Source organism: Bacteroides caccae (genome assembly GCF_002222615.2).
In the GTDB taxonomy this organism is placed as follows: Bacteria; Bacteroidota; Bacteroidia; order Bacteroidales; family Bacteroidaceae; genus Bacteroides; species Bacteroides caccae.
The window spans coordinates 3,338,795-3,396,465 of record NZ_CP022412.2 but is presented as its reverse complement, the minus strand read 5'-3'; the positions used below and the strand labels follow the sequence as shown (position 1 = coordinate 3,396,465).

The following is a 57,671-nucleotide window of genomic DNA, read 5'->3' as shown; positions in this document are numbered from 1 at the left end:
ACACTGATTGGGGCTTATAAATATGGTTGGAAAGTCGGTTTACTGACTGCCGTCTTATCACCGGCTATAAATTCTCTACTGTTTAGTATGCCGGCTCCCGCCACATTACCTGTAATTTTATTGAAATCCGTATTATTGGCTATTGCTGCCGGATGGACAGCGCAACACTTCAGACGTATTTCTGTCATAATGCTGATAGGGGTAGTATTTGCCTATCAGGTAGCAGGTACATTAGGAGAATGGATATACATTGGTAATTTTTATAATGCTATCCAGGATTTCCGCATTGGAATTCCCGGGATGTGTCTGCAAGTATTCGGAGGTTATCTTTTCATTAAGTATCTGATATGTAAATAACTCATTCGAAGAATAATTAAAGGAGGTAACTTTTTCCTAAAACGAGAAAGTTACCTCCTTTTTAGTCATCGGATAAATTGTCTTCCGTTATAATAGGAGAGGAGTTACTTCCTTCTTTTGCATATTTAGTCGGACTCATCTTATAATGTTTCTTGAATACCTCCCGGAAGTATTTGCTTTCAGAGAAGCCGGTCATATCTGAGATTTCGGCAATAGTATGTCCACCTTCTTTTAATAGTTGTGTAGCACGTTTCAAACGGGTAATTCGAATCAGATCTGTCGGAGACTGTCCTGTCAACGCCTTCAGTTTACAATAGAAACTAGTACGGCTCATGTGATGCAACTCACAAAGTACATCGACAGAGAAACCTGTATTATCCATATTTTCCTCAATACTTTTCTTTACAGCGGATATAAACTGCCAATCAAGACTGGTGGTTCCGTTTGCTGACGGTATCATAGGTTCCGAATCAATATCCAGATTAGCATATCTGCTACGTAACAACGCCCTGTTAGCCAATAAGTTTGCAATACTTGCTTTCAATATTCTCACGTTGAAAGGTTTGACAATATATGCGTCTGCACCGATTGACATCCCGTCAAGAATGTTGTTTTCATCTCCCAAAGCTGTAAGCAGCAGTACCGGAATATGTGATGTCTCAATATCATTTTTTATAGCGACACATAGCTCATCGCCTCTCATCTCCGGCATCATGATATCTGAAAGAATAAGGTCGGGCCAGAATTCTTTTGCAATAATTAGTGCTTCCCGCCCATTTCCGCAAGCTTGTACGTGATACATCGAAGATAATGAACTGACCAGATAGGAACGCAACTCATCATTGTCTTCTACAATTAGAATACGTTGTGAGTTTGTTGTTTCTACGGTATTCACCGGTGTGGCAGAAATATTGGGAACCGTCAGTTCAGGAGTCTGTTCCAACGGTTTGGCTGGTGGAATCAAACCGGCATTCTGAAAATGCTTATTACTTTTCGGGAAAACAATCCTGACAGTAGTTCCTTGATGTTCTATACTTTCCACATTAATCTTACCACCATGAAGACGAACTAATTTTCCTACCAGCATTAGCCCGATGCCACTACCCGTAACTTTGGAATTAATAGCATTACTGGCTCGGAAATGGAGCTTGAACAACTTACTCTGCTCACTGGATGGAATTCCAATGCCCGTATCCTCAATTATTACTTTCCAAGAATCATTACTTTCGGATACTGAAACACTTACTTTACCATTCTCCGGAGTGTATTTTAGTGAATTTGATAAAATGTTTTTTAGAATTGAATCCATTTTCTCCTTATCAAACCACACATTCAAATAACTGAAAGAACTCTCATAGGTGAAGTCAATATGTTTGATAGCAGCATAGGAAGAAAAAGTTTCATATACTTCGTGCATATAGGTGTTCAACTCATATTCGGAAACACACAATTCTGAAGAATACACATCCGCACGCTCAAAATTAATAAGATTGTTGGTTAACCGTAAAAGAGTCCCCACATTTCTTAATGCAGTATTTGCACGAGTTATTCCGTTGGCGGATAAAGGTTCTTCATCCAGCAGTTCCTCTAAAGGAGCTTTAATCAGAGTTAGCGGAGTACGTATGTCATGAGCTGTATTAATGAAGAAACTCGTCTTTTCATCTGAAATTTTCTTTTGCTTTCTTAAATTCATAACCCGTAGAATAAAGATGAATCCCAAAATTACTAATAACACGTAACAAGTGATTGCCCACCAACTAGACCAAAAAGGGTGCGTAACGACAATTCTCATTGTACGCTCTTCAAAAACAATATCATGTTCTTCCCTTGAAATGGCACGTACATAAAGAGTATATTTTCCCGGTGGCAAATTGGTATAGCGAATCAGATTGGCTGTTCCCGGTTCGGTCCATTTTTCGAAGAAACCATCCAACTTCCATGCATAGAGAGCATTTCCCGGAGAATCATAGTTGATAGTGGAAACTCTAAATGAGAATGTATTCTGATTATATTTCAGCTCCAACACATCCGTATCATTGATACTTTTCTCCAATGGAGAATCTTCTTCTCCCGGATATACAGGCTGGTATGAAATATTCAAATCGCTGAATATCATCTTTGTATATACATAATCGGGGAACTTTACATTTTGGGGAAGTTCGATAGCTCCGTCCGTACTACCAAATACAAAGTTCTTATTTTTACGTAATACTCCGGATGAAGCATTGAAATAGGCAGGCAATAATCCTTCTCCTTTGGTCCAGTTATGGAATATTTTTTCCTTCGTATGAAAACTGGTGACCCCATTTTCCGTACTCATCATGATTCGTCCGTCAACTTCAGGCAAAATAGTAAAAATGCTGTTGGAAACAAGTGCGGAATTTTTAGCTATATAATGCTCAAATTTCTTATTTTGTGCATCATATATAAATACTCCCGCTCCATTCGTACCAACATATAGCAGTCCGTTATCTGCTTGATAAAGCGTATTGATGTAGGTCGATCCGGCTTCCAACTTAATATATTCGTATTTCCCGGAGTCTCTATTCAGCAAATACAATCCCATTGCCGTTCCGATCCACATATTATGACTATCTTTTTCGGCAATAGCTGTAATAGAACTTACTCCCGGATATAGGCGAACACTGTTAGTTGCCAAATCAAAGCATTTTAAATTATAGTATCCTCCCGACCATATATGTCCTTTTGAGTCTTTTATCATATCACGGATATATTTATCCGGGCGCATATTTATGTGTGAAAGTAAATAAGGAGAGAAATATTCCACGGATAAATCTGCTTTATTTATCTTGTATATACCGGAAGTATAGCCTCCTGCCCAGATAATGCCGGGTGAAACCTCACATAAAGTTATGAATATATGATTTTTGTCTTTTAGCTGATGATTGAAAGAACTCAAAAAAGAATGCCATTCTCCCGTTCCCGAATTGTAAAGACTAATGCCGTTACTCGTACCAAACCATAAATCTCCATCACTGTCTTCAATGACAGCGTGCACCTGGTCATTGACAATGGACTGCTTGTTGCCCATAGAGTGTTTCATCCAATGATAGTTTTCATAACGATAATCTATAACTGTAATTCCTGTGGGATAATTGGCAAGCCATATTCGTTTTGATTCATCAACAAATACGTCATTGATGTTGTCACCATTCATTTCATTATAGCTTTGGTAATTTGCTGATATGTAACGTTCTAATATGCATTTGTTCATGTCTAGCTTATATACGCCCATGCCTTCGGTTGCCACTAATAGTTCTGTTTCATTTAATGGTCTGATACGGGTTATATTCACATCACTAAGATCTGCTTCAGGCCGGATAATCTCTTGGGAAAGCATATCATATACAAAAATACCCCTCTCAAATGAGCCGATATATAATTTTTTTTGCTGTTGCTGGAAATACAACACACTTACTTGCGTATGAAAATAATCAAGCGTCTCGGTAGGGATAATTTGTAAAGCACCGTTTTCCAGTTTAGCATACCTCACGCCTGTTTCTGTTGCTATAAAGAAATGATTGTCATCTATCTGCTCTATGGCTGTAATATTGCTGTGTAGTATATTAGGGAACTGAAATGTATGAGCATTTTTGATATTGTATAATACAATAGAATCATTGCAGCATAACCAAATATTATTGTTGTGGTCTACATAACCATAACTAATCGTTTTCGATATATCCGGTAGTTTATATCCTATCGTAAAACGATCATATTGCTTTTCATATTGAAAGAGACGTCCTTTTCTGCCAATCACCCATAAACCTGCCTCCGGAGTAGCATATAACCAACCGAGGTGTATTTGGGAAGCAACGGAATTATCATCTTTGTTCAGTTTATAATGCTTTATATCTTTACCATTATAACGATCCATTCCTTCATTGGTGAGAAACCACATATAGCCTTGATCATCTTTCTGAATGTTGAATATCCTTCGATTACTTAATCCATTTTCTATTCCTATATATTTGTAAGTTTGTGCCGTGACCAGAATAGGAAACAAAAGGAAAATATATACAATGTATTTCATATAATCATTTATTTTTAAATTGTTTTTAACTGCTATTTAAAAATAATAGTTTACGAAACTATACAAAAGCGATGAGAAAAACAAAGAAATGTAGCACATTCTTATAGAAAACTTTCGTTTGGAAATTTTTTGTTTCCTAAGTTGATTATTTACTTAACGAAGTTGACTTTTCTGAAGCTTTTTTTGGTATACCCATATACTTAATATAAAATAAACGAGTACTTGAATCCATAAAGTAATATATTCTGGTCGTATATCAGCCATACTTGCTCCCATTGAATTTAATTGTACAAAAGCAAGTGTTGCAGGAGCTGCCGGAAGAATATAATGTGCCGCTTTCCAATACCAAGGCATTAACTCCATTGGGTAAGAAACTCCGGAAAGGAAAATCAATCCGACTGAAAAGAAAGCTATCATTAACAAAGGTGCTTCCGAATCGGTAAAATAACGGGAAGCAGCTAGTCCGAGGAAAGAAGTAGCTATCAGGTAAGGAATCATTAATAGCACAATATACAGACCATTTCCAATATTGGGAATACTGAAAAAATAAGGGAGCAATCCTAATAAAAAGAAAGAAAAGATAGCATACAATCCGCAATATACAAATGCCTTTCCTGCTACAATGCGTATGGCGGCTGCCCAAGTATGGCCGAAAGGAGCGTAAGTACGGATTCCGTCTGAACTATATTCTTCTCCGGTCACCATACCGATAACCATTAGCAAAGTTTGAAATATAATAATCATCATAACGGCAGGAATCAGGTAGGAGCCATATCCTTCCGTATAATTATAAAGTGCGGTCCCTTCTACATTGATCGGTTTTGCCATAGTTACAGCCAATAATCCCTGTGGGGGCAGAAACACAGCTTCATCGGGTCGGTATTTATCGTTAATCGCCAACATCACACGTGACGAAGCTCCTTGTAAGGCTTCAAAGTACAAAAATGCATCAGTTGTTGCATAAAGGGAAAAAATAGATTCATCTCCACGAAATACCCGTGCCTCAAAATCGTGCGGCAGATACAGTATTCCTTGTACTTTGCCTCGTTTCATCCATTCTTTGGCTTCATTATAGTCCATTGCCTGACTGTAAACATCAGCTTGCGGAGTAGCATCCAACCAACGGATGAAATTACGGCTCAACTCACTGTGCGAATTGTCGACTATGGCGATAGGGACATCTGTCACAATGTTAGGGGCATACATATAATTATAGAGTAACCCGTATACAAAAATACCTCCTATCAATACTAACAATACTGCATAGCTGGTACTGATAGCCAGAAATTCACGCTGAATGATGAATGATAACTGTTGTAATTTACTTAATGTTTTCATACTTATGACTTTCTATGGCTCTTTTTAAATGAGGAAGCAACGAAAAAGCGAGCAGGGGGAAAATACAAAGAAACATGGCCGATGGCCAAAGCTGGGTAAAACCGCCACTCCCGTAAAGCATATTCTGCATCATTTCCGTGAAATGCCGGACTGGGAAAAGATAGGAAGCATCCCGAACCAACGGATACATATTGGGAACAGGAAAAGTTACCCCGGATAAAGTAGCTCCCAAAGAGCCTACCATAGATACTATGCTAATAATCAGTGAAATGGCAGGAAATAATGAAAATAGGAACAATCCCAATGATTGTGTCGCAATAATGAAAAGCATTGTCATTATATTCATTAGCCACCAACTCCCTTGAAAAGGAATATGTAGAATTCTGAACATCACATAATTGGCCAGCCAACCTATCAGGATATATATAATAGTATAAGGCAACAGTTTTCCTAATATCGCCGTTACCATATTCCCTTTTGCAGCAACTAGCCAATCAGTTACTGTACGAAACTTGATTTCAATGCCGATTGCGTATACTGTAGTCAATAAAATTAATATTTGAAATAAGACAAAGAAAAATGGCTGGCTCAAATAAACGGAGTAATCCAGACTTGGATTATATATTGGATGATTGCTTGCCTGTACTGGCAATAAGAAAGTTGTAATCTGATCTTGTTCCACTCCCAGAGCAACAGCTTGCATCACAACAGGAGAGAGTGACACTGGAGCCAATGCTGTTTCGAATGCAGCCATTAACTCGCCACCTACAGACAATAAAGCATAATGATAGTAGTAGGAAAGAGTTGCATCTTGTCCTGTAATGGCGTCTTGTTCAAATTTGGGAGGAATAGAAAGATAACCATAAATTTCTTTTCTTTGTACGGCTTCCCGAGCGGCTGCTTCATTCACGAAATACTTTGTTACTTTAAAAGTCGGTACGGCAGATATATTTCGAATAATACTACGGGAAGTAGCGGTATTATCCTGATCGACAATGCCGATAGGAATATTTTCCATTTGTCCGTTGCCGAAAATAGTTGCCATAAAGAAGAGTGTGAATAATGGCAGGATGATGCAGACACCAAAATAAAGGCGTCGCGAAGTCATTCGTCGCCACTCCCGGAGTAGTACGGTACGAAAGGGTGAATATGTTTGTGATGGACTCATTCTTTTATTAATTTAACGTCAGTAATACAGACATTCCCGGACGCAAATCTTTTATCTTTTGAGTAGGGCGGGCGTGGATCTCAAACGTGCGCAGGTCATAACTACCAACCTGTTTGGTTGATTTCCAGGTTGCGAAACTACCTAACGGACTAATATAATAGATTTTAAATTCTATATTCTTTTTATCGATAGCAGGTACATCTGCAACAAACGTTTCACCCATTTTAAATTGTGGCATTAAGTCTTCGCGTACATTAAGTACAACATGAACGTCATTCATGACTACCAGATTCATAATAGGAGTTCCCGGTGCGACCAATTCACCGCGTTTAGGGAAGATTGTGGCTATTTGTCCGTCTTCCGGTGCAGTCAACCGGGCATCTACCAGTAAGGCTGAGACTTCATCAACAGTACTTCGGGCAGCATCTACCATACTGGCGGCAGATGCTTTGTCTTCCGTCTGTGCACCATCCACTGCCATTTGATATTGTTCGTAAGCAGCGCGTTCGGCTGCTAATGCTGCCTTATACATAGCTTCTACTTCGTCTTTCCGTTGAGAAGTAACTACACTGTCCTTGTATAAAGTAAGTATACGATTATAAGTTATTTTCGCAAGTGACAGGTCGCTCTTAGTCTTATTCCAGAGTTGCAATGCAGTGGCTACAATCTGTCGTCGGGTGCCGGCATCAATTTTTTTGTTTTGCAGTACTGCTACTTGCTCCAATGCATTGACTTGTTGAAACTTGGCGTGTACTTCCGGACTATTAATTACTACAAGAGTGTCTCCCTGACGCACCCAATCTCCCTCTTGAACGAGAAACGTATCAATGCGTCCGGGAAGTTTTCCGCTGATACGGATTTCTGTGGCCTCTGCTTCTCCTTGCAGAACCAGTGGTTGTTTGTGCATCAATATCATTCCAAGGGCGGTAAAGATACCGACGACTAGCAAAATAATAACAAAAGCCCATGAAAGGGTTCTACTAGTTGGTTTCATTGTTTGTTACGGTTTAGGTTGATAGTTTATAAATTGTTCAGGTGTACCACAAAGTGAAAGTAAATTCATTAGTGCTACATCATACTCATAATAGGCTGCCAGGCGAGCTACTTTTACACTGGCAAGCATTGTTTCGGCATCAATAACTTCGGTGGAAGTTGCCATTCCCTCTGCAAATGATTTCTTCCGGATACGTACAAGTTCCTCACTTAAAGCAATCGTAGCATTCAATGCTTTTGCATTATCCTGTGCTTTTTGCAATTGCGTATAGAGTTTATCTACTCCAACTGCTAGATCGTCACGGGCTTTCATCTGTCCGAGGGCTAATGTTTGTTGAGTTAATTTCGACTGCCGGATCTTCTTTTCACGATCTAATCCGTCGAATAGATTCCATGTAAAGCCAATGCCTATCATTGTACGTGGCAGTAAATTACTCTGAATGCCATGCGAATATAAGGTCTGTTTTCCGAAAAGGGCTATATTCGGCAGATAGCCGCTTTGAGCAATCTTCACTTCCTGTTTGGCAATATGTTCTTGTAGCTGTAACTGGTTAAGCATATAGTTCCCACTGTTAACAGATAGGTCGAAAAGCATTTTCGGCGGCAAAGAGTCATTCATAAAAAGTGGAGAAGTGGGAACAATGTTTTCATCCATATCTTTTTTATTCAGTAATACCTTGAGCGTATTTTGAACCACAGTTTCATCTTTTCGTGCAGCATCCAGTGTACGTTTGGCTTCGTCCATATTTACTTGGGCAAAAAGCCGTCCTGCTTTGTCAATCATTCCGGCAGCTTCCAGTTTCAGTGCATTCTCATAATGTTTTTGCAGTCCCTTATAAGTTTCTTCCCGAACGGTTACGATTTGCTGTGCCAGCCGTAATCCGTAATAACTTTCCGTTAACAGATTTTGTTGGGTAGCAGCAGTCTGTGCCCGGTTTTCACGTGCCAAGTCCACCATTGTCCGGCCGATATTAGTTGCATGAAATCGTTTTCCTCCGGAAAAGAGTACCCATTCTGCAGATAAATCAATAGAGGTTAAATTACGTGGAGTCAGGGGGAAAACAAGAGTATTTGCCCCTATCTGATCCAGAATCGCCGAAATAACTTGATCGTCCGGAATTATGGAATGTACAAAATTCTTTGCCGGATCTGTAAATTGAGACAACGGCTGCTTCACCTCGATCTTCTCCGACATATGTACAAATGCACCCGAAGATTGAAGGCTGGGATACCAAAAAGCATTCAATTTATCTCGCTCTGCCTTAGCTATTTCTATACTTTTATCGGCTATCTTTAAGCTTTGATTTTCTTGTCGGAGTAGACGTAATGATTCCTCAAAACTCAATGAAACCTGTGCATCTGCCCAAATAGCAGAGAAACACAAAGCAAGTAGTACAAAAAGTGATTTATTTTTTTTCATGCTGGTTAGGTTAAATCTAAATTTGAGACTTTCTAACAGATGAAGGAACAGGTTTGTTCACTCCAACAAATGGAGAAACAACTTTTTAAACTCAATGAAAGAGTTATCGATTATTCTGATTTAGTTCAAAGTTATGTAATATTTCCCCTATTAAAAAATCAAGGATTTTATTTGAGATATAAAAATTATATTTACCTTTGCAGTGTAATTTAAAGGAAGATCCTTTAAACTGGTAAAAATGCGGTAGTAGCTCAGTTGGTAGAGCATTAGCTTCCCAAGCTAAGGGTCACGAGTTCGAGTCTCGCTTACCGCTCACGATAAAAGTCAGATAGTTATTTTTTAGCTATCTGGCTTTCTTTTTGTGACTGAAAGATAACAATGGGCAAAGTCTCTTTCTACTATGAAAATAATGCATGAAGAATAGGGCAGTTCATGCATTTTTCGTATTTTTGCACCCTGTTTTGACACTTATGAGTACTTTAAATAAAAAAATATAATGGCAAAAGAACTGAAAGACCTTACCAAACGTAGCGAGAATTACTCGCAATGGTATAACGATTTGGTGGTAAAAGCTGATTTGGCAGAACAATCTGCCGTACGCGGATGTATGGTGATTAAGCCTTACGGATACGCTATTTGGGAGAAAATGCAACGTCAACTGGACGATATGTTTAAAGAAACAGGTCACGTAAACGCATATTTCCCATTATTAATTCCGAAATCATTCCTGAGCCGTGAAGCTGAACACGTGGAAGGTTTCGCAAAAGAATGTGCCGTAGTGACACATTATCGTCTGAAAAATGCAGAAGACGGTTCGGGGGTAGTAGTAGACCCAGCCGCAAAATTGGAAGAAGAATTGATTATTCGTCCGACATCAGAAACAATTATCTGGAATACTTATAAAAACTGGATTCAATCTTATCGTGACCTGCCTATTCTTTGCAATCAGTGGGCGAACGTTTTCCGTTGGGAAATGCGTACTCGTCTGTTCTTGCGTACTGCTGAATTCTTGTGGCAAGAAGGACATACTGCCCATGCTACTCGCGAAGAAGCTGAAGAAGAAGCAGTAAGAATGCTGAATGTATATGGTGAATTTGCAGAGAAATATATGGCTGTTCCGGTTGTGAAAGGTGTAAAGTCTGCCAACGAGCGTTTTGCCGGTGCGCTTGACACTTACACTATCGAAGCTATGATGCAGGACGGAAAAGCACTGCAAAGTGGTACTTCTCATTTTCTGGGACAGAATTTTGCCAAGGCTTTCGACGTTCAGTTCGTGAACAAAGAGAATAAATTGGAATATGTATGGGCTACTTCATGGGGTGTTTCTACCCGCTTAATGGGTGCCCTGATTATGACTCATTCAGATGACAATGGACTGGTATTACCTCCGCATCTGGCTCCGATTCAAGTAGTTATTATTCCTATTTACAAGAACGATGAGCAACTGAAACAAATTGATGCCAAAGTAGCGGGTATTGTTACCAAGTTGAAAGCATTAGGTATTTCTGTTAAGTATGATAATGCAGATAATAAACGTCCAGGCTTCAAATTTGCAGATTATGAATTGAAAGGTGTACCTGTTCGTCTGGTTATGGGTGGACGTGATCTTGAAAACAATACAATGGAGGTAATGCGTCGCGATACACTTGAAAAAGAAACTATCACTTGCGAGGGCATTGAAGCTTATGTTCAGAACCTGCTCGAAGAAATTCAGGCTAATATCTACAAGAAAGCATTGGATTATCGTAATTCTAAAATTACAGTAGTAGACACATACGAAGAATTCAAGGAAAAGATAGAGGAAGGTGGTTTTATCTTGGCTCATTGGGACGGAACGACTGAAACAGAAGAAAAAATCAAAGAAGAAACGAAGGCAACTATCCGTTGTATTCCATTCGAGTCGTTCGTTCCGGGAGATAAAGAACCGGGCAAATGTATGGTAACAGGCAAACCGTCTGCTTGCCGTGTTATATTTGCACGCTCTTATTAAACTGTGCGGTTAAACAGTTGAAAGAAAGGTCTATTTATTTAATAAAGATATTACTTTCTCATACAAGAGTCCGAAGTTTCAGATTAAATTTCGGACTCTTTTTTTATCCATTTCAGTTTTTTTTCAGAAATATCCTCTTTCTTTGTATCATGTAAGAAAGAAAGGAGAAGATTTTATGAAGATATTAATTGTAGAAGATGAGCCCTCTTTAAGGGAACTAATTCAACGTTCACTGGAGAAAGAACGTTATGTTGTAGAAGCAGCAGGTGACTTCAACTCTGCTTTACGCAAAATTGAAGACTATGACTATGATTGTATCTTATTGGATATTATGTTACCGGACGGAAGTGGTCTTGACCTTCTAGAACGGTTGAAAGCCTTGCATAAACGGGAAAATGTGATTATAATTTCTGCCAAAGATTCTTTGGAAGATAAGGTCTTGGGATTAGAATTAGGTGCAGATGATTATTTGCCGAAGCCGTTTCATCTAGCTGAATTAAATGCCCGGATAAAAAGTGTAATTCGCCGCAATCAGCATGACGGAGAAATTGATATCCGTCAGGGAAATGTACGGATAGAGCCGGATAAATATCGTGTTTTTGTCAATAATCAGGAACTGGAATTAAATAGAAAGGAGTATGATATCTTATTATACTTCATAAATCGCCCTGGACACTTGGTTAATAAAAATACATTGGCAGAGTCTGTATGGGGAGATCATATCGATCAAGTAGATAACTTCGATTTTATTTATGCCCAAATCAAAAATCTTCGTAAAAAGCTGAAGGATGCAGGAGCAGATCTTGAAATTAAAGCAGTTTACGGATTCGGTTACAAAATGATAGTAGAAGAACAGAAACAATAGGAGTCATCCATGAAATTAATATATTACATCATTCTTCGCATCACTTTAGCCCTGACACTTATCCTGACAATTTGGGCCGTATTTTTTTATGTTACAATGATTGATGAAGTAAATGATGAAGTCGATGATTCACTTGAAGACTACTCGGAGACAATTATCATTCGGGCATTGGCAGGAGAGGAGCTTCCTTCTGAAAACAACGGTTCAAATAATCAGTATTATCTTACTGAAGTAACTAAAGAATATGCTGGAAACCGCAATGATATCCAATATAAAGATTCTATGGTCTATATCGTAGAAAAAGGGGAAACAGAGCCGGCGCGTATCCTGACCACTATCTTTAAAAATGACGAAGGACGTTATTATGAACTGACTGTATCTACTCCCAGTATCGAGAAGGATGATTTGAAAGATGCTATTCAAGTATGGATTATCTTTTTATATGTAGCCCTGTTACTCTGCATCATAATCATATCTGTATGGGTATTCTATCGAAATATGCGTCCATTATATGTACTTCTTCATTGGTTGGACAGTTATCAGACGGGAAAGAAAAACGAAGCATTGAACAATGATACCCAAATCACAGAATTCCGGAAACTAAATGATGCAGCTGTCCGATATGCCGAACGGACGGAACAAATGTTCGAACAACAGAAACAATTTATCGGAAATGCTTCGCATGAGATACAAACACCACTTGCCATTTGCCGTAATCGGTTGGAAATGTTAATGGATGATGATTCATTGTCGGAAAATCAACTTGGAGAACTAATGAAAACGCATCAGACATTGGAATATATAACCAAACTGAATAAATCTTTATTATTGCTTACTAAGATTGACAATGGACAGTTTACTGATACCAAAGATTTGGAACTGAACACACTTCTCAAGCAATATTTGGAAGACTATAAAGAGGTCTATGATTACCGCAACATAGAAGTAAATATCACTGAGCAGGATCGTTTTCATATTGTAATGAACGAGTCTTTGGCAGTTGCTCTATTAACTAATCTCTTGAAGAATGCATTCGTGCATAATATGGACGGAGGACGTATACAGATTATTATTACAAAAAACAGCATTACTTTCCGAAATTCCGGGTCAGGACATCCATTAGATGAAGAACATATTTTTGAACGTTTCTATCAAGGAAGTAAAAAAGAGGGTTCTACCGGACTAGGGTTGGCAATAGCCGATTCAATTTGTCGTCTACAACATTTGAATATACGTTATTACTTCGAACAAGAGGAGCATTGTTTCGAGATTTTGAAATGATCGTTTTCGTCACAGAGAACACAAAGGACACGGAGTGAGAGTGAACAAGATATTTATCGGTTATTATAAACTGATCGTTCAAACTATTTCTCCGTGTCCTTTGTGGATTTTGTGGTGCGAATCTCTATCGGGATCGAATTTCTCTTCTCATAAACATAATATAAGAGATAGCAAAACAGATAACTGTTGCTGCAATTAATCCCGTGAGTTGTGGCCATACTACCAGAAGACTTTGTCCTAATGGAAGTGGGCTTGGAATAACTCCCTGAACTTGTTCCATTGTAAGTGGTCCTAGACTTCTTACAGAAGGCATTAACAGCGTCGTAGTAGCTTCATTAAATAACTCGCTAGGTGCCAGACGCATTAATCCGAGAATGAATTTTTGATAACTGATGATCTGATAAGGCGACGCCATTTGTGAAGGGCTCAATCCTTTTGCCACCAGATTTACAATCATTGTGTAGAATACGCTGAAAAACAACCACACTGCCACAGATGCCAACGCTGATGTAGCTGCCTGGCGAAAACGCAATGAAAATAGGATTGCCAAATTCAACCAAAAAGCAACATAGAAAATACTTGTTATAATGAAGAATACAATTCTCCAAAATTCCTCAGCCGTAGGAGGAATACCGATTGCAATCAGTCCGAATCCCATTACCAGAAAACCGAGTACGAATAGCATAACACCTATTACTATCAAAGCAGCCATAAACTTCGCATTAATTATGCAATCACGATGAATAGGCTGAGATAACATACGGCTTAATGTCCCCTTATTTTGCTCTGAATTGACGGCATCAAATCCTAGAGCAATACCTAATAGAGGTCCCAAAAAGTTGATAAACAACGTAAAAGAGGGGAGAGTTCCGTCCGAGGCTGTAAATAATTTCAAAAACAGAAACGAACCATCCGGATCATTCGGTTTTATTGTTGCGCCAATATTAGTAAGGGCAGTGTATAGAGAACCCATACAGGTCAGTGCAATAATACCGATCAAAATAATAAAACGCCAACTTTTGACATGATCGGATATTTCTTTATTGACGATAACCCAAAAAGGATGATTGACTTCATTCATGTTGTTCTCCTCCTTCCTCAAAATAATGATTATAGATATCAGACAGTTCCTGTTTCTTATCTTTCAGTTCTGTCATATCAATCAGTGCGAGTATTTTCCCATTACTAAATAATCCGACCCGGTCGCATACTTTTTGTACCTGATCCAGGTGATGAGAGGAAAAGAGCACGGTCAATCCCTTCTCCTTACTTAGCCAACGGATCAGTTCGATAAATTCCTGAACACCAGCAGGATCAATACCCGAAGTCGGTTCATCCAGAATAATAATTTCCGGATTCTTGATAAGTACATCCGCAAGTCCCAACCGTTGTCGCATCCCGCGTGAATATTTTCCTGCTTTCTTTTTCAGTTGATCTTCCAATCCTGTACGTTTCATTAACTCCATGGCCTTTTCTCTCGCTTCCTTATCAGGAATACCATTCAAGCGTGCTGTGTATATCAGATTTTCCAGTCCTGTCATATCATCATAAAATCCTACATCTTCGGGCAAATAGCCGATTTTTCTTTTTACTTCGATAGGGTGTGTAGTCGAATTGATGCCGCAAATCTCAACGGAACCCGATGTCGGTTCTGTCAACCCTAACATCATTAAAATGGTAGTTGATTTTCCGGCACCGTTCGGACCCAGTAATCCGAATATTTCTCCTTTTTGAATATGCAGGCGAATATGATCCACAGCAGTAAAATTACCGTATTGTTTGGTCAGATCGGTAAGTACGATCACTTGTTCGCCCATAATTTACCTCCTTCCATATTTACGGAACAGATAGTAAACTACACCGATAGCAGCCGCAATAATCAAAACGCCTACCCACCCCCATATCATCGGAGTTTTTACTGCGATTCTGAATTGCGCATCAGCGTTTACTTCAGGAGTTTTTGCCATAATGGTAGTCACATAGTCACCTGGGAGTGCTTTTTTAGAAGCTTTTAATATAGCGGTTACCGTCGATGTTTCGCCGGCTTTTAATGCATCAATTTTTGTTGGTTCGAAAGTTACTTCCCAATCAGCTGGTTTGCTGGCAGATAACTGGATATCTTTCAACAATGATGAACCTGTATTTTTTACTTCCACTTCAATTCGCTTCACGTCTCCGGCAGTGATATCGGTGCTTAGTAATCCTCTCGGAGTAGTTAGTTCCATTTGAAAAGAACCGGTCACAACTACTTCCAATTCAAGTTCAGCCGAAGTAGTTCCCGTAGCAGCACGTACCGGGATTTTATAGCTTCCGGCTTCTACATTGGCAGGAGGAGTAATATCTATGCTTACATTCTGGCTACTGTTGGGTTCCACTTGTGCAGAGGTAGCTTGCTTGTAGTTAGGTTTAAAAATAACATTCCATCCTCTTGGTGCATTAGCCATTAAAGCATACAACTGTTGGTCGGCAGTCTGGTTCTTTAAAGTGGTACTGAAGGTAAAGGTTGACTTGGAGTTACCTTCCATATTGGGCTGGTCGGTAGTAAATTCAGTCTGGTAAGTACCTTGTTGAGCAACTACAATATCCAAAGGAAGTTTAGCATTTCCGGCATACACTACAAAATGATAGTTTCCTTTATTTACCTTCAATGGAACATCGACTTTCAGATTAAAAGTCTTTTTTTCTTTGGGAAGTACGGACAATTGACTAAGGCTCCAACCGCCGGATTTCATTTCGTGTTTCCAACTGCTGCCCAATCCGCTAACAGAAAGGTTTGCATTTGTCAATTCATCCGTATTGTTAATGAGGTCAATACTGTAATCAATTGACGCTCCCGGTGATACAGAAATTTTGGTGTAGGGAGTGTACAGAATCACGCTTTTAGGAATTGAGTCGTTTGCGTGTGTGTAGTTCAAGGGAATTAATCCCAATAGAATAGCTACTAATAAAAAACAATTTGTTCTCATAGTCATAAAAAAGTTCTTATGGTTATTTAATATGAATACTGTCAAATTTGTGTTTGCAAAAATAAACGATGTGTTTATTAGTAGTTTTAAAAGAATCATAAAGAATCTAATTCTGTGATGAAATATATAGTGACGTTATTTCCATTCGATAGTGACGATATTCCATAGATATGGTGACACTATGTTGAGGGCATAGCGTCACTATATTTTTATGAGATTTATTTTTTCGGAAATTCTCAAAATTCCCAAATCTTTTCAGATTTTCCCCTCATCTTTGCAGTATAAATTAAATGATAACAGTAAAACCAATTAAAAAAACAACGATTATGAAAAAGTTAGTATTCTTATTAGTATGTTTGTTTACTTTGCAAACAGTAGCACGTGCAGACGATGACAAACCAATCCAGGTTACTCAAATGCCACAACCGGCTCAACAGTTCATCAAACAGCATTTTGCCGATAGTAAAGTTGCTTTGGCAAAAATGGAAAGTGATTTCTTCTATAAAAGTTATGAAGTGATTTTCACGAATGGCAATAAAGTGGAGTTTGGCAAGAATGGAAACTGGGAGGAGGTGAATTGCAAATATACTTCTGTTCCCACAGCTATTATCCCCACAACTATTCAGAAATATGTGACAACTAATTATCCTGATACTAGAGTGCTGAAAATTGAACGCGATAAAAAGGAATATGAAGTGCAACTTTCCAATCGTGTGGAATTAAAGTTCGATCTGAAATTCAATTTGATCGATATTGATAACTAAACCTTAAAAAATTAGAACTAATGATGAAACGAAAGATTTTTACCTTTTTATTGGTATTAGGTGTTGCATGGAGCTTACATAGTTGCGATAATAATGATGATGAATCAATAGCTGTTCCTGTTGAATTGCAAAGTACATTTTCGGCTAAATATCCGAATGCCACAAACGTAGAATGGGAAAACAAGTACGGATATTACGTAGCAGATTTCTATGACGGACATGAAGCATCTGCATGGTTTACTCAAGAAGGTAAGTGGGTTTTAACTTCATGGGAGGTACATTTCAACACATTGCCTGATCCTGTAAAAAATACGATTCATGCTACATATCCTGGACGAGTTGATGACGACGACACTGAATATGTTGAAGAAGCAACGGGTGCTACATACTACTTGATTGACATAGAAAATAGTGAGATAGATGTGAAAATAAGAGCTGACGGACAAATACTTGACTAATAATTGTACAATAATCTTATTATGGAACGGTAACGAACTATTCATTTATAGTTTTAGGTAGAGTCAATCATGCGATTATTTTTTATGGGTTTCATGCCTTGAAAATAAGAGTTTCCCTATAAAGAAACTCTTATTTTCAAGGCATCTGCGTTTTATCACTGCTCATGTTGCCTTTTTAATACAGACTTTGCTGTATTGGCATTTCCGATACTGTCTGTCTGCTGTTTGGACTTTTCTTCCTGTTTTCGTTTATTACGTAGCTTCCACTTATTCCAAAAGAACAGGTCACTCCATTTATTGAAATCTTTCTTGTACATAATACCTACACCTTGTGTAGTCAGATTTGTCTTTGTATAATATCGGTCGTTCGTTTCATTGTAAGCTTTCAAACGAATGTCTCCCGAACGGTTTATCAGCCATTCTGCTTCAAAGTCGCCCACAAAATTCGTGTTTGCCATTGGATTATCCCGATAACCAAAGTTTCCGTTAATAAGTAACCGGTTATTCAGTAACTGACCGGACAAGATGCCTTCCACTTCCATATCTGTCCAGCCTTTATCGCCTGTGCTTAGATTTGTTCCAATATTCCAGTTATTCGTTTCAAAGACTTGCGACAAGGCGTTATTCAATTGACCGGAGAGGGTGGAAGAAAGTACCGAAGACATCACGTTTGAATTTTGATTATTACGTGCATCCTCCGTGTAGAACTTACCAATACCCAATAGATAAAGGATTTGCATATTCATCTGTTCTTCCGTACTAATATAATTACGTACCAATGTTTGTACTTCATCCCGTTCGTTCGGAAGCTCAATACCTAATTTAATAGTAGGTCGTACCAATATCCCGCTCAAATTCATGATACAGTTCACCTTAACATTGGGTTGTTGTATGATTGACGAAGATTCTTCCGGTATCAGGTCATTCAGAGATGCTGAATTTACCGTGTAGGAAGCCTGAATGTCTAAGTTTGCATCCAGAGGGGCACCGTTAAAGGTAATCGTACTTCCGTTCTTGATAACAAAGTCTTTACGGATCACTTCCTGCAAACTGAATTTATATACTCCCTGATTAATTTGGTAGCTACCGAACATCTTCACATCCCCTTTATTGTAAAATTCTGTTCGTATATTTCCTGTACCCTTGCCACTGATATAATCTCCGGCAACAGGATCCATGATAATCTTCATTGTTGCATCTGGCGTCGCATCTACAAGAATATTCAATCGTATATCCGTCTTTTGCTCTTCCTCAGCTTCCTGACGTTTTTGTTGCAATTGTTCATAATAAGAAATTATTTGAATAGAATCCTGAATAGTGCGGCGGGGAGTTTTGTCTACAAACTTGATAAACTGGTTACTCGTAGCTGATGCAACACTACCATTAATATAAGTAAAGATGCTATTTCGATTGGTCGTCATGGCGACATTAACATCTAGTCCCTGTATGGCATTTCCGGTAAGCAATGCATTTCCGGTACCATACACCGTGCCATAGAAAGGCATGTCCGTCGATTCTTTTGTATTCATTACAAGCATGTTGTTTGCTTGTATCTCAAAACGATAATTTAAGTTCTTAAAATGCTGGAAATGCAGATAACCGTTCATTCTTCCCGAATGGCCTTCCATATCAGAAATATGTATATTGTTGAACGTCAATCCGGTAGGAGCTAAAAGAATGGTATCCTTTATAGCAAAATGAGTATTCAAAATATCAAAATTCATGGAAGCATCCGTCATGACTGCGCCATCGAGATTCAATCCTTTAAATTTCCCGTAGAAGTGTACTTTACCCGTTGCCCGTCCTTTTATATCATTTGCAATAGACTTCATATAATGTTCCAGAAACTTCAGATTCAGTTCATTTGCTTCGATATTTAAGTCAAGCCCACTTTCCGGTTTTAGCGGATGAATGATGCCGGTGACACGTGACGGGGTCGTAGAAATATCTTTGATAGATGCATCCAGTCGGATTCCTCTATTTTCATTATCCCATTCGCCATATATGTTCAAATCGCCCAAACGTCCTTGATTAAGAGAGAAATTTTTTATAAATAAACGCGTATTCATCACAGGTTTTTTGAAAACACCACTTGCATAGGCAGTTCCTGTAGCATCTCCTTCAAAATTTACATCATCGGAAATACTTGCAATATCAAACACATATCCCATGTTGATATCCTTTAAATCAACCTTTACACTATCTTGCGGATTGTCCGAAAGACGTCCGTTTATACGTACATAACGATCCTGGTGGCTAAAATAGAAGTTGTTCACGTCTACCTTGCCGGAATCCACTACTACCTGTGAAGGATGTATCTGCCAAAGGGTATCATTCAGAATAATATCCGTCGGTTTCACCTCTACCATTGCTTTTAATAAAGGCTTCTCTCCTTCGGTACGCAAGAACTTTGCCACAGCGGCCAATTGCCCGCTATATGTCACCGCAGCACTATTTCCCCAATTCAATGTCGTACTGATATTGTCGTCTTTAGCTTGCGCATCCAAAGAAAGGTTGACTGCTCCTTTCTTCTTCAGATTGGTCAGGCGCACCCGCGCACGAATATGATCTGATGGATTCTCGCACAAAATCATGCCCGACTCAATAAAGTTGTTCTTATATTGAAGACGGGGGAAGTATCCTTCCACACGCAAACGCTGCAAGGGATCATTAAAGTATCCTTTCAAAGTGGAATGAGTATATACCGTCAGCGGAATATCAAAAATCGTGGATAGAATATCTGTATTATATATATGTATATCGAATTGGAAATTATTGTGTGTTTCAATTGGCTTTTTGGGAGGTAATATTAATGACGGGACATATTTCCGCATAATATTCAGAATGCTGGCAGGCAATGTGTGATACTGGAACTTTCCTTCCACACTTGCTGTCAGAAACTCTGAAGTCAATCTCAACTGATTCTCGTTATTCTGTTTGCTGGCCCGGATATTCATGTTGTTCATGAAGTATTGTTTCTCTGGTGACATAAATTCGAGGCTATCCACATTGATTTCTCCAATCATTTCGTCAACTGAGCCTCCCGTGAAGTTGGCTCTTAGTTTCAAAGAGAATTCCGTATCCGGATACTTGGAGGTGAGATTCAGGTCATGCGGCCGCAATTTATTGATAATAGCTTGAAAATTAAATGTAGGAATTCTGGAGGAAACATTCACATCTCCATTCAGATAAATAGAGCCATTCGGATCATCCAGTGCTACTTTGCCATTAAATCCTCCTTGCTTATATTCTCCGTCCAGTGTAATATTCTCATATCTATATCTACTATAATCTACGGAAGCTATCAGCCCTTTCAATTCAACAACAGGGAGTCGGTCGGTTACATGGCGCCCATGTACATCTAAGTTGAATGTGATTTCTCCCAGTTGCTCGTTAGCCAATAATTTACCTAACTTATAGTCGGTTGTTTTAACGGCACCGGAATAAGCAAACAATCCCTTACTTTTATCAGAACTCAATTTCAAGTCCATATTGACACCGCCCAAATCAGTATGCAATTGGCCATAAGTTACTATATCTGTGAAATAGCCGGAAACCTCTCCCCGGAAACTGACATTTCCCAAGCGTTCCAGTACTGGAGGCACTCCATTATAATCATGACTCAAATTGCGGACTAAAAATCCTACGCCACGAGTAGTAGCAGTAAGTTCGGATAGGGTTCCAAACACATAAGCGTCTTGCGGATGCGACAAGTCCTGAAGTGCCACATCTCCTTTAAGGCGGAACTGACGATTGTCGGCTGTTATTTCCAGATGCGAACAGGTCAATTGATTGACAGTACCTTTTACTTCCATATCCAACGATATCGGCTCTTTGAAGTGCGATAGCGCCGGAAGAAAAGGAGAAATATCTTTTAAAGTGATTTGTGACGGCAACGTACGGAAAGAAAAACGAACCTGTTCCGTAAAACGGTCAAAGGCTTTCAAACTATCATATATCAAATGAATTGTATCCAGTTTCAGAGATGTTTCGGGCAATTCGATAGCAAAATTGTCAATGCTTGTCTGCCTGCTATTGGCAACTAGCTTCAGACTCATCTTCTTCAAAGAGAAACCGGATACTTTTTCATCAAGGCTCAACCGCTTAATTCCCAGATTTATTGAATCTTTACTCAAGGCTTTCAATGAAATATTAGCTATAATATTCTGAAGCTGGACGTGTTTGGCATTAAACTTCCCGGGTGTTTCTTCTTCTGAAAGTACATGATAAGCCATTCGCCCACGACGAATCAGGATAGAATTAATACGCAAATCCAATGAGTTGTCTTTCTTCACCGTATCATTGGAAGCAAATGCATCTAATACGAATTTAAAATTAGGTGGAGAGTCTGGTGTCTTTTTTTGAAGATTGATATTGAAACCGAATAACTGGACACTGCTAATGGATATCTTACCTTTAAAAAAAGGCATGATATCAAATTTGGCAGACAAACGAGTCACTTTGAGCATTTCCTGCTCGTCTTGGTCGTCAAGCAATACATCGTCAATGATGATACGGTTCAACAATCCTATATTTATCCGGCCAATTGTCACCCGTGTATTCAATAAGTCGGAGAGCTCCTCGGCTACAAATACACTCATGACTTGCTGAACACTTGGTATATTCAGCAAAACAATAGTTCCGATATATACTCCCAGTACAATACCAACTACCCAGCGTACAGTCTTTTTCAGCGTTCTGATAAGCGATTATTTTTATTTTGCGAACAAAAATATAAAATAGTTCGTTATGAATCGTAGTTTTATGATTACTTTTGCACCGTTTTAATAGTTTAATTACTTATGAGTGTAATAATATTAGGAATTGAGTCCTCTTGTGATGATACGTCGGCAGCTGTTATCAAAGATGGTTATCTGCTGTCGAACGTGGTATCGAGCCAAGCCGTACATGAAGCATACGGTGGAGTAGTACCCGAGCTGGCTTCACGGGCGCATCAACAAAATATCGTACCGGTAGTACATGAAGCGCTGAAACGTGCTGGAGTCACTAAAGAAGAATTGAGTGCGGTAGCTTTTACACGTGGTCCGGGATTAATGGGTTCATTGCTCGTCGGTGTCTCTTTCGCTAAAGGATTCGCTCGTTCCTTAAATATTCCATTGATTGATGTTAATCATCTGAATGGACATGTTTTAGCTCATTTTATTAAAGCAGAAGGTGAGGAAAATAGACAACCCAATTTTCCTTTCTTATGTCTATTAGTATCTGGAGGAAATTCACAAATTATATTAGTGAAAGCCTATAACGATATGGAGATTTTGGGGCAGACGATTGATGATGCTGCAGGTGAAGCTATTGACAAGTGCTCCAAAGTAATGGGGCTCGGTTATCCGGGTGGACCGATTATTGATAAACTGGCACGCCAGGGAAACCCGAAAGCATTCACATTCAGCAAACCGCATATTCCGGGGCTGGATTATAGCTTTAGCGGATTAAAAACTTCATTCCTCTATTCATTACGTGACTGGCTGAAAGAGGACCCTGATTTTATAGAACATCATAAAGTGGATTTGGCTGCATCATTGGAAGCAACAGTTGTAGATATTCTAATGGATAAATTGCGTAAAGCTGCAAAAGAATACAAAATCAAGGAAGTAGCCGTAGCAGGAGGAGTTTCTGCGAATAACGGATTACGTAATGCTTTTCGGGAACATGCCGAAAAATATGACTGGGATATCTTTATTCCAAAATTCAGCTATACTACCGACAATGCAGCAATGATCGCTATTACCGGATATTTTAAATATTTGGATAGGGATTTTTGCTCTATTGATCTTCCGGCCTATTCTCGCGTTACATTAGAATAATTTCCTTATTGAAAATAGGCTCCTTGTCCGTAAGACTAAAAATATATCTTAATATATAGGATAAAATAAGGAAAGTATGTTTGCTGAAATAATAACCATTGGTGACGAACTGCTGATAGGGCAGGTTGTCGACACTAATTCTGCCTGGATAGGACAGAAATTAAATAAGATAGGCATTGAGGTTCTTCGTATTGTTTCAATCCGTGACCGGGAAGATGAGATTCTTGAAGCGATCGATAATGCGATGAAAAGGGTGAATATTGTTTTAGTGACCGGGGGACTAGGTCCTACTAAAGATGATATAACAAAACAAACGCTATGTAAGTATTTCCATACTAGACTGGTATTTAGTGAAGAGGTTTTTGAAAACATAAAACGGGTGTTGGCCGGGAAAATCCCCATGAATGCCTTAAATAAAGGGCAGGCAATGGTTCCCGAGGGCTGTACCGTTATAAATAATCCGGTAGGGAGTGCTTCTGTTAGTTGGTTTGAAAGAAACGACAGAGTTCTCGTTTCAATGCCGGGAGTTCCGCAGGAGATGAAAGTTGTGATGACGGAATCCATATTGCCCAAGTTGCATGAGAAATTTCAAACGGATGTGATTATGCATCAAACATTTCTTGTACAACACTATCCAGAGTCTGTATTGGCTGAAAAACTGGAACTATGGGAAACTGCACTGCCGGAAAGCATCAAACTGGCCTATTTACCAAAACTTGGAATAATCCGCCTGCGATTGACCGGACGCGGACAAGATAAAAAAGAAGTGCGGGCGCTTCTAGATAGCGAAAAAGCTAAATTAGAGAAGATTTTGGGTGAAGATATCTTCTGTGAGGAAGATACTCCTTTGGAAGTTATTATCGGCGAATTGCTGAAAAAGAAGAAAATAACCGTTTCCACTGCAGAAAGTTGTACTGGAGGAAGTATTGCCGCACGATTAACATCTATTGCCGGAAGTTCGGAATATTTTAATGGAAGTATAGTGGCTTATTCCAATGAAGTAAAGATGAATCTCTTGTACGTTTCTCCCGAAACTTTGGAACGGCATGGAGCTGTTAGTGAAGAAACTGTGATTGAAATGGTAAAAGGTGCGATGAAAGCATTGAAAACCGACTGTGCTGTGGCAACTTCAGGCATAGCCGGTCCCGGAGGAGGAACTCCTGAAAAACCGGTAGGGACAGTTTGGATAGCTGCTGGTTATAAAAACGAAATTCGTACTTACAAGCAGGAAACAAATCGCGGAAGATCCATGAATATTGAAAGAGCCGGCAATAATGCGTTATTAATTTTACGGGATTTACTCAAATAAGGGAAAATTGGTATTCAGAAGTGAATTATTTTAGGAATTTCTTGTTTTATACGGATAAAAGTGCTTACTTTGCGTCCTGTTTGAAAGAAGTATAGATATAAAACTATAAAAATAAGATAGAAATGTCGAAGATTTGTCAAATTACCGGAAAGAAAGCCATGATTGGCAACAATGTTTCACACTCAAAGAGAAGAACTAAAAGAACCTTTGATTTGAACTTGTTTAATAAAAAGTTCTACTATGTAGAACAAGATTGTTGGATCAGCCTTAGCATTTGCGCTAACGGGTTGCGTATTATTAACAAAAAAGGACTGGATGCTGCGCTGACTGAAGCTGTGGCTAAAGGTTATTGTGATTGGAAAAGCATTAAAGTAATCGGCTAAACGTAGAGGAGAAAACTTACAATGGCAAAGAAAGCAAAAGGTAACAGAGTGCAGGTGATTCTGGAATGTACAGAACACAAAGACAGTGGAATGCCGGGAACATCTCGTTATATCACAACTAAGAACAGAAAGAATACTACAGAAAGACTTGAGTTGAAAAAATACAACCCAATTCTGAAAAGAGTAACAGTACACAAGGAAATTAAATAATAAAGAAGTATAACCCATGGCAAAGAAAACAGTAGCAAGTTTGCACGAAGGCTCTAAAGAAGGTCGTGCTTATACTAAGGTTATCAAAATGGTAAAATCTCCTAAGACTGGAGCATACGTTTTTGATGAGCAAATGGTTCCGAATGAAAAAGTACAAGACTTTTTCAAAAAATAATTGAAATAGCATACGCGCTATAAATACAAAATCCTCTCATTGACAAACAATGAGGGGATTTTTTATTGCTTCTTTTTTTTACTTTTCAATCCTTTGTTATATCTTTGTAGCATTATGTATTATACAAACAACTGTCAATATGGGATTTTTTAGTTTTTTTTCAAAGGAGAAGAAGGAAACTTTAGATAAGGGGTTATCTAAAACCAAAGAGAGCGTGTTTAGTAAAATCGCTCGTGCCGTGGCTGGTAAGTCAAAGGTAGATGACGAAGTGTTGGATAATCTGGAAGAAGTGTTGATTACGTCGGATGTAGGCGTAGAGACGACTTTGAATATTATTAAGCGCATCGAAAAACGTGCCGCTGCGGATAAATATGTGAATACTCAGGAATTGAATCATATATTACGTGACGAAATAGCCGCTTTGTTGACCGAGAATAACTCGGATGATGTAGCTGATTTTGATGTTCCGATCGAAAGAAAGCCTTATGTGATTATGGTAGTAGGGGTCAATGGAGTGGGAAAGACTACAACTATCGGCAAACTGGCTTATCAATTCAAGAAAGCTGGTAAATCTGTTTACTTGGGAGCCGCTGATACATTCCGTGCGGCTGCTGTAGAACAGCTGATGATTTGGGGAGAGCGGGTAGGGGTGCCTGTCGTTAAACAGAAAATGGGTGCTGATCCTGCATCGGTAGCTTATGACACCCTTAGCTCTGCTGTTGCCAACAATGCTGACATCGTTATTATTGATACAGCCGGACGCTTGCACAATAAAGTCGGCCTGATGAACGAGCTGACCAAAATTAAAAATGTAATGAAGAAAGTAGTGCCTGATGCACCGGATGAAGTATTACTTGTATTGGACGGCTCTACAGGACAGAATGCTTTTGAACAAGCCAAGCAGTTTACTCTGGCAACGGAGGTTACCGCTATGGCTATCACTAAACTTGATGGGACTGCTAAAGGCGGTGTTGTAATTGGTATTTCCGACCAATTTAAGATTCCTGTTAAATACATCGGTTTGGGTGAAGGAATGGAGGATTTACAAGTATTCCGCAAAAACGAATTTGTTGATTCCTTGTTTGGAGAAAATGCATGAAAAGAAAGAGAATAGATATAATCACTTTGGGATGCTCTAAAAATTTGGTGGACTCTGAGCAGTTGATGCGTCAACTGGAAGAAGTAGGATATAGCGTGACTCATGATACTGAAACTCCACAAGGGGAAATTGCAGTCATCAATACATGCGGTTTCATCGGCGATGCCAAAGAAGAATCTATCAATATGATTCTGGAGTTTGCCAAAAGAAAGGAAGAAGGTGACTTAAAGAAACTTTTCGTAATGGGGTGTCTCTCTGAACGTTATCTCAGGGAGCTGGCTATTGAAATACCACAAGTAGATAAATTCTATGGTAAATTCAACTGGAAGGAACTTTTGCATGATTTGGGGAAAAGCTATCATGAGGAGTTGTATATTGAACGGACGCTGACCACTCCGCAGCATTATGCTTATCTGAAAATATCGGAAGGATGTGATCGTAAATGTTCGTATTGTGCTATCCCGATTATTACAGGACGTCATATATCTAAACCGATAGAAGAAATCTTGGATGAAGTCCGGTATCTGGTGTCGCAAGGCGTGAAAGAGTTTCAGGTTATAGCACAGGAGCTAACTTATTACGGAGTTGATTTGTATAAGAAACAAATGCTTCCGGAATTGATTGAACGTATTTCGGAAATACCAGGAGTAGAATGGATTCGTCTGCATTATGCGTATCCGGCACATTTCCCGATTGACTTGTTTCGTGTAATGCGTGAACGTGGCAATGTTTGCAAGTATATGGATATAGCTTTGCAACATATCAGTGACAATATGTTGAAGCTGATGCGTCGGCAAGTGACAAAGGAGGATACTTACAGACTGATTGAACAATTCCGTAAAGAAGTTCCTGGTATTCACCTGCGAACAACTTTAATGGTAGGACATCCTGGAGAAACAGAGGAAGACTTTGAAGAGTTAAAGGAGTTTGTCCGTAAAGTACGCTTCGATAGAATGGGAGCTTTTGCTTATTCGGAAGAAGAAGGTACTTATGCTGCAGAAACTTATGAAGATTCTATTCCGCAAAAAGTGAAACAAGCCCGACTTGATGAATTAATGGATATTCAGCAGGGCATATCGGCAGAGTTGAGTGCAGAAAAAGTCGGTAAACAGATGAAAATTATCATTGATCGGTTAGAAGGCGATTATTATATCGGAAGAACTGAATTTGATTCGCCGGAAGTAGATCCGGAAGTATTGATTAATTGTTCTGAAAAAGAGCTTGAGATCGGAAAGTTTTATCAAGTAGAAGTAGTAGATGCAGACGATTTTGATTTATATGCAAAGATAATAAATGACTATGAATAATAAGGAATTTACATCTGAACTAGCTGAAAGACTGGGGTACACCATTAAGGATACTGCCGAATTAATAGGTTCTTTACTGTCTGATATGGTACAAGAACTGGAAGAAGGCAACGTGATTGCAGTACAAGGATTCGGTTCTTTTGAAGTAAAAAAGAAAGCGGAACGTATTTCAATTAATCCGGCAAGTAAACAACGTATGTTGGTTCCTCCCAAATTGGTGTTATCTTATAAACCTAGCAATACATTGAAAGATAAGTTTAAATAAATATTTCCCGTTATGAATGAAAGACTAACAATTCAAGACCTTACTGACTTGTTGGCTGCTAAACATAGCATGACCAAGAAGGATGCCGAGGTGTTCGTAAAAGAGTTTTTTCTCTTGATTGAACAAGCCTTGGAAAACGAGAAGACTGTAAAAATCAAAGGATTGGGAACTTTCAAACTTATCGATGTAGATAGCCGGGAAAGTGTCAATGTTAACACAGGTGAACGTTTCCAGATAAAAGGGCATACAAAGGTTTCATTTTCTCCGGACGCGAATTTGAGAGATACAATTAATAAACCTTTTGCACATTTCGAGACTGTTGTGTTGAATGAAAACACAGTATTGGAAGATACTCCGGTAGAAGAAGTGGAAGAGGAAGAAGTAGGTGAGGAAATTCTTGCTTCAACAATAGAAGATTATAATAAAAAGGAGGAAAGTCAAGAGAATACTTCTAATCCTATAGTAGAAAATGAAAGTCAGATTGCTGAACAAGATTCTTCCGAAGAAGTGGATACGGTTCAGGAGGAACGAATAACGGAACAGTCTATTGAAGAAAAAGTAGTGGTTGAAGAATCACTTATGGTTGAACAACAACAGCCAGAACAACCAGTAAAAGAGAAAGAAAGAATTACGGCAGAGCAGATTATTGAACAAGAACTTCTGAAAGCAAATCTAAAGCCCGAAATTCCAATTGTATCACCACAGTCGGAAATTACAAAGCCGACTAAAGCTTCTGTACAAACTACTGTTAGCCCGATATCTAAAAAAGAGGTTGTTAAAAAGGAGAAATCTCCTGTTCCTTATTTGATAGCTGTAATCGTCATAGTATTGTTACTATGTGGAGGTGTGATTTTATTTATCTATTATCCGGACCTGTTTTCTTCTTCATCTGACAAGAATACCCTCGATATGCCGCCTGTAACAACTCAACCTGTTCGAACTGAAGCGCAGCTTTCCGATACTATTGAACATAAAGATACTGTTGTAGAGGTAACTGTTACTACACCGAAGAACGTTGTTGAGCCACAGTTAATTGTAAAAAAAGAAGAAATATTAACTCCTGCAAAGACTGAGAGTAAGCCTGTCCAGCAGCAACCTTCAGTTTCTGCTTATCCTGATTCTGCATCATATAAAATAACAGGAACAAAGACAAAGTATACAATCAAGGAAGGTGAAACTTTAACAAGAGTTTCTTTACGTTTCTATGGTACAAAAGCGATGTGGCCATATATAGTGAAGCATAATCCGGATGTGATTAAAAATCCGAATAACGTGCCTTATGGTACTACAATCAAAATACCGGAACTTACAAAAGAATAATTATAACTATCTACTCCCCGGCTATACATTACTTGTACTGGTCGGGGGAAGTGTTATGGATGTACAAAAGCGTATGAAAGTACCTTAATCTAAAGATTTCGCATTGTTTTTTAATAAAAATTAGTTGCAATCGTTAATTATATGGCGTACTTTTGGAAGCAAAATAAAAAGCCTTATACACAGGCAAGGCTTACATCAAATTAATGGGAATTAAATAATAAAATATTAAGTATTTATGGCTGAATCAATTGATATCCGCGAGCTAAATGAGCGGATTGAAAGACAAAGTGCTTTCGTTACCAATCTTACGACAGGTATGGACCAAATCATTGTTGGTCAGAAACATTTGGTTGAATCACTGCTTATCGGATTACTCTCCGATGGCCATGTCCTTTTGGAAGGTGTGCCTGGTTTGGCAAAAACTTTGGCTATTAAAACTCTTGCTTCTTTGATTGACGCTAAATATAGCCGTATCCAGTTTACCCCCGACTTATTGCCTGCTGACGTTATCGGTACAATGGTTTACAGTCAGAAAGATGAATCGTTTAAAGTACAAAAAGGACCGATTTTCGCAAACTTTGTATTAGCCGATGAAATAAATCGTGCTCCTGCCAAGGTTCAGAGTGCTTTGCTGGAAGCTATGCAAGAACGTCAGGTTACTATTGGTAAAGAGACTTTCTTATTACCGGAGCCTTTTCTTGTATTGGCAACTCAAAACCCTATCGAACAAGAAGGTACTTATCCGCTTCCTGAAGCACAGGTTGACCGTTTTATGCTGAAAGTTGTTATCGATTATCCAAAACTAGAGGAAGAAAAGTTGATTATTCGCCAGAATATAAATGGAGAAAAGTTCAATATAAAGCCAATTCTGAAGGCAGAGGAAATTATCGAAGCACGAAAAGTAGTTCGTCAGGTGTATTTGGACGAAAAGATTGAACGCTATATCGTAGATATTGTATTTGCAACTCGTTTCCCGGAAAAATATGACCTGAAAGAATTGAAAGATATGATCGGATTTGGTGGTTCGCCTCGTGCATCTATCAATCTTGCTTTAGCTGCCCGTACGTATGCTTTCATTAAACGCCGCGGTTATGTGATTCCAGAGGATGTACGTGCTGTTGCGCATGACGTGCTCCGTCACCGTATTGGACTGACATACGAAGCCGAAGCAAACAGTATGACTTCGGACGAAATCATCAGTAAGATTTTGAATAAGGTTGAAGTACCTTAATTGGTAGTTAACTACTTACCACTTAACTACTTTATAAATGGAAACAAGTGAAATACTAAAAAAGGTTCGCCAAATTGAAATCAAGACACGAGGATTGTCTAACAATATTTTTGCAGGCCAATATCATTCGGCTTTCAAAGGTAGAGGAATGTCCTTTTCGGAGGTTCGTGAGTATCAATTTGGGGATGACATACGTGACATAGACTGGAACGTGACGGCGCGCTTCAACAAACCTTATGTGAAAGTGTTTGAAGAGGAACGCGAACTGACAGTTATGTTGATGGTCGATGTTTCCGGAAGTTTAGAATTTGGTACGGTCAAGCAATTAAAGAAAGACATGATAACGGAAATTGCCGCTACTCTTGCTTTCTCTGCTATCCAAAACAATGATAAAATCGGTGTGATATTCTTTTCAGACCGGATAGAAAAGTTTATTCCTCCCAAGAAGGGACGTAAGCATATTCTATATATTATTCGTGAATTGATTGATTTTCAGCCGGAAAGTCATCGCACTAATATACGTCTTGCATTGGAATATCTGACTAATGTTATGAAAAGACGCTGTACTGCGTTTGTTTTATCCGACTTTATCGATCAGGAAAGTTTCAAAAATGCTTTGACTATTGCTAACCGGAAACATGATGTAGTAGCATTACAGGTTTATGATAGGAGAGTCAGTGATCTTCCTCCGGTGGGATTGATGCGGATAAAAGATGCAGAAACCGGACATGAGCAATGGATTGATACTTCTTCCAAAGCTGTACGTCGGGCACATCGCGACTGGTGGATACAAAAACAGACAGAATTGAATGATACATTTACTAAAAGTAACGTAGACTCTGTATCTGTAAGAACTGACCAGGATTACGTAAAGGCATTGTTGAATTTATTTGCCAAACGAAACTAATGAAATCAAAGATGAATAAAAATATTATTCTGATAGCATTGTTATGTTTACTGTCTATTGATAGAGTAGGAGCACAATCTGTAACAGTGGAGGCAAAGATAGATTCTTTGCAGATACTGATTGGTGAACAAGCGAAAATACAATTACAAGTAGCTATGGATGCCAAGCAACGGGCTGTTTTTCCCGCTTATACCGATACACTGGTACGAGGGGTAGAAATTATAGAAACTGCCAAGCCGGATACTCAGTTCTTGAACGATCGTCAGCGTATGATGATTACTCAAGAGTATACTGTTACTTCTTTTGACTCGGCTTTGTATTATCTACCACCAATGCCTGTTACAGTAGATGGCAAAGAGTATAGATCAAGAGCTTTGGCATTGAAAGTATATTCAATACCGGTTGACACATTACATCCAGACCAATTTTTTGGACAGAAAACCGTGATGAAAGCTCCTTTCGCATGGGAAGACTGGTATGGGTTAATTGGCTGTTCATTCTTGGCTTTGCCTTTACTTGGTCTATTGATTTATCTCATAGTTCGTATCCGGGATAACAAACCTATTATCCGCAAAATAAAGGTAGAACCTAAATTGCCGCCCCATCAGGCTGCAATGAAAGAGATAGAGCGTATCAAGAATGAGAAAGTATGGCAGAAAGGACAACCGAAGGAATATTACACAGAATTGACTGATACACTTCGCACCTATATAAAAGATCGTTTTGGTTTCAATGCGCTTGAAATGACTTCATCTGAGATTATTGACAAGCTATTAGAAATGAAGGATAAAGAAGCTATTTCTGATTTGAAGGAGCTTTTCCAGACAGCCGATCTAGTGAAGTTCGCGAAGCACGATCCGCAAATGAACGAGAATGATGCCAATCTGATCAATGCTATTGACTTTATTAATGAAACGAAGCAACCTGAAGAAGAAAATCAAAAACCGCAACCAACGGAAATTACAATTATAGAGAAGCGTTCTTTACGGACAAAAGTATTGTTAATTTGCGGAATCGCAATTTTGTCAACCGCATTGATAGGTACCTTTATATATATAGGTATGCAGCTATATAATCTTTTTGCTTAAAAGTATATATAGCTTGAATACTAAATAGTAAACTGTTAAATCATAAATGAAATGATTTTTGCCAATATTGAATATCTGTTTTTGCTATTATTACTTATACCTTATATTGTATGGTATATTCTGAGGCAAAAGAAAAGTGAAGCAACTCTTCAAATTTCGGATGCTCGTGTATATGCACATACACCTAAAAGCTATAAGAACTATTTGTTGCATGTTCCATTCTTATTGCGTGTTATTGCCTTAGTGCTGGTTATTCTAGTGCTTGCACGTCCGCAAACGACTAATAAATGGCAGAATAGCGAAATAGAAGGGATTGATATAATGCTCGCTATTGACGTATCTACTAGTATGTTAGCCGAGGATTTAAAGCCGAATCGGTTGGAAGCTGCAAAGGATGTAGCTGCTGAATTTATTAACGGCCGCCCTAACGATAATATCGGTATAACTTTATTTGCAGGTGAAACTTTCACTCAATGTCCGCTTACTGTCGACCATGCTGTTTTATTGGATATGATTCATAATATCAAATGTGGCCTTATCGAAGATGGTACAGCAGTAGGTATGGGAATAGCAAATGCAGTAACCCGACTGAAAGATAGTAAGGCAAAGTCTAAGGTGATTATTTTATTGACAGACGGTACTAATAACAAAGGGGATATTTCTCCATTGACGGCTGCTGAGATAGCCAAAAGTTTTGGTATTCGCGTGTATACTATTGGGGTGGGGACGAATGGTATGGCACCTTATCCCTATCCAGTTGGAAATACGGTGCAATATGTAAATATGCCGGTGGAAATTGATGAGAAAACGTTGACACAGATTGCAGGTACAACCGATGGTAACTATTTTAGGGCTACGAGTAACTCGAAACTAAAAGAAGTATATGAGGAAATTGATAAACTGGAAAAAACTAAACTGAATGTAAAGGAGTATAGTAAGAGGGACGAAGAATATCAGTGGTTTGCATTGGCGGCTTTCCTTTGTGTGTTATTAGAAGTGTTATTGCGTAACTCAATACTCAAAAAGATTCCATAAGGATGTTTGTCAATCGTTATTTGTCAATCGTAAAATAAGAAGAAAATGTTCCGATTTGAAGAACCTACATATTTATATTTATTGTTGCTATTACCTTTTTTAGCAGTTTTCTACTTGTATTCCAATTACAGGAGAAGAAAAAATATTCGACGTTTTGGTGATCCGGTTTTACTGGCCCAGTTGATGCCTGATGTATCCAAATATCGTCCGGATATAAAATTTTGGATAATATTTGTTGTTATCGGCTTGTTCTCTGTATTATTAGCACGTCCTCAGTTTGGCTCCAAACAGGAAACAGTGAAGCGTAAAGGGGTAGAAGTTATTATTGCTTTGGATATTTCAAATTCGATGTTGGCACAGGACGTACAGCCAAGTCGTCTGGAAAAAGCTAAAAGATTAATTTCCAGGTTAGTTGATGAACTGGATAATGATAAAATCGGTATGATTGTATTTGCAGGAGATGCATTTACACAGTTACCGATTACCAGCGACTATATTTCTGCCAAGATGTTTTTGGAGTCGATTAGTCCTTCATTGATTTCTAAACAAGGTACGGCTATTGGAGAAGCTATTAATTTGGCTGTACGGAGTTTTACACCTCAAGAAGGAGTGGGACGTGCCATTGTTGTAATTACAGATGGTGAAAACCATGAAGGCGGAGCTGTAGAAGCTGCTAAAGTTGCAGCTGAAAAAGGTATTCAAGTAAGTGTATTAGGGGTGGGTATGCCTGATGGTGCACCTATTCCCATAGAAGGTACAAATGATTATCGTCGTGACCGTGAAGGGAATGTTATTGTCACACGCTTAAACGAAGCTATGTGTCAGGAAATTGCCAAAGAAGGAAAAGGTATTTATGTACGAGTAGATAATACTAACTCTGCTCAGAAAGCTATTAATCAGGAAGTGAATAAAATGGCGAAATCAGATGTTGAGTCGAAAGTGTATACAGAGTTTAACGAACAGTTTCAAGCTATTGCATGGATTATTTTAATATTATTGTTAGCAGAATTGTTAATTCTAGATCGTAAAAATCCTTTGTTCAAAAACGTTCACCTATTTTCTAATAAGAAATAGCTATGCATATGTTAAGAAGTAAATATATTCTATTCACTATTTTTCTACTATCGGTAGCCAGTGTCTCGGCACAGAAAGCAGAGCGTGACTACATCCGTAAAGGAAACCGTTTGTTTAATGACAGCGTATTTGTAGATGCGGAGGTGAATTATCGGAAAGCTTTAGAAGTAAACCCTAAGTCGACAGTATCCATGTATAATCTGGGGAATACTCTCTCACAGCAACAAAAGTTTCAGGATGCTATGGAACAATATGTAGCTGCCGGCAAAATCGAAAAAGACAAAATGAAACTGGCTCATATTTATCATAATATGGGGGTTCTTTTTCAAGCTGGTAAAGATTATGCAAAAGCAGTAGAAGCGTATAAAATGTCGTTACGCAATAATCCAGCTGACGATGAAACTCGATATAATTTGGCACTTGCCCAGAAAATGCTGAAAGATCAACAGCAGAATCAGGACCAAAATCAAGATCAAAACAAAGACCAGCAACAGAAGCAAGATCAACAACAAGATAAGAATAAAGACAAACAGAATGATCAAAAACAGGATGAAAAGAAAGATCAGCAACAACCTCCAAAATCTGAAAAGAAAGACAATCAAATGTCGAAGGAGAATGCAGAACAATTACTTAATTCTGTGATGCAGGATGAAAAGGATGTGCAGGATAAAGTGAAGAAACAACAGAAAGTGTTGCAAGGTGGGCGTTTGGAAAAAGACTGGTAATATTAAGTTGACGATATAAATTTCATAAGCAATGAGAAAACTAATTATTATATTAATGACATTGATGGCATATAGCACCCAAACTTTCGCTGATAAAGTGTCGTTTGTTGCTTCTGCTCCGGACGTGGTGGTGGTAGGCGATCAATTTAGGCTATCGTATACGGTTACAACACAGAAAGTAAAAGATTTTCGTGCTCCTTCTATCAAAGGATTTGATGTTTTAATGGGGCCAAGCCGATCAGAACAAAGTAGTACTCAGATTGTGAATGGTAGTGTATCATCTACTAGTAGTATTACTTTCACTTATATATTGATGGCCAATACTGCTGGTGAGTTTACTGTTCCTGGTGCTTCAATAGTAGCTGACGGTAATCAAATGATATCTAACTCAGTGAAAATAAAAGTATTGCCACAAGATCAAAATCATAATAGTAGCAGGAGGAATAATGATAATAGTTCTTCCATACAGCCTTCATCGAATGCAAGTGTATCTAACCAAGATTTGTTTATTACAGCAACTGCAAGTAAGACAAATGTTTATGAGCAGGAAGCGTTCGTATTGACATATAAAATATATACCAGAGAATCTAACTTACAGCTTAATAATGCCAAGTTACCTGACTTCAAGGGTTTTCATTCACAGGAAATCGAAATGACTACAAATGCTCGATGGACACCTGAGCATTATAAAGGTCGTAACTACTATACAACTGTTTATCGCCAATTCGTGCTCTTTCCACAACAGTCGGGCAAACTATTTATAGAGCCTGCACAGTTCCAAATGACGGTAAATAAACCAGTACAGTCAGCCGATCCTTTTGATGCTTTTTTTAATGGAGGAAACAATGTTATAGAGATTAAGAAGCCTATCACAACTCCTAAAATAGCCATCAATGTTAATCCACTTCCGGCTGGTAAACCGACAAACTTCTTAGGTGGAGTAGGAGAGTTCAACATTTCTTCTTCTATCAACAGTAAGGAGTTAAAAACGAATGATGCAATAACTATTAAATTAGTGATTTCCGGAACGGGTAATCTGAAACTTATTTCCAATCCGGAAATCAAATTTCCAGATGATTTTGAAGTGTACGATCCTAAAGTTGATAATCAGGTGAGATTAACAAAAGAAGGGCTTACTGGGAATAAAGTCATTGAATATTTAGCAATCCCTAGACATGCCGGAACATATAAAATTCCGGGTGTATCTTTTAGTTATTTCGATATCCGTTCCAAATCTTATAAAACTCTGAATACAGAAGATTATGTAATAAACGTAGAGAAAGGTGCAGGAAATGCAGATCAAGTTATTGCTAACTTCACCAATAAGGAGGATTTGAAAGTCTTGGGTGAAGATATTCGCTATATTAAACAAAACGAAGTGACTTTTCAACCTAAAGGAAGCTTCTTCTATGGTTCAATGTCGTACTGGCTATTCTATATTATTCCGGCTCTTGCCTTTATTCTTTTCTTTATAATTTATCGCAAACAAGCAGCAGAGAATGCCAATGTAGCGAAGATGAGAACGAAGAAGGCTAATAAAGTAGCAATAAAACGTATGAAGCTGGCTGGTAAACTGCTTTCTGAAAATAAGAAAGATGCTTTCTATGATGAAGTTTTGAAAGCATTGTGGGGCTATATCAGTGATAAACTGAATATTCCGGTATCCCGTTTGTCTAAAGATAATATTGAGGAAAAATTGAGAAATCATGGAGTGAGTGAAGAGCTAATTAAGGAATTCCTGAATGCATTGAATGACTGTGAATTTGCCCGTTTTGCTCCGGGAGATGAAAATCAGGCAATGGATAAAGTTTATTCATCTTCAATAGAAGTGATAAGCAAAATGGAGAATTCAATAAAACATTAACTTAGAAGAGATTGTGTCATGAAAAAAATATTATTTTTTATATTCTTATCAATGTCGGTAACTTGCTTCGCGCAAGATTCACTGAGCATTGAACCCAGACAAATAAACGAAGCTGATTCTATCCATGTCGATACACATACACTTCTTGATAACAAATTGGAAGATGTGACAAAAACTAAAGGAGATTCCGCATATATAAAAGAAGATTATGCGGCTGCCATTCAAATATACGAAGCATTACTAAAGAATAGAGAAGCATCTGAAGTTTATTATAACCTCGGAAATAGTTATTATAAAATAGGTGAAATAGCAAAGGCGGTTCTTAATTACGAACGTGCCTTGCTTTTGCAACCGGGAAATAGCGACATCCGTGCTAATCTCGAAGTAGCACGTGCCAAAACAATAGATAAAGTAGAACCTACTCCTGAAGTCTTTTTTATCTCATGGACTAAGTCTTTGATTAATTGTATGAGTGTAGATGCATGGGCCACATGGGGAATTGTTTCTTTCATTCTACTGATAGTATCTCTCTACTTCTTTATATTTTCAAAACAGATTATGTGGAAAAAGATAGGCTTCATTTCAGGGATTATCTTTTTAATAATCACAGTATGCTCTAATCTTTTTGCTTCACAACAAAAAGAAAATTTGGTAAACCGTAACGAAGCGATAGTTATGAATCCGAGTGTCACAGTGCGAAGTACTCCAAGTGAAAGTGGTACTAGTTTATTTATTCTTCATGAAGGAAGAAAGGTAAACGTCAAAGACAATTCTATGAAAGAATGGAAAGAAATTCACTTAGAAGATGGAAAAGTAGGATGGGTCCCAGCTTCTGCTATTGAAGTGATATAAAAGGTATTAATAGATTTTATCAATTTTGAAAAAAAAGATAAGCAAATAATTTGTTTTATCTTTTTTTTTGCTTAAGTTTATAGCGTGATAAAAAATCACATAGTACTAACCATTAAATTTATGAGACATGAGAACAATAACATTTAATGAACTTCGTAAGATTAAAGATTCATTGCCCAGCGGTAGCATGCATCGAATAGCAGACGAACTTGGTTTACACGTAGATACTGTGCGAAACTTTTTCGGAGGCCATAATTTCAAGGAGGGAAAAAGTGTCGGAATACATCTTGAGCCCGGTCCAGATGGTGGGCTTGTTATGTTAGACGATACAACAGTTCTCGATCGGGCTTTAAAGATTCTAGATGAATTGAATATGAGTATGCAAAAAGAACAGGCTACCGAATCTGTGCAAGTTTAAAATATAGCAAACAGAAATCCCAATTGCGTTAAACAATTGGGATTTCTTATTTGTTCACCTTCAAAATGTATCAATTATGGAAGACAAATTAGTAACTCTAGCAATTCTGACATATACCAAAGCTCAGATTCTAAAAAATGTACTTGAAAATGAAGGTATTGAGACATACATTCATAATGTGAACCAAATACAGCCTGTTGTATCCTCTGGAGTACGCTTACGAATTAAGGAAAGCGATCTACCGCATGCACTGAAAATCACAGAAAGCTCTGCTTGGCTATCGGAAAGTATAGTAGGAGAGAAGGAAACAAAAAAAGGAGAAAAATCAAATAAGATTTTAATTCCGGTCGATTTCTCTAGTTATTCGATGAAAGCATGTGAATTTGCCTTCAACCTAGCTAAAACAGAGAACGCAGAGATTATTTTGTTGCATGTATATTTTACACCTATATATGCATCGTCATTGCCATACGGAGATGTATTCAACTATCAAATTGGAGATGAAGAATCTGTAAAAACAATTATTCACAAAGTTCATTCTGATCTCAAAGCTTTATCTGATAAAATAAAAGATAAAGTTGAATCGGGGGAATTTCCAGATGTCAAATATAGCTGTATTTTACGTGAAGGCATTCCAGAAGAAGAAATATTGAGATACGCTAAAGAGCAACGTCCTAAACTCATCATTATGGGGACACGAGGAAAAAATCAAAAAGATATAGATCTGATTGGCAGTGTAACTGCTGAGGTTATTGACCGAAATCGTACAGCCGTATTAGCTATTCCGGAGAATACACCATTCAAACAATTCAGTGAGGTAAAACAGATCGCTTTTATAACTAATTTCGATCAAAGAGATTTAATAGCTTTTGATGCATTTTTCAATAGTTGGAAGTCATTTCATTTTTCAGTATCTTTGATACATCTTGCTGAATCAAAAGATACGTGGAATGAAATAAAACTTGTTGGCATAAAAGAATATTTTCACAAGCAATACCCAGGGCTTGAAATCCATTATGATGTCGTAATGAGTGATAATCTACTAAAAGGACTTGAACAATATATCAAAGATAATCAAATAGATATAATCGCATTGACTTCATACAAAAGAAATATATTCGCTCGATTATTCAATCCAAGTATTGCTCGTAAGATGATTTTTCATTCAGATACGCCGTTACTTGTTATGAACGGATGATCAAAAGAAATAGAATTTTAGTGTTTTAAACAGTGGAATAATCAACATTATGTTTAATAGCAAAAGGGAGCAATAAATAAACTTTGCTCCCTTTTGCTGTTTCTTAATGAACTCATATTTTTAAAAAGCATAAAAAAAGAAGGCAACTTTTGTGTAACCTTCTTTTTCTTCATCAAAGAAATATATTATTTCATCATCTTATCAATTTCTTCGAATTCCGGACCCATATTCAAATTATAGTATACACGGTAAAGACCTTGCAACCATAAATCTTTCTGGTCAGGTTTTAAAGCTCTAGCTTTTTCATAGAAGGGCTTTGCTTCTTCATAGAATTTCTTCACTGCCGCTTGAGCTTCAGCATACTTAGGATCATTGATATCTGTTGTTGCTTTATCTGCATAATCTTGTGCTTTCATCAGATACACTAAACCTACATTAGAATAAGCTTCTGCATATTCCGGATCAGCAGCAATAGCTTTTTTGTAGTATTCGATTGCATTATCATACTCTTTCATATTATGATAAAGATATGCCTTCACATATAAATATAACTTATTATTAGGATCATTAGTTAACATCTTATCAGCAAATTCCATTGCTTTAGAAGCTTGATTAGAAGTATTATAATAATCAACTAGATTTGCAAAGAAATAATCATTTCCTGGAAACTTAAGAATACCTTCTTCCAAAGATTTAATCCATGCAGCAGTATCACCTTTAGCTTTATAAGCATCTGCCATTAACTGCATAGCAAACTTACCTCCATCTTTATCAGACAATGCTGAAGGAGCGTACTTGATAATAGCATCTTTATCGCCTACTCTATCAGCCGCTAATGTTGCATAATATGCAATTTGAGGAAGAAGTGTATCATTTTTAGCTAACTCTTTATCAGCCAACATCGGATAAGAAGCTGATTCTACATAAGTAGCGAAAAATTTTAATGCTTCCTTATTCTTATCCAAATTGAAATATTGGATACCACCATTAATCAAATTAGGGCGTTCAGCCAACATACTAGAAGCATTTGCTTTACGATATTTGTTTTTAATCTTACCTTTTTCATTAGGTACCTGAGCCAAATCGTCGCATTTATTATAGTACTCATACATCTTCAAAATACTGTTGTATACTTTTAATGTATCGTACGGTTTTTTCAGAAAAGCATTTTTCATTTGCTCTTCGTTGATACGCTTCTGAATAAATCCAGCAACGTCCCATGTGTCAGCAAGATCCTTAGTTTCAGGATTCTTCATAGCCTCTTCAATCAGCTGTTCAGCTTGCTTAAAATTAGGTTTCACATCATTGGCAATGCTTTTTGCTTCTTTTACATTCTTCATCTGAGCAAATGAGAAGCTAACAGCCATCAATAAAACCATCGAAAATAATACTCTTTTCATGATTGTTGTTTGATTAATTATTAATATTATGTCTATTCTTCAATATCGTTATTACTTTCATTTACGTCCGTGACGTCTTCAGCATTCGGTGTATCTGCATTAGGATCACTTATAATTGTTCCTTCTTTTTCCTCAGCAGGAATTTCATCTTCAAGACTTTCTGTCATTACTTTACATACCGAGCCTATTTGGTCGTTACGTTTCTCAAGATTAATCAGACGGACACCTTGAGTTGCACGTCCCATAATACGGACATCTGCTACTTTTAGACGGATTGTGATACCAGATTTATTGATAATCATCAAGTCATTTTCATCAGTTACAGATTTGATTGTTACCAGTTTACCAGTCTTTTCGGTAATATTCATAGTTTTTACACCTTTACCTCCACGATTGGTTTTACGATAATCTTCTATTTCAGAACGTTTACCATATCCCTGTTCAGAAACAACCATTACAGATTCTGTTTCCAAATCTTTGATACAAATCATTCCAACTACTTCATCCTGTCCATCATTATCCAATGTTATGCCACGTACACCTGTTGCAGTACGTCCCATTACACGCACAGCAGCTTCATGGAAGCGAATAGCACGTCCGTTACGATTAGCAATAATGATCTCATTGTTACCGTTTGTCATACGAACTTCGATTACGCTGTCATCTTCACGAATAGTAATAGCATTTACACCATTCTGACGAGGACGAGAATATTGCTCAAGTAACGTCTTTTTGATTACACCTTTCTTGGTACAGAACAATACATAATGATTATTGATAAATTCTGAATCATCTAAGTTCTTCACACGCAAGTATGCAGTTACATTATCATCTGAATCGATATTTAGCAAATTCTGAATAGCGCGTCCTTTGGAATTCTTTGTACCTTCAGGTATCTCGTATACTTTCAGCCAGTAACACTTACCTTTTTGTGTAAAGAACATCATAGTGTTATGCATTGTAGCCGGATAAATGTGCTCAACAAAGTCTTCATCACGAGTTTCTGTCCCCTTTGAACCTACTCCACCACGATTTTGTGCACGGAATTCGGTTAATGGGGTACGTTTGATATAACCCATATGAGAAATTGTAATAATCATCTGATCATCAGCATAGAAGTCTTCCGGGTTAAATTCTTCTGAAGAATAAACTATCTCAGAACGACGTTCATCACCATACTTGGCTTTAACCTCTAACAATTCATCTTTCATTACCTTGCGGCATACTTCATCATCAGCCAAAATACTTTCCAAATAAGCGATTTGCTTCATTATTTCTTCGTACTCTGCATGAAGTTGATCTTGCATAAGACCTGTCAACTGACGCAAACGCATTTCTACAATTGCACGGGACTGAATTTCTGTCAGGTTGAATCGTTCTATTAAGCCAGCAATGGCATCATTAGGAGTTTTAGCAGCACGAATAATACGGATTACTTCATCAATATTATCAGAAGCAATAATTAAGCCTTCAAGAATATGTGCACGTTCTCTCGCCTTGCGAAGATCGAATTCAGTACGACGAATAACAACCTCATGACGATGCTCTATGAAATATTTAATTAGGTCTCTTAAATTTAATGTTTTAGGACGCCCATGAACCAATGCAACATTGTTTACACCAAAAGATGTCTGTAAAGCAGTCATTTTATAGAGCTTATTCAGCACTACGCTAGCATTTGCATCACGTTTCACATCGATAACAATACGCATACCTTCACGGTCAGACTCATCGTTGGCATTCGAAATTCCTTCTATTCTTTTATCATTAACAAGATCAGCTATATACTTAATCAATTCTGCCTTGTTTACATTATAAGGAATCTCAGTGATTACGATTTTGTCATGTGTCTGTCCTATTTCAATTTCAGCTTTAGCACGCATGATCACACGTCCACGACCTGTCAGATATGCTTCACGTACCCCACTTACACCATATATATACCCACCTGTAGGGAAATCCGGCGCTTTAACAAAGTTCATCAACTCTTCTACAGTAATCTCCGGATTATCGATATATGCGTCACATGCCTCAATTACTTCCACAAGGTTGTGCGGGGGCATATTAGTAGCCATTCCTACTGCAATACCAGATGCTCCATTCACAAGAAGATTTGGGATACGCGTCGGCATTACTTTGGGTTCTACCAACGTATTATCAAAGTTAGGCTCAAAATCAACGGTTTCCTTGTACAGGTCATCCATCATTGCTTCACCCAACTTATTAAGACGTGCTTCTGTATAACGCATAGCAGCAGGGCTATCACCATCCACAGAACCAAAGTTACCTTGTCCATCTACCAAGGGATAACGCATTGCCCATTCCTGAGCCATACGCACCATTGCAAAATAAACAGAAGAATCTCCATGAGGGTGATACTTACCCAGTACCTCACCCACGATTCTGGCTGATTTTTTATAAGGTTTATCTGAAGTATTACCCAGTTCCATCATTCCGTATAGAATTCTACGGTGAACGGGCTTAAATCCATCTCTAACATCCGGAAGGGCACGTGAAACAATGACCGACATGGAGTAGTCAATGTACGATGACTTCATTTCCTCCTCGATGTTAATCTTTATAATTCTGTCTTGTTCAAGCATTTAAAATGATTATTAATTATACATTCTACGGTTTGTGAAAAACCACGCTAAAGTACTACTTTTCCCCGATATACGAAAGTTTTTAGGAAGAAAGTTTTATTCTTCTCATAGACATCCTAAAGCTTTCCTTGTAGGATCTTTAGCTAAACTTTAAAATACGAAAACAAAATGAGAAAAACAATAAATATTAGAAATAAAACAAGGCTAATAACAGTAATAAATAGTCTGATATTTGTTATACCTTATATATATAATACAAATACACTGTTTTTATGGCACGCCATTTGTAGATATAAGAAATAAAGCAAATATTGCAATACAAACCTGATTTAATGCGTATATTTGCCAGTAAATAACCCTTAGAAGAAAAGGAAGAAGTATGAATAATCAATTCTCACAAAGAGTTTCCGACATTATCGTCTATAGTAAAGAAGAAGCTAATCGATTGAGAAGTAGGTATATAGGCCCTGAACACCTGCTTCTGGGAATGCTCCGCGACGGTGAAGGAAAAGCTATCGAGATATTGTCTAAACTCAACACCAATTTAGCTGCGATAAAGCAGCAGATTGAAGCTCAGTTGAAGGCAGAAGCTGATGATATGCTATTGCCCGATACAGAGGTGCCGTTGTCTAATGATGCGGCGAAAATATTAAAAATGTGTATATTAGAAGCACGTGGAATGAAAAGTAACATCGCTGACACAGAACATGTTTTGTTGGCAATCTTAAGAGAGAAAAATAATATGGCAGCTTCCGTACTTGAATCAAATAATGTAAATTACGTGAAAGTATTGGAACAAGCTACATTGCAACCGGATATTAATTCCGGTATGGGTTTTACTGAAGACGATGATGACGAAGAAGAAATGTCTTCATCACGCTCCGGTGGCAGAGGTAATGCCGAAGAACATCAGCAACAAGCGCAAACCGCTTCAAAAAAGCCGTCTAACGATACGCCGGTATTGGATAATTTCGGCACTGATATGACAAAAGCGGCAGAAGAAGGCCGGTTGGATCCTGTTGTTGGCAGAGAAAGAGAAATAGAACGCCTGGCGCAGATTTTAAGCCGTCGTAAAAAGAATAATCCAATTCTGATCGGAGAACCCGGCGTAGGTAAATCAGCTATTGTTGAAGGTCTTGCTCTAAGAATCATTCAGAAGAAAGTTTCACGGATTCTCTTTGATAAACGAGTGGTAGCTCTTGATATGACTGCTGTCGTCGCGGGGACCAAATACCGCGGACAGTTTGAAGAACGTATTCGTTCTATTCTCAATGAATTACAGAGAAACCCTAATGTGATTTTATTCATTGATGAGATTCATACCATTGTAGGCGCAGGTTCTGCCGCAGGCTCTATGGATGCGGCGAATATGCTAAAACCAGCATTGGCAAGAGGAGAAATACAGTGCATTGGTGCTACAACCCTTGATGAATATCGTAAAAATATTGAGAAGGATGGTGCTTTGGAACGTCGTTTTCAAAAAGTAATGGTAGAGCCTACCACTGCTGGAGAAACTCTTCAAATATTACGCAATATTAAAGACAAGTACGAGGATCATCATAATGTGTACTACACAGACGAGGCATTAGAAGCTTGTGTCAAGTTGACAGATCGTTACATTACAGACCGTAATTTCCCCGACAAGGCTATTGATGCTTTGGACGAAGCAGGCTCACGTGTACATCTTACGAATATCAATGTTCCAAAAGAAATAGAAGAACAAGAGAAGTTAATAGAAGAAGCCAAGAGCAAGAAAAATGAAGCTGTAAAATCACAGAATTTCGAACTCGCCGCCAGTTTCCGCGATAAAGAAAAAGAGCTCTCCTCCCAACTGGATGAGATGAAAAAAGAATGGGAAGCCAACTTGAAAGAAAATAGGCAAACTGTCGATGCAGAAGAAATAGCCAATGTTATATCAATGATGTCAGGCATTCCTGTGCAGCGTATGGCGCAGGCAGAAGGAATCAAACTTGCTGGTATGAAAGAAGACTTGCAGTCTAAGGTTATAGCACAAGATACCGCTATCGAAAAGTTGGTAAAAGCAATTCTCCGAAGTCGTGTGGGGCTTAAAGATCCGAACAAGCCGATTGGTACGTTTATGTTCTTAGGCCCGACAGGAGTTGGTAAGACTCATTTGGCCAAAGAATTAGCTAAATATATGTTTGGTTCTTCTGATGCGTTGATTCGTATAGATATGAGTGAGTATATGGAGAAGTTTACCGTATCACGTCTGGTTGGAGCACCTCCGGGATATGTAGGATATGAAGAAGGCGGACAATTAACAGAAAAAGTGCGTCGTAAACCATATTCTATCGTCCTGCTTGATGAAATAGAGAAAGCACATCCCGATGTGTTTAATCTCCTTCTTCAAGTAATGGATGAAGGTCGCCTAACTGACAGTTATGGCAGAATGGTAGATTTTAAAAATACGGTTATTATTATGACTTCCAATATTGGAACCCGTCAGTTGAAAGATTTTGGTCGCGGGGTCGGATTTGCAACACAAAGCCGTCTGGATGACAAAGAATTTTCGCGAAGTGTCATACAGAAAGCTTTGAATAAATCATTCGCGCCCGAATTTATCAACCGTGTAGATGAAATCATAACATTTGACCAACTTTCCTTGGAAGCTATTACGAAGATTATTGATATTGAGCTGAAAGGATTGTATGATAGAATCGAAGCTATTGGTTATAAACTTATTATTGATGATAAGGCGAAAGAATTTATTGCTGGAAAAGGGTATGACGTACAATATGGTGCCCGTCCTTTAAAGCGAGCAATTCAGACATATTTGGAAGATGGATTATCTGAACTTATCATATCTTCTTCTTTAAAAGAAAAAGATATAATTCAAGTCTCTCTTAATGAAGAAAAAGGAGGTTTGGAGATGAAAGTCGTTACTCCTCAATAAAGGAATTATTTTCAATAAGGGCACATAAGATATGCCATAATGTCAGACCTTAGGGTCTGGCATTTTTTTTGTGTTTATCTGAACAAATATATCAACTAAAATCAATCAAATAGATAAATTTAAAAATATACGTATTATGCAAAAAGGTAATATTGGGGTTACAACAGAAAACATTTTCCCTATCATCAAAAAGTTTTTGTACAGTGACCATGAAATTTTTCTTCGTGAATTAGTATCCAATGCAGTAGATGCCACTCAGAAGCTAAATACACTCGCTTCTATTGGTGAATTTAAAGGTGAACTAGGCGATTTGACTATTCATGTTGAATTAGGTAAAGACACCATTACTATCTCCGATCACGGTATTGGTCTGACTGCAGAAGAAATCGAAAAATACATCAATCAAATCGCATTCTCAGGAGCTAATGACTTCCTGGAAAAATACAAGAATGATGCAAATGCTATTATCGGTCATTTCGGACTTGGGTTCTATTCAGCATTTATGGTCGCCAAGAAAGTTGAAATCATCACCAAATCGTATAGAGATGGTGCACAAGCTGTAAAATGGACTTGTGATGGTAGCCCAGAATTTACTATTGAAGAAGTAGATAAAGCAGGTCGTGGTTCAGATATCATCTTATACATTGATGATGACTGCAAAGAGTTTCTTGAAGAATCCCGTATATCTGAGCTTTTGAAAAAATATTGCAGTTTCCTTCCTGTTCCTATTGCCTTTGGAAAGAAAAAAGAATGGAAAGATGGCAAACAAGTAGAAACAGCCGAAGATAATATCATTAATGATACTACTCCTTTGTGGACACGCAAACCAAGTGAACTTTCGGATGAGGACTACAAATCGTTTTATAGTAAGTTGTATCCGATGTCTGATGAACCACTTTTCTGGATTCATCTGAATGTGGATTATCCATTCCATTTAACGGGTATCCTCTATTTCCCTAAAGTAAAAAGTAATATTGAACTGAACAAGAATAAAATTCAATTATATTGCAACCAGGTGTATGTGACAGATTCAGTTGAAGGCATTGTACCGGACTTTTTAACTTTATTGCATGGGGTCATAGATTCTCCGGATATACCATTGAATGTTTCCCGTTCATATTTGCAAAGCGATTCGAATGTGAAGAAGATATCAACATATATCACGAAGAAAGTTTCCGACCGTTTGCAATCTATCTTTAAGAATGACCGCAAACAGTTTGAAGACAAGTGGAATGATTTGAAAATATTTATCAATTATGGTATGCTGACTCAAGAGGATTTTTACGAGAAAGCGCAGAAATTCGCCCTTTTCACCGATACGGATAGTAAACATTACACATTTGAAGAATACCAAACTTTGATTAAAGATAATCAGACAGACAAAGACGGAAATCTGATTTATTTATATGCTAATAATAAGGATGAACAATATAGTTATATAGAGGCAGCTACCAATAAAGGCTATGATGTTTTGTTGATGGATGGTCAATTAGATGTAGCTATGGTAAGCATGTTGGAACAAAAATTCGAGAAATCTCGTTTTACCCGTGTGGATAGTGATGTTGTTGACAATCTTATTGTAAAAGAAGATAGAAAAAGCGAAGTGTTGGAAGCAGGCAAACAAGATGCTATTACAATCGCCTTTAAGAGTCAATTACCTAAAATGGATAAGGTTGAATTCAACGTTATGACACAAGCGTTAGGAGAAAACACAGCTCCAGTAATGATTACCCAAAGTGAATATATGCGCCGTATGAAAGAAATGGCAAATATTCAGGCTGGAATGAGTTTTTATGGAGAAATGCCTGATATGTTCAACTTAATATTGAATTCAGATCATAAGTTAATAAAAGAAGTGCTTAATGAAGAAGAAAGTGCTTGCCAGGCAGAAGTTGCCCCAATACAGTCGGAAATGGATGCTGTCAATAAACAACGTAATGAGTTGAAAGATAAACAAAAAGGCAAAAAGGACGAAGATATCCCAACCTCTGAAAAAGACGAATTGAATGATTTGGATAAGAAATGGGATGATCTGAAAAGTAAAAAAGAAGCTATTTTTGTTGGTTATGCCAGCAATAATAAAGTGATTCGTCAACTTATTGATTTGGCTTTGTTGCAAAACAATATGTTGAAAGGTGAAGCTTTGAATAACTTCGTAAAGCGTAGTATCGAGCTGATTTAATATCGCCCCTTTATCCATTATATAACTTCAGGAAAGAGCATTCGACGTTAAAACACGTCGTAATGCTCTTTTTCGATTTAAAACGGTTGATAAAATATCGATTAATTGAAAAGTATTGTATATATTTGAACGTTTAAAAAGACAAAAGTTCAACTGTTTGATTTGGGTTATGAGAAAAATTCTTCTTGTGTTTATTACTTTATGGTTAATCGTACCAGCTATCTATGCCCAAAAAGTAGGTCTTGTATTAAGTGGAGGCGGTGCTAAAGGATTGACACACATTGGTATTATTCGTGCTCTGGAAGAAAATAATATCCCTATCGATTATATTGCAGGTACCTCCATGGGGGCCATAATCGGTTCTCTGTATGCTATGGGATATTCTCCTGATGACATGGTAGATCTTTTAAAGTCAGAAGACTTTAAAAGATGGTATTCCGGAGAAGTAGAAGAGAAATATGTATATCACTTTAAAAAGAATCTTCCTACTCCTGAGTTCTTCAATATTCGTTTCTCCTTTAGAGATTCTCTAAAAAGTTTGAAACCTCAATTCCTGCCCACTAGCGTCGTAAATCCAATTCAAATGAATCTGGTTTTCGTTGATCTGTACGCACGTGCCACTGCAGCATGTAAAGGTGATTTCGACAAACTCTTTGTTCCTTTTCGCTGTATTGCCTCCGATGTATACAATAAGAAGCAATTAATCATGAAAGAAGGCGATTTAGGAGATGCTGTCAGAGCATCAATGAGTTTTCCGTTCATGTTCAAGCCCATCGAAATTGATAACGTATTAGCCTATGATGGGGGAATTTATAATAATTTTCCGACAGATGTCATGAAGAACGATTTTCATCCGGATATTATTATCGGAAGTGTCGTTTCGGCTAATCCCACTAAACCTAAAGAAAATGATCTCATGAGCCAGATTGAAAATATGGTAATGCAGAAAACTGACTACTCTATTCCGGATTCAATGGGGATTTTGATGACATTTAAGTATGATAATGTTGGTCTTATGGATTTTCAACGTGTTGACGAATTACATGATATAGGTTATAATCGGACTATCAGTATGATGGATTCGATAAAAAGCCGCATACATCGACGCGTAAATCTTGATAATATACGTCTAAGAAGAATGGTCTACCGAAGTAATTATCCTGAATTACGATTCAAGAATATCATTATTGACGGTGCCAACACACAACAGCAAGCATACATAAAAAAAGAATTTCATAAATCAGATAACAAAGAATTCAGCTACGAAGACTTGAAACAAGGGTATTTCCGTCTACTTTCGGATAATATGATTTCCGAAATTATTCCACACGCTATCTATAATCCGGAAGATGATACTTACGATTTGCATCTGAAAGTCAAATTGGAAAATAATTTTGCCGTAAGATTAGGAGGTAATATATCCACATCTAATTCCAATCAGATTTATCTGGGGCTCAGTTATCAGGATTTAAATTACTATGCCAAGGAATTTGTTTTTGACGGCCAACTTGGAAAGGTATACAATAATGCCCAGTTTATGGCTAAAATAGACTTTTCTACTGCTATACCTACTTCATATCGCTTCATCGCATCTATCAGTACTTTCGACTATTTCAAGAAGGATAAACTTTTCTCCAGAAATGACAAACCGGCATTTAACCAAAAGGATGAACGATTCCTAAAGCTACAAGTAGGCCTGCCATTTCTTTCAAGCAAACGGGCAGAGTTTGGAATAGGGATTGCAAGGATAGAAGATAAATATTTTCAGAAAAGTGTAATAGACTTTGGAAACGATAAGTTTGATAAAAGTCGCTACGATTTGTTTGGTGGTTCTATCAGTTTTAACGGAAGCACATTAAACTCACGACAATACCCGACACGTGGTTATAGAGAAGCCCTCATTGCCCAAATTTTCATTGGAAGAGAGCGATTCTATCCGGGAGAAAGTGCTACTGGAAATAATAATAAGGAGCACCACTCCTGGTTGCAATTATCCTATATGAAAGAGAAATACCACAATATGAGTGAGCATTGGGTGTTAGGGTGGTATTTGAAAGCATTATATGCCTCTAAGAATTTTTCAGAGAACTATACTGCAACAATGATGCAGGCTGGTGAATTTTCTCCCACACAGCATAGTAAGCTCACTTATAATGAAGCATTTCGTGCCAACCAGTTTGTTGGTGCCGGTATCCGGCCTATCTATCGTTTAAACCAGATGTTTCATCTTCGAGGAGAATTTTATGGTTTTATGCCCATTTATCCGATTGAAAGAAATTCATTGAATAAGGCATATTATGGAAAAGCCTTCTCTAAATTCGAATATTTAGGAGAAATATCTGTTGTGTGTCAATTACCATTCGGAGACATCTCGGCATATGTAAATCATTATAGCTCACCGAAAAGAGAGTGGAATGTCGGACTGAGTATTGGTTGGCAACTATTCAATTACCGATTCATTGAATAAATTTTCTACAAAAAAGTCGTTGAAATGCTTGCTAATTCGGGAAAAGTACGTATCTTTGCACCCGTTAAAACGAAACAATGGTCGCGTAGCTCAACTGAATAGAGTAGCTGACTACGGATCAGCCGGTTACAGGTTTGAATCCTGTCGCGATCACTTATCGAATTAACAAAATGGCCGCGTAGCTCAACTGAATAGAGTAGCTGACTACGGATCAGCCGGTTACAGGTTTGAATCCTGTCGCGGTCACTCTTCAAAACTATTATTAGGTCGCGTAGCTCAACTGAATAGAGTAGCTGACTACGGATCAGCCGGTTACAGGTTTGAATCCTGTCGCGATCACTGAAATCCTCTGCATATTATGTGGAGGATTTTATTTTTTGCCCATTTCATCGAAGAAAATGTATCTTCAATCCTGGAAAAATCGGATCAACGTAAGAATCTGAGGGATTTTCATTTTATGCATATAATTTAGCGAGTCTATACAAGAAAAATGCTTTATCTCTTACTCCTCTGAACTGTGCCCTGAACGCTTTGATTTTAGCATTAAATGATTCTGCTGCTGCATTGGTAGCCCTTCTTTCAAAGAAGTTTATTATATTCAGATAGTGCGTTTGTATCGAGCGCGCTACCCTTCCAAAGGTGAGAAACCCCGCTTTGTCTACTTCATCATACCACCTTGCAAGCCTTGTCAAAGCTATATCTTTAAACTTACACTGATGATAGATTGATCCTAACCGCATGGCCATATAATATCCTTTCTTTATATCGGGATATTCTTTAAATAGAATCTCGGCCCGTATCCTTTGAGACTGAGTCCATAGCGATTCTTTTTTGTAAAGCAGATAAATACTCCTTGCCAGCAACTGTTTTCTTGTATCTCCATTGGCGAAAACGGGCGCATGATACATCTTTCCGCAGGCCTTTGCGTAAGCTATCTGTATGGACTCTTCGTCCAAAGCCTCCCAGCGAGCTTTCACCCGCATCTCCTGAACCGCTTCATACGCTAATTTCTGTACATGGAAACGATCCGTAACCCGTTTGGCAGCAGGGAAGCAAGTCCGGGCAATCTGTTCCATATTGGGAGCCATATCCAATGTTATCTCACGCACCTGGTAGCGGCGACGACGCGAAAGTTTAAGCAGGACAGAGGTAACCGTGCAAACATCCGTACCTTTAATGATACCAATAATACTGCCTTTACCACCGTGAGTCTCTTTATTAATCAACACAGTATAGAGTTCTCCACGGGAAAGAGCCACTTCGTCAATACAGACGTAGGCACCAATGTTCTTCTCAAACAGGAGCCAGTTCTCTGCGTGAGCAAGCTGATCCCAGTGTAGGTAATTACTTAAATGGTTGCGGTATTGACGTTCCAACAAATCCCCGTCAACGCCATATAAAGTACCCAATAACTTGCAACTGATCGGATAATTATCAATATAGTTCTTTTAAAAAAGACGCAAAGTCTTGCGTCAAACGAGTACCCTCAGCCACCATACGCCAATTGCGGGAAATATACTCATTGCTGCTTTTCAAAATCCAACGGCGACGACGGAGGTTCAATAACAATTTATATATTTAACCCTCAGGGTTATTCATTGATCCGAAAAATCACCCTTCACATTACTCTATCCATCGTGATAGAATTAAAGTGAAGGGTGATTCATTTATATACCGCAACAAGAATCGGTTTTCCTTGTATTAGCATTTAATATTTAACTCGTTCAAGACCTTACGTATCGCTTCAAACGTAGTAATTCGAGTAGGAACCAATGGCAAACGAAGTTTATTTTCAATCATTCCCATTGCGTTCAACATAGATTTTACTCCTGCAGGATTCCCGTCTACAAATAACAGGTTAAATAATTCCGTAAATTTGTGATGAATAGTCAGTGCATTAGCAAAGTCTCCTTGTAGTGCCAAACGCGTCATACGACTGAATTCGCGAGGAAAAGCGTTACCAATTACTGAAATTACGCCAACAGCTCCTAATGTAATCAAGGGAAACGTGATACCATCGTCTCCGGAGATAACATTAAAATTTTCCGGTTTATTTTTTATGATATCATCCATTTGTGTAATATTACCGGATGCTTCCTTAATGGCAATAACATTATTGAAGTCACGTGCAATGCGCAAAGTAGTCTCGGCGGTCATATTTACTCCTGTACGTCCCGGAACATTATACAATACAATAGGAAGTTCCGTTGCTTCCGCAATCGCTTTATAATGTTGATAAATACCTTCTTGGGAAGGTTTATTATAATATGGCACAACAGACAATATAGCGTCAACTCCTGTAAAATCATCGTTTTTCAGAGTTTCTACAATGGCGCGAGTATTATTACCACCTACCCCCAACAGAATAGGAATTCTTCCGTTAACGCGGTCGATTACCATTTTTTTTATGGTTTTCTTTTCTTCTTCAGTAAGAGTCGGTGTTTCGGCCGTAGTTCCCAGCACACACAAGAAATCCGCATTATTCTGCAAGAGATAGTCTACCATGCGCATCAGCGCGTCATAGTCAACGCTCTCATCCTCTTTGAAAGGAGTAATCAGTGCTACCCCCATTCCTTTCAATTTAGTCTGTATCATGAGTTTTAATTATAATCTCTAATTTATTTAGCCGCAAAAGTACGAATATTTTTCTTATCTTACGATATAAGTTTCAGAAATTCGTCCTCGCTTAGTATGGTTATTCCTAGTTTTTTTGCTTTTTCCAGCTTTGCAGGTCCCATATTCTCTCCAGCAAGTATAAAACTAGTCTTTGCAGAGATGCTTCCCACGTTCTTTCCACCATTCTTCTCAATGAGCTCTTTATATTCATCACGCGAATGATGAGTAAATACGCCGCTGATAACGATAGATTGTCCGGCAAGTTTATCCGTATATTCGCTTAAGTCCTCCTCGGTACGATAAAGTTGTAATCCTGCAGCCTTCAATCTGTTAATTAGCTCACAATTTGACTCATTAGCAAAATATGAAAGGATACTTTGAGCTATTTTTTCGCCGATTTCATCGATACTTATCAATGTTTCAAGATCCGCCTGCTGCAATTCATCTATATTCTCAAATGACTTGGCAATTTTCTTCGCTACTGTTTCACCCACAAAACGAATTCCCAAAGCAAAGATCACACGTTCAAAAGGAACGGCTTTACTTTGAGCAATTCCTGTTATGATATTCTCAGCAGATTTCTCACCCATACGGTCCAGTCCTTTAATATTTTCAACTGACAGATCATATAAATCAGCCGTATTGTGAATCAATCCCAATCGATAGAACATATCCACTGTTTCCGGCCCTAATCCATCAATATTCATGGCTTTCCGACTAATAAAGTGCTCTATTTTACCCTTAATCTGAGGAGGGCATGCTGTTTCATTAGGGCAATAGTGGGCAGCTTCACCTTCATATCTCACCAATTTGCTATTACATTCAGGACAATTAGTAATAAACCTGACCTTTTCACCTAACATAGAACTACGCGCGTCCTTATCCACTCCGGTAATTTTAGGAATGATTTCCCCACCTTTTTCTACATATACCATGTCTCCGATGTGCAAATCAAGCCCCTCAATAATATCTGCATTGTGCAATGACGCACGTTTCACGACAGTTCCCGAAAGTTGGACCGGATCTAAATTGGCTACAGGTGTGACTGCTCCCGTTCGACCAACCTGATAAGTAACTTTATTTAGACGAGTCAGCGCCCGTTCCGCTTGAAATTTATAGGCAATTGCCCACCTGGGAGATTTTGCTGTGAAACCCAGATTCTTTTGCTGTCTAAGACTATTTACCTTTAAAACAATACCATCAGTCGCAACAGGTAAATTTTTCCGTTCAACATCCCAATAATTGATAAATTCAAAGACTTCTTCCAGTGTTTTGCATTTACGTGTCAGATCAGAAATCTTAAATCCCCATTTTGCTGCTTCCTGAAGATTCTCATAATGCCCGTCGCAAGGCAAATTATCGCCCAACAAATAATACAAATACGCATCCAACTTACGAGAAGCTACAATCGCTGAATTTTGAAGTTTCAATGTTCCGGACGCCGCATTTCTTGGATTGGCAAAAAGAGGTTCTTCGCGAGCTTCTTTTTCACGGTTCAGCTCCTCGAACACTTCCCATGGCATAAGAATCTCTCCACGAATCTCAAAAGAAGAAGGATAATTATCGCCATGCAATACAAGTGGAATAGAACGGATTGTCTTTACATTATCTGTCACATCGTCACCTTTTTCTCCGTCACCACGAGTGACGGCACGAACTAACTTTCCGTCTTCGTAAGTTAACGAAATGGATGTTCCGTCGTATTTCATCTCACAGCAAATCTCAAAATCTTCATTCAATGCTTTGCGAACCCGATCATAAAAATCTGTCACTTCAGCTTCCGAATAAGTATTTGCCAAAGATAACATAGGATATTTATGTGCTACCTGCGTAAAATTCTTATTTATATCACTGCCTACACGCATTGTAGGCGAATTTTCATCTTTATATTCCGGGTGAGCCTGCTCCAAGTCCTGAAGTTCACGTATCTTCTCGTCAAACTCCTTGTCGGATATTTCGGGAGCATTCAACACGTAGTAATTATAGTTATGCCGATGAAGTTCGGCACGTAATCCTTCTATTTTCTCTTTTATATCCATAATTCTTAGATTGTTTAAGGCAAAAATACAGGTTTATCTTTGAATATTTGTACTTTTGCGAAAAATTAAAGATTATGCGTATTGATATTATAACGGTTTTGCCAGAGATGATTGAAGGCTTTTTCAATTGTTCGATAATGAAACGAGCTCAAAACAAAGGACTTGCAGAGATTCATATCCATAATCTCCGCGATTATACTGAAGATAAATATCGTCGTGTAGATGATTATCCTTTCGGAGGATTTGCCGGTATGGTAATGAAGATCGAACCTATTGAACGTTGCATCAATGCTTTGAAAGCAGAACGTGACTATGACGAGGTGATTTTTACTACTCCTGACGGAGAACAATTTAATCAGCCTATGGCCAATTCTCTTTCTTTGGCTCAGAACCTGATTATTCTTTGCGGCCATTTTAAAGGAATAGATTTTCGTATCAGGGAGCATCTGATTACGAAAGAAATCAGTATAGGAGATTATGTATTGACAGGTGGTGAACTGGCAGCGGCAGTTATGGCAGACGCTATTGTCCGCATCATTCCCGGAGTCATTTCCGATGAACAGTCTGCTCTTTCGGATTCATTTCAGGATAATTTGTTGGCAGCACCGGTATATACACGGCCAGCCGATTATAATGGTTGGAAAGTTCCCGATATCCTATTGTCCGGACACGAAGCCAAAATTAAAGAATGGGAGTTGCAGCAATCATTAGAACGTACGAAAAGACTTCGTCCTGATTTATTAGAAGAATAACTTGATTGTAAAAATACATGCAAATAAAAACGACGGTGGAAATGGATTGAGTTTTCACCGTCGTTTTTTATTTATGACCTGTTCAAGGATTTTATTTAATTTTCCTCATACGCATTTTTTCTTGATAATTCCTTTATTTAAAAAGACTCTTTCAATAAGTATATGTTAAGAGGAAAATAACACTTATTCATGAAAATTTATGCGAAGGGTTATCATGTGTTTTCAATTATATCTCAAGTGCACCTATTATTTCTTTCACAGACTTACATCCATGTCTATCCAAGTAATTATTTATACCTTCTGCTACTTTAACCGTAACAGCTGGATCTATGAAATTTGCTGTACCAATCTGGATAGCTGACGCACCGGCAAGCATAAATTCAACGGCATCTTTCCAGTTCATGATACCTCCCAATCCTATGACCGGAATATTTACTGCTTTAGCAACTTGCCAAACCATGCGTAATGCTATCGGTTTTACGGCAGCACCGGACATTCCTCCAGTTACAGTCGACAGGATAGGACGTTTACGCTCTGCATCAATGGCCATTCCCAGCAATGTATTGATTAATGACACGCTATCTGCACCACTTTCTTCTGCTGCACGGGCTATTTCTGTAATATCAGTCACGTTCGGAGAGAGTTTTACGATAAGTGTCTTTTTGTAAGCTGAACGTACTGCTTTTACTACTTCAGAAGCTCCTTTTGCTGACACGCCAAAGGCCATGCCACCTTGCTTTACATTAGGGCATGAGATGT

General features: G+C 38.1%; 44 protein-coding genes, 4 tRNA genes and 1 pseudogene (2 of these 49 running past the window's edge). 33 read left to right on the top strand and 16 right to left on the bottom strand.

Annotated elements, in window-relative coordinates; genetic code table 11:
* A protein-coding gene (locus CGC64_RS13945) for a hypothetical protein (RefSeq protein WP_005675772.1) crosses the window boundary here: on the top strand, positions 1–357 show its 3' portion. Its footprint begins 156 nt before the window's first position; only the last 357 of its 513 coding nucleotides appear in the window; the start codon falls outside the window, past its left edge; its stop codon occupies positions 355–357.
* A 61-nt stretch (positions 358–418) separates the two neighbouring features.
* Here the strand turns inward: CGC64_RS13945 and CGC64_RS13940 are convergent, their stop codons facing one another.
* The 5 genes from CGC64_RS13940 to CGC64_RS13920 all read right to left on the bottom strand — a co-directional run bounded on the left by CGC64_RS13940 (position 419) and on the right by CGC64_RS13920 (position 9,330).
* A complete protein-coding gene (locus CGC64_RS13940) occupies positions 419–4,411 on the bottom strand; it encodes a hybrid sensor histidine kinase/response regulator transcription factor (RefSeq protein ID WP_005675773.1) in 3,993 nt (1,330 codons plus the stop codon).
* A gap of 153 nt (positions 4,412–4,564) precedes the next feature.
* Complete coding sequence (locus CGC64_RS13935; protein ID WP_005675774.1) at positions 4,565–5,749, bottom strand: ABC transporter permease; 1,185 nt, start codon at positions 5,747–5,749, stop codon at positions 4,565–4,567.
* Positions 5,733–6,917, bottom strand: coding sequence for an ABC transporter permease (locus CGC64_RS13930; RefSeq protein ID WP_032854963.1), 1,185 nt, complete (start codon positions 6,915–6,917; stop codon positions 5,733–5,735). The genes CGC64_RS13935 and CGC64_RS13930 overlap by 17 nt, the downstream gene beginning before the upstream one ends.
* A 7-nt stretch (positions 6,918–6,924) precedes the next feature.
* The gene (locus tag CGC64_RS13925; RefSeq protein ID WP_005675778.1) at positions 6,925–7,911 is read right to left on the bottom strand and encodes an HlyD family secretion protein; all 987 of its coding nucleotides are present in this window, start codon (positions 7,909–7,911) and stop codon (positions 6,925–6,927) included.
* A 6-nt stretch (positions 7,912–7,917) separates the two neighbouring features.
* The gene (locus CGC64_RS13920; RefSeq protein ID WP_005675779.1) at positions 7,918–9,330 is read right to left on the bottom strand and encodes a TolC family protein; all 1,413 of its coding nucleotides are present in this window, start codon (positions 9,328–9,330) and stop codon (positions 7,918–7,920) included.
* Positions 9,331–9,570: 240 nt separating this feature from the next.
* Here CGC64_RS13920 and CGC64_RS13915 point away from each other — a divergent pair.
* The 4 genes from CGC64_RS13915 to CGC64_RS13900 all read left to right on the top strand — a co-directional run bounded on the left by CGC64_RS13915 (position 9,571) and on the right by CGC64_RS13900 (position 13,466).
* Positions 9,571–9,643, top strand: a tRNA-Gly gene (locus tag CGC64_RS13915).
* A 183-nt stretch (positions 9,644–9,826) separates the two neighbouring features.
* Complete coding sequence (gene proS, locus CGC64_RS13910) at positions 9,827–11,320, top strand: proline--tRNA ligase (protein ID WP_005675780.1); 1,494 nt, start codon at positions 9,827–9,829, stop codon at positions 11,318–11,320.
* 175 nt (positions 11,321–11,495) lie between these two features.
* Positions 11,496–12,185 (top strand): response regulator transcription factor, encoded by a 690-nt coding sequence (locus tag CGC64_RS13905; RefSeq protein WP_005675781.1) that lies wholly within the window; start codon positions 11,496–11,498, stop codon positions 12,183–12,185.
* Positions 12,186–12,194: 9 nt separating this feature from the next.
* The gene (locus CGC64_RS13900) at positions 12,195–13,466 is read left to right on the top strand and encodes a sensor histidine kinase (RefSeq protein ID WP_005675783.1); all 1,272 of its coding nucleotides are present in this window, start codon (positions 12,195–12,197) and stop codon (positions 13,464–13,466) included.
* 124 nt (positions 13,467–13,590) lie between these two features.
* Here CGC64_RS13900 and CGC64_RS13895 read toward each other — a convergent pair whose 3' ends face one another.
* The 3 genes from CGC64_RS13895 to CGC64_RS13885 are packed head-to-tail and all read right to left on the bottom strand — an operon-like array spanning position 13,591 to position 16,438.
* A complete protein-coding gene (locus CGC64_RS13895) occupies positions 13,591–14,547 on the bottom strand; it encodes an ABC transporter permease (RefSeq protein WP_005675785.1) in 957 nt (318 codons plus the stop codon).
* Positions 14,540–15,283 carry an ABC transporter ATP-binding protein gene (locus tag CGC64_RS13890; protein ID WP_005675786.1) on the bottom strand — a complete coding sequence of 248 codons (744 nt, stop codon included), beginning with the start codon at positions 15,281–15,283 and terminating at the stop codon, positions 14,540–14,542. Before CGC64_RS13890 ends, CGC64_RS13895 begins: the two co-directional genes overlap by 8 nt.
* Before the next feature lie 3 nt (positions 15,284–15,286).
* Positions 15,287–16,438: a COG1470 family protein gene (locus CGC64_RS13885; RefSeq protein WP_032854964.1), complete on the bottom strand. Its 1,152-nt coding sequence runs from the start codon at positions 16,436–16,438 to the stop codon at positions 15,287–15,289.
* Between the two features lie 320 nt (positions 16,439–16,758).
* On the opposite strand from CGC64_RS13885, the gene CGC64_RS13880 reads away from it, so the two are divergent.
* Both CGC64_RS13880 and CGC64_RS13875 read left to right on the top strand, forming a co-directional pair.
* Positions 16,759–17,196 (top strand): PepSY-like domain-containing protein, encoded by a 438-nt coding sequence (locus CGC64_RS13880; protein ID WP_005681163.1) that lies wholly within the window; start codon positions 16,759–16,761, stop codon positions 17,194–17,196.
* Between the two features lie 20 nt (positions 17,197–17,216).
* Complete coding sequence (locus tag CGC64_RS13875) at positions 17,217–17,654, top strand: PepSY-like domain-containing protein (protein ID WP_005675789.1); 438 nt, start codon at positions 17,217–17,219, stop codon at positions 17,652–17,654.
* A 155-nt stretch (positions 17,655–17,809) separates the two neighbouring features.
* Here the strand turns inward: CGC64_RS13875 and CGC64_RS13870 are convergent, their stop codons facing one another.
* The gene (locus CGC64_RS13870; protein WP_005675790.1) at positions 17,810–22,255 is read right to left on the bottom strand and encodes a translocation/assembly module TamB domain-containing protein; all 4,446 of its coding nucleotides are present in this window, start codon (positions 22,253–22,255) and stop codon (positions 17,810–17,812) included.
* 201 nt (positions 22,256–22,456) lie between these two features.
* On the opposite strand from CGC64_RS13870, the gene tsaD reads away from it, so the two are divergent.
* From tsaD to CGC64_RS13775, 19 genes are all read left to right on the top strand, one after another.
* Positions 22,457–23,479: a tRNA (adenosine(37)-N6)-threonylcarbamoyltransferase complex transferase subunit TsaD gene (tsaD, locus tag CGC64_RS13865; protein WP_005675791.1), complete on the top strand. Its 1,023-nt coding sequence runs from the start codon at positions 22,457–22,459 to the stop codon at positions 23,477–23,479.
* A gap of 76 nt (positions 23,480–23,555) precedes the next feature.
* Entirely contained in the window at positions 23,556–24,788 is a 1,233-nt protein-coding gene (locus CGC64_RS13860) for a competence/damage-inducible protein A (RefSeq protein ID WP_005675792.1), read from the top strand.
* Positions 24,789–24,910: 122 nt separating this feature from the next.
* A complete protein-coding gene (gene rpmB, locus CGC64_RS13855; protein WP_004295983.1) occupies positions 24,911–25,171 on the top strand; it encodes a 50S ribosomal protein L28 in 261 nt (86 codons plus the stop codon).
* A gap of 21 nt (positions 25,172–25,192) precedes the next feature.
* Positions 25,193–25,381 (top strand): 50S ribosomal protein L33, encoded by a 189-nt coding sequence (rpmG, locus tag CGC64_RS13850; RefSeq protein WP_002560155.1) that lies wholly within the window; start codon positions 25,193–25,195, stop codon positions 25,379–25,381.
* 16 nt (positions 25,382–25,397) lie between these two features.
* Positions 25,398–25,556: a DUF4295 domain-containing protein gene (locus CGC64_RS13845; RefSeq protein ID WP_004295982.1), complete on the top strand. Its 159-nt coding sequence runs from the start codon at positions 25,398–25,400 to the stop codon at positions 25,554–25,556.
* Between the two features lie 139 nt (positions 25,557–25,695).
* Entirely contained in the window at positions 25,696–26,655 is a 960-nt protein-coding gene (ftsY, locus tag CGC64_RS13840) for a signal recognition particle-docking protein FtsY (protein ID WP_005675796.1), read from the top strand.
* Positions 26,652–27,962, top strand: a complete 1,311-nt coding sequence (rimO, locus tag CGC64_RS13835; protein ID WP_005675797.1) for a 30S ribosomal protein S12 methylthiotransferase RimO — start codon at positions 26,652–26,654, stop codon at positions 27,960–27,962. The genes ftsY and rimO overlap by 4 nt, the downstream gene beginning before the upstream one ends.
* Positions 27,955–28,227 carry an HU family DNA-binding protein gene (locus tag CGC64_RS13830; RefSeq protein WP_005681160.1) on the top strand — a complete coding sequence of 91 codons (273 nt, stop codon included), beginning with the start codon at positions 27,955–27,957 and terminating at the stop codon, positions 28,225–28,227. The genes rimO and CGC64_RS13830 overlap by 8 nt, the downstream gene beginning before the upstream one ends.
* A gap of 12 nt (positions 28,228–28,239) precedes the next feature.
* Positions 28,240–29,547 (top strand): HU family DNA-binding protein, encoded by a 1,308-nt coding sequence (locus CGC64_RS13825; protein WP_005675799.1) that lies wholly within the window; start codon positions 28,240–28,242, stop codon positions 29,545–29,547.
* Between the two features lie 235 nt (positions 29,548–29,782).
* Positions 29,783–30,778 carry an AAA family ATPase gene (locus CGC64_RS13820; protein ID WP_005675800.1) on the top strand — a complete coding sequence of 332 codons (996 nt, stop codon included), beginning with the start codon at positions 29,783–29,785 and terminating at the stop codon, positions 30,776–30,778.
* Positions 30,779–30,815: 37 nt separating this feature from the next.
* Positions 30,816–31,685 (top strand): DUF58 domain-containing protein, encoded by an 870-nt coding sequence (locus CGC64_RS13815; RefSeq protein ID WP_005675801.1) that lies wholly within the window; start codon positions 30,816–30,818, stop codon positions 31,683–31,685.
* Complete coding sequence (locus tag CGC64_RS13810; RefSeq protein WP_005675802.1) at positions 31,685–32,773, top strand: BatD family protein; 1,089 nt, start codon at positions 31,685–31,687, stop codon at positions 32,771–32,773. The genes CGC64_RS13815 and CGC64_RS13810 overlap by 1 nt, the downstream gene beginning before the upstream one ends.
* A 51-nt stretch (positions 32,774–32,824) precedes the next feature.
* Positions 32,825–33,808: a vWA domain-containing protein gene (locus CGC64_RS13805; RefSeq protein WP_005675803.1), complete on the top strand. Its 984-nt coding sequence runs from the start codon at positions 32,825–32,827 to the stop codon at positions 33,806–33,808.
* 45 nt (positions 33,809–33,853) lie between these two features.
* Positions 33,854–34,882: a VWA domain-containing protein gene (locus CGC64_RS13800; RefSeq protein WP_005675805.1), complete on the top strand. Its 1,029-nt coding sequence runs from the start codon at positions 33,854–33,856 to the stop codon at positions 34,880–34,882.
* Between the two features lie 8 nt (positions 34,883–34,890).
* Positions 34,891–35,607, top strand: coding sequence for a tetratricopeptide repeat protein (locus tag CGC64_RS13795; RefSeq protein ID WP_171028041.1), 717 nt, complete (start codon positions 34,891–34,893; stop codon positions 35,605–35,607).
* Positions 35,608–35,638: 31 nt separating this feature from the next.
* Complete coding sequence (locus CGC64_RS13790; RefSeq protein ID WP_005675808.1) at positions 35,639–37,471, top strand: BatD family protein; 1,833 nt, start codon at positions 35,639–35,641, stop codon at positions 37,469–37,471.
* An 18-nt stretch (positions 37,472–37,489) separates the two neighbouring features.
* Positions 37,490–38,323, top strand: coding sequence for a tetratricopeptide repeat protein (locus CGC64_RS13785; protein WP_005675809.1), 834 nt, complete (start codon positions 37,490–37,492; stop codon positions 38,321–38,323).
* Positions 38,324–38,450: 127 nt separating this feature from the next.
* Complete coding sequence (locus CGC64_RS13780) at positions 38,451–38,741, top strand: hypothetical protein (RefSeq protein WP_004295969.1); 291 nt, start codon at positions 38,451–38,453, stop codon at positions 38,739–38,741.
* A 76-nt stretch (positions 38,742–38,817) separates the two neighbouring features.
* Positions 38,818–39,939 (top strand): universal stress protein, encoded by a 1,122-nt coding sequence (locus CGC64_RS13775; protein ID WP_005675810.1) that lies wholly within the window; start codon positions 38,818–38,820, stop codon positions 39,937–39,939.
* 185 nt (positions 39,940–40,124) lie between these two features.
* On the opposite strand, the gene CGC64_RS13770 is transcribed toward CGC64_RS13775, so the two are convergent.
* Both CGC64_RS13770 and gyrA read right to left on the bottom strand, forming a co-directional pair.
* Positions 40,125–41,339 carry a tetratricopeptide repeat protein gene (locus tag CGC64_RS13770; RefSeq protein WP_005675811.1) on the bottom strand — a complete coding sequence of 405 codons (1,215 nt, stop codon included), beginning with the start codon at positions 41,337–41,339 and terminating at the stop codon, positions 40,125–40,127.
* Between the two features lie 32 nt (positions 41,340–41,371).
* A complete protein-coding gene (gyrA, locus tag CGC64_RS13765) occupies positions 41,372–43,942 on the bottom strand; it encodes a DNA gyrase subunit A (RefSeq protein WP_005675812.1) in 2,571 nt (856 codons plus the stop codon).
* Positions 43,943–44,321: 379 nt separating this feature from the next.
* Here gyrA and CGC64_RS13760 point away from each other — a divergent pair, with 379 nt between their 5' ends.
* The 6 genes from CGC64_RS13760 (at position 44,322) to CGC64_RS13735 (ending at position 51,844) form a co-directional block, all read left to right on the top strand.
* Positions 44,322–46,856, top strand: coding sequence for an ATP-dependent Clp protease ATP-binding subunit (locus tag CGC64_RS13760; RefSeq protein ID WP_005675813.1), 2,535 nt, complete (start codon positions 44,322–44,324; stop codon positions 46,854–46,856).
* A 136-nt stretch (positions 46,857–46,992) separates the two neighbouring features.
* Positions 46,993–49,038, top strand: coding sequence for a molecular chaperone HtpG (gene htpG, locus CGC64_RS13755; protein WP_005675814.1), 2,046 nt, complete (start codon positions 46,993–46,995; stop codon positions 49,036–49,038).
* A gap of 169 nt (positions 49,039–49,207) precedes the next feature.
* Positions 49,208–51,505, top strand: a complete 2,298-nt coding sequence (locus tag CGC64_RS13750; RefSeq protein WP_005675815.1) for a patatin-like phospholipase family protein — start codon at positions 49,208–49,210, stop codon at positions 51,503–51,505.
* A gap of 79 nt (positions 51,506–51,584) precedes the next feature.
* Positions 51,585–51,658 (top strand) — tRNA-Arg (locus tag CGC64_RS13745).
* Positions 51,659–51,677: 19 nt separating this feature from the next.
* Positions 51,678–51,751, top strand: a tRNA-Arg gene (locus CGC64_RS13740).
* Positions 51,752–51,770: 19 nt separating this feature from the next.
* Positions 51,771–51,844 (top strand) — tRNA-Arg (locus tag CGC64_RS13735).
* Positions 51,845–51,960: 116 nt separating this feature from the next.
* Here the strand turns inward: CGC64_RS13735 and CGC64_RS13730 are convergent.
* The 4 genes and pseudogenes from CGC64_RS13730 to ligA all read right to left on the bottom strand — a co-directional run bounded on the left by CGC64_RS13730 (position 51,961) and on the right by ligA (position 56,160).
* Complete coding sequence (locus CGC64_RS13730; protein WP_438264363.1) at positions 51,961–52,914, bottom strand: ISAon1 family transposase; 954 nt, start codon at positions 52,912–52,914, stop codon at positions 51,961–51,963.
* Between the two features lie 25 nt (positions 52,915–52,939).
* Positions 52,940–53,077: pseudogene (locus CGC64_RS19415) on the bottom strand (ISAon1 family transposase N-terminal region protein); the annotation flags it as partial.
* 129 nt (positions 53,078–53,206) lie between these two features.
* Positions 53,207–54,100 (bottom strand): 4-hydroxy-tetrahydrodipicolinate synthase, encoded by an 894-nt coding sequence (gene dapA / locus CGC64_RS13725; RefSeq protein WP_005675818.1) that lies wholly within the window; start codon positions 54,098–54,100, stop codon positions 53,207–53,209.
* 59 nt (positions 54,101–54,159) lie between these two features.
* Positions 54,160–56,160: an NAD-dependent DNA ligase LigA gene (gene ligA / locus CGC64_RS13720; protein WP_005675819.1), complete on the bottom strand. Its 2,001-nt coding sequence runs from the start codon at positions 56,158–56,160 to the stop codon at positions 54,160–54,162.
* A gap of 74 nt (positions 56,161–56,234) precedes the next feature.
* On the opposite strand from ligA, the gene trmD reads away from it, so the two are divergent.
* Positions 56,235–56,912, top strand: a complete 678-nt coding sequence (gene trmD, locus CGC64_RS13715) for a tRNA (guanosine(37)-N1)-methyltransferase TrmD (protein ID WP_005675820.1) — start codon at positions 56,235–56,237, stop codon at positions 56,910–56,912.
* Positions 56,913–57,138: 226 nt separating this feature from the next.
* On the opposite strand, the gene CGC64_RS13710 is transcribed toward trmD, so the two are convergent.
* On the bottom strand, positions 57,139–57,671 hold the 3' portion of the coding sequence (locus CGC64_RS13710) for a dihydroorotate dehydrogenase (protein ID WP_005675821.1). It continues 379 nt past the right edge of the window; 533 of the gene's 912 nt are visible here — the last part of the coding sequence; its start codon lies beyond the right edge, outside the window; it ends in the stop codon at positions 57,139–57,141.

What these genes read in the sequence shown, in the direction of transcription:
- CGC64_RS13875 (WP_005675789.1), top strand. Translation starts at nt 17,217, where the DNA reads ATGATGAAACGAAAGATTTTTACCTTTTTATTGGTATTAGGTGTTGCA.
- CGC64_RS13785 (WP_005675809.1), top strand. Translation starts at nt 37,490, where the DNA reads ATGAAAAAAATATTATTTTTTATATTCTTATCAATGTCGGTAACTTGC.
- CGC64_RS13770 (WP_005675811.1), bottom strand. Translation starts at nt 41,339, where the DNA reads ATGAAAAGAGTATTATTTTCGATGGTTTTATTGATGGCTGTTAGCTTC.
- CGC64_RS13780 (WP_004295969.1), top strand. Translation starts at nt 38,451, where the DNA reads ATGAGAACAATAACATTTAATGAACTTCGTAAGATTAAAGATTCATTG.
- CGC64_RS13795 (WP_171028041.1), top strand. Translation starts at nt 34,891, where the DNA reads ATGTTAAGAAGTAAATATATTCTATTCACTATTTTTCTACTATCGGTA.
- CGC64_RS13925 (WP_005675778.1), bottom strand. Translation starts at nt 7,911, where the DNA reads ATGAAACCAACTAGTAGAACCCTTTCATGGGCTTTTGTTATTATTTTG.
- CGC64_RS13845 (WP_004295982.1), top strand. Translation starts at nt 25,398, where the DNA reads ATGGCAAAGAAAACAGTAGCAAGTTTGCACGAAGGCTCTAAAGAAGGT.
- CGC64_RS13905 (WP_005675781.1), top strand. Translation starts at nt 11,496, where the DNA reads ATGAAGATATTAATTGTAGAAGATGAGCCCTCTTTAAGGGAACTAATT.
- CGC64_RS13825 (WP_005675799.1), top strand. Translation starts at nt 28,240, where the DNA reads ATGAATGAAAGACTAACAATTCAAGACCTTACTGACTTGTTGGCTGCT.
- rimO (WP_005675797.1), top strand. Translation starts at nt 26,652, where the DNA reads ATGAAAAGAAAGAGAATAGATATAATCACTTTGGGATGCTCTAAAAAT.
- CGC64_RS13815 (WP_005675801.1), top strand. Translation starts at nt 30,816, where the DNA reads ATGGAAACAAGTGAAATACTAAAAAAGGTTCGCCAAATTGAAATCAAG.
- CGC64_RS13935 (WP_005675774.1), bottom strand. Translation starts at nt 5,749, where the DNA reads ATGAAAACATTAAGTAAATTACAACAGTTATCATTCATCATTCAGCGT.
- ftsY (WP_005675796.1), top strand. Translation starts at nt 25,696, where the DNA reads ATGGGATTTTTTAGTTTTTTTTCAAAGGAGAAGAAGGAAACTTTAGAT.
- CGC64_RS13890 (WP_005675786.1), bottom strand. Translation starts at nt 15,283, where the DNA reads ATGGGCGAACAAGTGATCGTACTTACCGATCTGACCAAACAATACGGT.
- CGC64_RS13900 (WP_005675783.1), top strand. Translation starts at nt 12,195, where the DNA reads ATGAAATTAATATATTACATCATTCTTCGCATCACTTTAGCCCTGACA.
- CGC64_RS13930 (WP_032854963.1), bottom strand. Translation starts at nt 6,917, where the DNA reads ATGAGTCCATCACAAACATATTCACCCTTTCGTACCGTACTACTCCGG.
- CGC64_RS13920 (WP_005675779.1), bottom strand. Translation starts at nt 9,330, where the DNA reads ATGAAAAAAAATAAATCACTTTTTGTACTACTTGCTTTGTGTTTCTCT.
- CGC64_RS13940 (WP_005675773.1), bottom strand. Translation starts at nt 4,411, where the DNA reads ATGAAATACATTGTATATATTTTCCTTTTGTTTCCTATTCTGGTCACG.
- trmD (WP_005675820.1), top strand. Translation starts at nt 56,235, where the DNA reads ATGCGTATTGATATTATAACGGTTTTGCCAGAGATGATTGAAGGCTTT.
- ligA (WP_005675819.1), bottom strand. Translation starts at nt 56,160, where the DNA reads ATGGATATAAAAGAGAAAATAGAAGGATTACGTGCCGAACTTCATCGG.
- CGC64_RS13760 (WP_005675813.1), top strand. Translation starts at nt 44,322, where the DNA reads ATGAATAATCAATTCTCACAAAGAGTTTCCGACATTATCGTCTATAGT.
- CGC64_RS13870 (WP_005675790.1), bottom strand. Translation starts at nt 22,255, where the DNA reads ATGAGTGTATTTGTAGCCGAGGAGCTCTCCGACTTATTGAATACACGG.
- CGC64_RS13805 (WP_005675803.1), top strand. Translation starts at nt 32,825, where the DNA reads ATGATTTTTGCCAATATTGAATATCTGTTTTTGCTATTATTACTTATA.
- tsaD (WP_005675791.1), top strand. Translation starts at nt 22,457, where the DNA reads ATGAGTGTAATAATATTAGGAATTGAGTCCTCTTGTGATGATACGTCG.
- rpmB (WP_004295983.1), top strand. Translation starts at nt 24,911, where the DNA reads ATGTCGAAGATTTGTCAAATTACCGGAAAGAAAGCCATGATTGGCAAC.
- gyrA (WP_005675812.1), bottom strand. Translation starts at nt 43,942, where the DNA reads ATGCTTGAACAAGACAGAATTATAAAGATTAACATCGAGGAGGAAATG.
- dapA (WP_005675818.1), bottom strand. Translation starts at nt 54,100, where the DNA reads ATGATACAGACTAAATTGAAAGGAATGGGGGTAGCACTGATTACTCCT.
- CGC64_RS13790 (WP_005675808.1), top strand. Translation starts at nt 35,639, where the DNA reads ATGAGAAAACTAATTATTATATTAATGACATTGATGGCATATAGCACC.
- rpmG (WP_002560155.1), top strand. Translation starts at nt 25,193, where the DNA reads ATGGCAAAGAAAGCAAAAGGTAACAGAGTGCAGGTGATTCTGGAATGT.
- proS (WP_005675780.1), top strand. Translation starts at nt 9,827, where the DNA reads ATGGCAAAAGAACTGAAAGACCTTACCAAACGTAGCGAGAATTACTCG.
- CGC64_RS13800 (WP_005675805.1), top strand. Translation starts at nt 33,854, where the DNA reads ATGTTCCGATTTGAAGAACCTACATATTTATATTTATTGTTGCTATTA.
- CGC64_RS13885 (WP_032854964.1), bottom strand. Translation starts at nt 16,438, where the DNA reads ATGACTATGAGAACAAATTGTTTTTTATTAGTAGCTATTCTATTGGGA.
- CGC64_RS13775 (WP_005675810.1), top strand. Translation starts at nt 38,818, where the DNA reads ATGGAAGACAAATTAGTAACTCTAGCAATTCTGACATATACCAAAGCT.
- CGC64_RS13860 (WP_005675792.1), top strand. Translation starts at nt 23,556, where the DNA reads ATGTTTGCTGAAATAATAACCATTGGTGACGAACTGCTGATAGGGCAG.
- CGC64_RS13880 (WP_005681163.1), top strand. Translation starts at nt 16,759, where the DNA reads ATGAAAAAGTTAGTATTCTTATTAGTATGTTTGTTTACTTTGCAAACA.
- CGC64_RS13830 (WP_005681160.1), top strand. Translation starts at nt 27,955, where the DNA reads ATGAATAATAAGGAATTTACATCTGAACTAGCTGAAAGACTGGGGTAC.
- htpG (WP_005675814.1), top strand. Translation starts at nt 46,993, where the DNA reads ATGCAAAAAGGTAATATTGGGGTTACAACAGAAAACATTTTCCCTATC.
- CGC64_RS13820 (WP_005675800.1), top strand. Translation starts at nt 29,783, where the DNA reads ATGGCTGAATCAATTGATATCCGCGAGCTAAATGAGCGGATTGAAAGA.
- CGC64_RS13810 (WP_005675802.1), top strand. Translation starts at nt 31,685, where the DNA reads ATGAAATCAAAGATGAATAAAAATATTATTCTGATAGCATTGTTATGT.
- CGC64_RS13895 (WP_005675785.1), bottom strand. Translation starts at nt 14,547, where the DNA reads ATGAATGAAGTCAATCATCCTTTTTGGGTTATCGTCAATAAAGAAATA.
- CGC64_RS13750 (WP_005675815.1), top strand. Translation starts at nt 49,208, where the DNA reads ATGAGAAAAATTCTTCTTGTGTTTATTACTTTATGGTTAATCGTACCA.